At 66.9% G+C, this 55602-nt stretch carries 51 protein-coding genes and 3 tRNA genes (1 of these 54 running past the window's edge); 12 read left to right on the top strand and 42 right to left on the bottom strand.

Annotated elements, in window-relative coordinates:
• From AC3WLC_RS15535 to AC3WLC_RS15515, 5 genes are all read right to left on the bottom strand, one after another.
• Positions 1–959, bottom strand: partial view of an NADH-quinone oxidoreductase subunit D gene (locus AC3WLC_RS15535; protein WP_092154256.1) — the 5' portion only. Its footprint begins 232 nt before the window's first position; 959 of the gene's 1191 nt are visible here — the first part of the coding sequence; it begins with the start codon at positions 957–959; its stop codon lies off the left edge, out of view.
• Positions 956–1393 carry a GFA family protein gene (locus tag AC3WLC_RS15530; protein ID WP_493684829.1) on the bottom strand — a complete coding sequence of 146 codons (438 nt, stop codon included), beginning with the start codon at positions 1391–1393 and terminating at the stop codon, positions 956–958. The genes AC3WLC_RS15535 and AC3WLC_RS15530 overlap by 4 nt, the downstream gene beginning before the upstream one ends.
• Positions 1394–1397: 4 nt before the next feature.
• Positions 1398–2003, bottom strand: a complete 606-nt coding sequence (locus AC3WLC_RS15525; protein ID WP_493684828.1) for an NADH-quinone oxidoreductase subunit C — start codon at positions 2001–2003, stop codon at positions 1398–1400.
• A gap of 36 nt (positions 2004–2039) precedes the next feature.
• Positions 2040–2618 (bottom strand): NuoB/complex I 20 kDa subunit family protein, encoded by a 579-nt coding sequence (locus AC3WLC_RS15520; protein ID WP_346357004.1) that lies wholly within the window; start codon positions 2616–2618, stop codon positions 2040–2042.
• A gap of 67 nt (positions 2619–2685) precedes the next feature.
• On the bottom strand, positions 2686–3051 hold the full coding sequence (locus AC3WLC_RS15515; RefSeq protein ID WP_091830508.1) for an NADH-quinone oxidoreductase subunit A: 366 nt from the start codon (positions 3049–3051) through the stop codon (positions 2686–2688).
• A gap of 418 nt (positions 3052–3469) precedes the next feature.
• Between AC3WLC_RS15515 and AC3WLC_RS15510 the strand changes: the two genes are divergently transcribed.
• Positions 3470–4072 carry a YcbK family protein gene (locus AC3WLC_RS15510; RefSeq protein WP_493684827.1) on the top strand — a complete coding sequence of 201 codons (603 nt, stop codon included), beginning with the start codon at positions 3470–3472 and terminating at the stop codon, positions 4070–4072.
• A gap of 25 nt (positions 4073–4097) precedes the next feature.
• Here the strand turns inward: AC3WLC_RS15510 and AC3WLC_RS15505 are convergent, their stop codons facing one another.
• On the bottom strand, positions 4098–5411 hold the full coding sequence (locus tag AC3WLC_RS15505; RefSeq protein ID WP_493684826.1) for an aspartate aminotransferase family protein: 1314 nt from the start codon (positions 5409–5411) through the stop codon (positions 4098–4100).
• A 135-nt stretch (positions 5412–5546) separates the two neighbouring features.
• Between AC3WLC_RS15505 and AC3WLC_RS15500 the strand changes: the two genes are divergently transcribed.
• Positions 5547–6329, top strand: coding sequence for an IclR family transcriptional regulator (locus tag AC3WLC_RS15500; protein WP_493684825.1), 783 nt, complete (start codon positions 5547–5549; stop codon positions 6327–6329).
• A gap of 8 nt (positions 6330–6337) precedes the next feature.
• Here AC3WLC_RS15500 and AC3WLC_RS15495 read toward each other — a convergent pair whose 3' ends face one another.
• The 6 genes from AC3WLC_RS15495 to AC3WLC_RS15470 all read right to left on the bottom strand — a co-directional run bounded on the left by AC3WLC_RS15495 (position 6338) and on the right by AC3WLC_RS15470 (position 14226).
• Positions 6338–7285, bottom strand: coding sequence for an ABC transporter permease (locus AC3WLC_RS15495; RefSeq protein WP_493684824.1), 948 nt, complete (start codon positions 7283–7285; stop codon positions 6338–6340).
• A complete protein-coding gene (locus tag AC3WLC_RS15490) occupies positions 7282–8160 on the bottom strand; it encodes an ABC transporter permease (RefSeq protein WP_493684823.1) in 879 nt (292 codons plus the stop codon). The genes AC3WLC_RS15495 and AC3WLC_RS15490 overlap by 4 nt, the downstream gene beginning before the upstream one ends.
• A 46-nt stretch (positions 8161–8206) precedes the next feature.
• Positions 8207–9748 (bottom strand): ABC transporter substrate-binding protein, encoded by a 1542-nt coding sequence (locus AC3WLC_RS15485; protein ID WP_493684822.1) that lies wholly within the window; start codon positions 9746–9748, stop codon positions 8207–8209.
• Between the two features lie 35 nt (positions 9749–9783).
• On the bottom strand, positions 9784–11340 hold the full coding sequence (locus AC3WLC_RS15480; protein WP_493684821.1) for a M81 family metallopeptidase: 1557 nt from the start codon (positions 11338–11340) through the stop codon (positions 9784–9786).
• 139 nt (positions 11341–11479) lie between these two features.
• Positions 11480–12775 carry an alanine racemase gene (locus AC3WLC_RS15475; RefSeq protein ID WP_493684820.1) on the bottom strand — a complete coding sequence of 432 codons (1296 nt, stop codon included), beginning with the start codon at positions 12773–12775 and terminating at the stop codon, positions 11480–11482.
• Positions 12766–14226, bottom strand: coding sequence for a M81 family metallopeptidase (locus tag AC3WLC_RS15470; RefSeq protein WP_493684819.1), 1461 nt, complete (start codon positions 14224–14226; stop codon positions 12766–12768). Before AC3WLC_RS15470 ends, AC3WLC_RS15475 begins: the two co-directional genes overlap by 10 nt.
• 184 nt (positions 14227–14410) lie before the next feature.
• Between AC3WLC_RS15470 and AC3WLC_RS15465 the strand changes: the two genes are divergently transcribed.
• Positions 14411–15988 carry a M81 family metallopeptidase gene (locus tag AC3WLC_RS15465; RefSeq protein WP_493684818.1) on the top strand — a complete coding sequence of 526 codons (1578 nt, stop codon included), beginning with the start codon at positions 14411–14413 and terminating at the stop codon, positions 15986–15988.
• A 37-nt stretch (positions 15989–16025) separates the two neighbouring features.
• Here the strand turns inward: AC3WLC_RS15465 and AC3WLC_RS15460 are convergent.
• Positions 16026–16102: transfer RNA gene (locus tag AC3WLC_RS15460), tRNA-Asp, on the bottom strand.
• Positions 16103–16458: 356 nt separating this feature from the next.
• On the opposite strand from AC3WLC_RS15460, the gene AC3WLC_RS15455 reads away from it, so the two are divergent.
• Positions 16459–16534 (top strand) — tRNA-Val (locus AC3WLC_RS15455).
• 19 nt (positions 16535–16553) lie between these two features.
• On the opposite strand, the gene AC3WLC_RS15450 is transcribed toward AC3WLC_RS15455, so the two are convergent.
• The 7 genes from AC3WLC_RS15450 to AC3WLC_RS15420 all read right to left on the bottom strand — a co-directional run bounded on the left by AC3WLC_RS15450 (position 16554) and on the right by AC3WLC_RS15420 (position 25666).
• Positions 16554–17642 (bottom strand): MerR family transcriptional regulator, encoded by a 1089-nt coding sequence (locus tag AC3WLC_RS15450; protein ID WP_493684817.1) that lies wholly within the window; start codon positions 17640–17642, stop codon positions 16554–16556.
• A 106-nt stretch (positions 17643–17748) separates the two neighbouring features.
• Positions 17749–20178 (bottom strand): endopeptidase La, encoded by a 2430-nt coding sequence (gene lon / locus AC3WLC_RS15445; RefSeq protein ID WP_493684816.1) that lies wholly within the window; start codon positions 20176–20178, stop codon positions 17749–17751.
• A gap of 377 nt (positions 20179–20555) precedes the next feature.
• Positions 20556–21671 carry a retroviral-like aspartic protease family protein gene (locus tag AC3WLC_RS15440; RefSeq protein ID WP_493684815.1) on the bottom strand — a complete coding sequence of 372 codons (1116 nt, stop codon included), beginning with the start codon at positions 21669–21671 and terminating at the stop codon, positions 20556–20558.
• A gap of 89 nt (positions 21672–21760) precedes the next feature.
• Complete coding sequence (gene clpX / locus AC3WLC_RS15435; RefSeq protein WP_092154300.1) at positions 21761–23029, bottom strand: ATP-dependent Clp protease ATP-binding subunit ClpX; 1269 nt, start codon at positions 23027–23029, stop codon at positions 21761–21763.
• A gap of 269 nt (positions 23030–23298) precedes the next feature.
• Positions 23299–23919: an ATP-dependent Clp protease proteolytic subunit gene (locus tag AC3WLC_RS15430; RefSeq protein ID WP_493684814.1), complete on the bottom strand. Its 621-nt coding sequence runs from the start codon at positions 23917–23919 to the stop codon at positions 23299–23301.
• Between the two features lie 144 nt (positions 23920–24063).
• Positions 24064–25497 carry a trigger factor gene (gene tig, locus AC3WLC_RS15425; RefSeq protein ID WP_493684813.1) on the bottom strand — a complete coding sequence of 478 codons (1434 nt, stop codon included), beginning with the start codon at positions 25495–25497 and terminating at the stop codon, positions 24064–24066.
• Between the two features lie 84 nt (positions 25498–25581).
• Positions 25582–25666: transfer RNA gene (locus tag AC3WLC_RS15420), tRNA-Leu, on the bottom strand.
• Positions 25667–25833: 167 nt separating this feature from the next.
• Between AC3WLC_RS15420 and AC3WLC_RS15415 the strand changes: the two genes are divergently transcribed.
• Positions 25834–27279, top strand: coding sequence for a multicopper oxidase family protein (locus AC3WLC_RS15415; protein WP_493684812.1), 1446 nt, complete (start codon positions 25834–25836; stop codon positions 27277–27279).
• A 45-nt stretch (positions 27280–27324) separates the two neighbouring features.
• Here the strand turns inward: AC3WLC_RS15415 and AC3WLC_RS15410 are convergent, their stop codons facing one another.
• Both AC3WLC_RS15410 and AC3WLC_RS15405 read right to left on the bottom strand, forming a co-directional pair.
• On the bottom strand, positions 27325–27750 hold the full coding sequence (locus AC3WLC_RS15410) for a type II toxin-antitoxin system VapC family toxin (protein ID WP_493684811.1): 426 nt from the start codon (positions 27748–27750) through the stop codon (positions 27325–27327).
• A complete protein-coding gene (locus tag AC3WLC_RS15405) occupies positions 27750–27998 on the bottom strand; it encodes a FitA-like ribbon-helix-helix domain-containing protein (protein ID WP_493684810.1) in 249 nt (82 codons plus the stop codon). Before AC3WLC_RS15405 ends, AC3WLC_RS15410 begins: the two co-directional genes overlap by 1 nt.
• Before the next feature lie 140 nt (positions 27999–28138).
• Here AC3WLC_RS15405 and kdsA point away from each other — a divergent pair, with 140 nt between their 5' ends.
• Both kdsA and AC3WLC_RS15395 read left to right on the top strand, forming a co-directional pair.
• Positions 28139–29008, top strand: coding sequence for a 3-deoxy-8-phosphooctulonate synthase (gene kdsA, locus AC3WLC_RS15400; protein ID WP_493684809.1), 870 nt, complete (start codon positions 28139–28141; stop codon positions 29006–29008).
• Positions 29001–30218, top strand: a complete 1218-nt coding sequence (locus AC3WLC_RS15395) for an MFS transporter (RefSeq protein ID WP_493684808.1) — start codon at positions 29001–29003, stop codon at positions 30216–30218. The genes kdsA and AC3WLC_RS15395 overlap by 8 nt, the downstream gene beginning before the upstream one ends.
• Positions 30219–30379: 161 nt before the next feature.
• Here AC3WLC_RS15395 and queF read toward each other — a convergent pair whose 3' ends face one another.
• Complete coding sequence (gene queF, locus AC3WLC_RS15390) at positions 30380–30835, bottom strand: preQ(1) synthase (protein WP_152014561.1); 456 nt, start codon at positions 30833–30835, stop codon at positions 30380–30382.
• Between the two features lie 162 nt (positions 30836–30997).
• On the opposite strand from queF, the gene eno reads away from it, so the two are divergent.
• Positions 30998–32281, top strand: a complete 1284-nt coding sequence (gene eno / locus AC3WLC_RS15385) for a phosphopyruvate hydratase (RefSeq protein ID WP_493684807.1) — start codon at positions 30998–31000, stop codon at positions 32279–32281.
• Between the two features lie 79 nt (positions 32282–32360).
• On the top strand, positions 32361–33290 hold the full coding sequence (locus AC3WLC_RS15380) for a DMT family transporter (RefSeq protein ID WP_493684806.1): 930 nt from the start codon (positions 32361–32363) through the stop codon (positions 33288–33290).
• 12 nt (positions 33291–33302) lie between these two features.
• On the opposite strand, the gene AC3WLC_RS15375 is transcribed toward AC3WLC_RS15380, so the two are convergent.
• The 4 genes from AC3WLC_RS15375 to AC3WLC_RS15360 form a co-directional block, all read right to left on the bottom strand.
• Positions 33303–33758 carry a nuclear transport factor 2 family protein gene (locus AC3WLC_RS15375; RefSeq protein ID WP_493684805.1) on the bottom strand — a complete coding sequence of 152 codons (456 nt, stop codon included), beginning with the start codon at positions 33756–33758 and terminating at the stop codon, positions 33303–33305.
• A gap of 47 nt (positions 33759–33805) precedes the next feature.
• Positions 33806–34600 carry a hypothetical protein gene (locus AC3WLC_RS15370; protein ID WP_493684804.1) on the bottom strand — a complete coding sequence of 265 codons (795 nt, stop codon included), beginning with the start codon at positions 34598–34600 and terminating at the stop codon, positions 33806–33808.
• On the bottom strand, positions 34597–35721 hold the full coding sequence (gene tgt / locus AC3WLC_RS15365) for a tRNA guanosine(34) transglycosylase Tgt (RefSeq protein ID WP_493684803.1): 1125 nt from the start codon (positions 35719–35721) through the stop codon (positions 34597–34599). The genes AC3WLC_RS15370 and tgt overlap by 4 nt, the downstream gene beginning before the upstream one ends.
• A 138-nt stretch (positions 35722–35859) precedes the next feature.
• A complete protein-coding gene (locus AC3WLC_RS15360; protein ID WP_493684802.1) occupies positions 35860–36252 on the bottom strand; it encodes an ArsC family reductase in 393 nt (130 codons plus the stop codon).
• A 140-nt stretch (positions 36253–36392) separates the two neighbouring features.
• Here AC3WLC_RS15360 and AC3WLC_RS15355 point away from each other — a divergent pair, with 140 nt between their 5' ends.
• Positions 36393–36974 carry a phosphoribosyltransferase family protein gene (locus tag AC3WLC_RS15355; protein WP_493684801.1) on the top strand — a complete coding sequence of 194 codons (582 nt, stop codon included), beginning with the start codon at positions 36393–36395 and terminating at the stop codon, positions 36972–36974.
• 18 nt (positions 36975–36992) lie between these two features.
• Here AC3WLC_RS15355 and AC3WLC_RS15350 read toward each other — a convergent pair whose 3' ends face one another.
• Together AC3WLC_RS15350 and AC3WLC_RS15345 are read right to left on the bottom strand one after the other, a co-directional pair.
• Entirely contained in the window at positions 36993–37625 is a 633-nt protein-coding gene (locus AC3WLC_RS15350) for a 2'-5' RNA ligase family protein (protein WP_493684800.1), read from the bottom strand.
• Between the two features lie 62 nt (positions 37626–37687).
• The gene (locus tag AC3WLC_RS15345; protein ID WP_493684799.1) at positions 37688–38563 is read right to left on the bottom strand and encodes a helix-turn-helix domain-containing protein; all 876 of its coding nucleotides are present in this window, start codon (positions 38561–38563) and stop codon (positions 37688–37690) included.
• A 125-nt stretch (positions 38564–38688) separates the two neighbouring features.
• Here AC3WLC_RS15345 and pobA point away from each other — a divergent pair, with 125 nt between their 5' ends.
• On the top strand, positions 38689–39858 hold the full coding sequence (pobA, locus tag AC3WLC_RS15340; protein ID WP_493684798.1) for a 4-hydroxybenzoate 3-monooxygenase: 1170 nt from the start codon (positions 38689–38691) through the stop codon (positions 39856–39858).
• Between the two features lie 27 nt (positions 39859–39885).
• On the opposite strand, the gene AC3WLC_RS15335 is transcribed toward pobA, so the two are convergent.
• From AC3WLC_RS15335 to AC3WLC_RS15290, 10 genes are all read right to left on the bottom strand, one after another.
• Positions 39886–40299 (bottom strand): GFA family protein, encoded by a 414-nt coding sequence (locus AC3WLC_RS15335; protein WP_493684797.1) that lies wholly within the window; start codon positions 40297–40299, stop codon positions 39886–39888.
• Positions 40300–40340: 41 nt separating this feature from the next.
• Positions 40341–40805, bottom strand: a complete 465-nt coding sequence (locus AC3WLC_RS15330) for an SRPBCC family protein (protein WP_493684796.1) — start codon at positions 40803–40805, stop codon at positions 40341–40343.
• Positions 40802–41131, bottom strand: a complete 330-nt coding sequence (locus AC3WLC_RS15325) for an ArsR/SmtB family transcription factor (RefSeq protein ID WP_493684795.1) — start codon at positions 41129–41131, stop codon at positions 40802–40804. The genes AC3WLC_RS15330 and AC3WLC_RS15325 overlap by 4 nt, the downstream gene beginning before the upstream one ends.
• An 85-nt stretch (positions 41132–41216) precedes the next feature.
• Positions 41217–42353, bottom strand: a complete 1137-nt coding sequence (locus AC3WLC_RS15320; protein ID WP_493684794.1) for a M24 family metallopeptidase — start codon at positions 42351–42353, stop codon at positions 41217–41219.
• Entirely contained in the window at positions 42350–43570 is a 1221-nt protein-coding gene (locus tag AC3WLC_RS15315; RefSeq protein ID WP_493684793.1) for a M20 family metallopeptidase, read from the bottom strand. The genes AC3WLC_RS15320 and AC3WLC_RS15315 overlap by 4 nt, the downstream gene beginning before the upstream one ends.
• 17 nt (positions 43571–43587) lie before the next feature.
• Complete coding sequence (locus AC3WLC_RS15310; protein ID WP_493684792.1) at positions 43588–45210, bottom strand: dipeptide ABC transporter ATP-binding protein; 1623 nt, start codon at positions 45208–45210, stop codon at positions 43588–43590.
• Between the two features lie 3 nt (positions 45211–45213).
• Positions 45214–46038, bottom strand: a complete 825-nt coding sequence (locus tag AC3WLC_RS15305; protein ID WP_493684791.1) for an ABC transporter permease — start codon at positions 46036–46038, stop codon at positions 45214–45216.
• Complete coding sequence (locus tag AC3WLC_RS15300) at positions 46031–46978, bottom strand: ABC transporter permease (RefSeq protein WP_493684790.1); 948 nt, start codon at positions 46976–46978, stop codon at positions 46031–46033. The genes AC3WLC_RS15305 and AC3WLC_RS15300 overlap by 8 nt, the downstream gene beginning before the upstream one ends.
• 21 nt (positions 46979–46999) lie before the next feature.
• Complete coding sequence (locus AC3WLC_RS15295) at positions 47000–48553, bottom strand: ABC transporter substrate-binding protein (protein ID WP_493684789.1); 1554 nt, start codon at positions 48551–48553, stop codon at positions 47000–47002.
• Between the two features lie 11 nt (positions 48554–48564).
• Positions 48565–49890, bottom strand: a complete 1326-nt coding sequence (locus AC3WLC_RS15290) for a M20 family metallopeptidase (protein WP_493684788.1) — start codon at positions 49888–49890, stop codon at positions 48565–48567.
• A gap of 134 nt (positions 49891–50024) precedes the next feature.
• Here AC3WLC_RS15290 and AC3WLC_RS15285 point away from each other — a divergent pair, with 134 nt between their 5' ends.
• Positions 50025–50837 (top strand): GntR family transcriptional regulator, encoded by an 813-nt coding sequence (locus AC3WLC_RS15285; RefSeq protein WP_493684787.1) that lies wholly within the window; start codon positions 50025–50027, stop codon positions 50835–50837.
• A gap of 11 nt (positions 50838–50848) precedes the next feature.
• Here AC3WLC_RS15285 and AC3WLC_RS15280 read toward each other — a convergent pair whose 3' ends face one another.
• From AC3WLC_RS15280 to AC3WLC_RS15270, 3 genes are all read right to left on the bottom strand, one after another.
• Positions 50849–52246, bottom strand: coding sequence for a mannose-1-phosphate guanylyltransferase/mannose-6-phosphate isomerase (locus AC3WLC_RS15280; protein ID WP_493684786.1), 1398 nt, complete (start codon positions 52244–52246; stop codon positions 50849–50851).
• 150 nt (positions 52247–52396) lie between these two features.
• Entirely contained in the window at positions 52397–53803 is a 1407-nt protein-coding gene (locus AC3WLC_RS15275) for an HlyD family type I secretion periplasmic adaptor subunit (protein ID WP_493684785.1), read from the bottom strand.
• Entirely contained in the window at positions 53800–55539 is a 1740-nt protein-coding gene (locus AC3WLC_RS15270) for a type I secretion system permease/ATPase (protein WP_493684784.1), read from the bottom strand. The genes AC3WLC_RS15275 and AC3WLC_RS15270 overlap by 4 nt, the downstream gene beginning before the upstream one ends.
• Between the last annotated feature and the right edge of the window lie 63 nt (positions 55540–55602).

The raw sequence follows: 55602 nt of genomic DNA, 5'->3' as shown, positions 1-55602 counted from the left end.
TCGGTGTAGAGCTTGAAGTGGTGGATCAGCGCTTCCATCGAGCGCTTCATCTCGCCGCGCTTGGGCGGCACCATCTTGCCGTCGAGCGAGGAGACCGGGCCACCGCCATCGGCCGAAAGCAGCTTCTCGCAGCATTGCTTCATGATGCGAACCGACTGGCGCATCTCTTCCATGCGGATGCAGTAGCGGTCGTAGCAGTCGCCGTTCTTGCCGACGGGGATGTCGAATTCCATCTCCTCGTAGCACTCGTAGGGCTGCGCCTTGCGCAGGTCCCAGGGCGCGCCGGAGCCGCGCACCATCACGCCCGAGAAGCCCCATTTCCAGCAGGTTTCGAGATCGACGACGCCGATGTCGACGTTGCGCTGCTTGAAGATGCGGTTGTCGGTGAGCAGGCCTTCGAGGTCGTCGCAGACCTTGAGGAACGGATCGCACCACTCGGCGATGTCGTGGATCAGCGAGGTCGGCAGGTCCTGGTGGACGCCGCCCGGCCGGACGTAGGCCGCGTGCATGCGCGCGCCGCAGGCCCGCTCGTAGAAGATCATCAGCTTCTCGCGCTCCTCGAAACCCCAGAGCGGCGGGGTGAGCGCGCCGACGTCCATCGCCTGCGTGGTGACGTTGAGGATGTGCGAGAGGATGCGGCCGATCTCGGAATAGAGCACGCGGATGAGCTGGCCGCGGCGCGGCACGGTCACGCCCATCAGCTTCTCGACGCCAAGCGCGAAGGCATGCTCCTGGTTCATCGGCGCGACATAGTCGAGCCGGTCGAAATAGGGCACGGCCTGGAGATAGGTCTTGTGCTCGATCAGCTTCTCGGTGCCGCGATGCAGCAGGCCGATATGCGGGTCGACGCGTTCGACGATCTCGCCGTCGAGCTCCAGCACCAGGCGCAGCACGCCGTGCGCCGCCGGATGCTGCGGCCCGAAATTGATCGAGAAGTTGCGGATGTTGTGTTCGGTCATGTCCGGCCTTCCTGGGCGGCATGGAATTCGGCGATCACCTGCTCGCCGGTCTTGCGCCGGCGCTCGCCCGCAAAGGCGTAGAGATCAGGCTTCTCGTCGATGAAGATCTCTTCGGCGAAGACGAGATCGGAAGGATCGTCGAGGCTCGGGAACGCCACCGCGACATGGCCAGCGCCTGAGCGCTGGCGCCAGAACAGGCTGGTGCCGCAGTTCCGGCAGAAGACGCGCTCGCCCCATCCCGACGAGGTGTAGACGGCAAGATTGGTCTCGTCAGCGACCACGACGTCCGTGCACGGCACGGTCATCAGCGTGCCGCCGCTCCAGCGCCGGCACATGCTGCAATGGCAGACGTCCATCTCGGGCTTGGCCATCGTCGCCGTGAAGCGAACCGAGCCGCAGAGACAGCCGCCGGAGAGTGTGTGGCCTTCGCCCATCCGCTCAGCCCGCCTTGGCCTTCTCGTCGCCCGGCAGGACGTATTCCGTCCCTTCCCAGGGCGAGAGGAAGTCGAAGTTGCGGAACTCCTGGTTCAGCTTCACCGGCTCATAGACGACGCGCTTCTGCTCGTCGTCATAGCGGACCTCGACGAAGCCGGTCAGCGGGAAGTCCTTGCGCAGCGGATAGCCCTCGAAGCCGTAGTCGGTGAGGATGCGGCGCAGGTCCGGATGGTTCGAGAACAGGATGCCGTAGAAATCGTAGGCCTCGCGCTCGTACCAGTTCGCGGCCGGGAAGACCTCGATCACGGAGGGGACCGGGGTCGCCTCGTCGGCCATGACCTTGACGCGGATGCGCCGGTTATGGCGCGGCGACAGCAGGTGGTAGACCACCTCGAAGCGCTTCTCGCGCTGCGGATAGTCGGCGCCGGCGATGTCGGTGAAATTGACGAAGCGGAAGCGCGGATCGTCATAGAGGGTCTTCAGGACCCACACGATCTCGGCGGATTCGGCCAGCACCGTGATCTCGTCGAAGGCAACGACGATATCGGTCACCGCGCCGGGCAGCGCCGCCTTGATCTCTTCGCCCAATGTCACGAGCGCTTCGCTCATCGCATCACCTTCGCAAGCCGCCGGTCGTTGAGCGCCTCAGCGCTCGATCGTCCCGGTCCGCCGGATCTTCTTCTGCAGCAGCAGCACGCCATAGAGCAGGGCTTCCGCGGTCGGCGGGCAGCCCGGCACATAGACGTCGATCGGCACGATGCGGTCGCAGCCGCGCACCACCGAGTAGCTGTAGTGGTAGTAGCCGCCGCCATTCGCGCAGGAGCCCATCGAGATGACGTAGCGCGGCTCCGGCATCTGGTCGTAGACCTTGCGCAGGGCCGGAGCCATCTTGTTGGTCAGCGTGCCGGCGACGATCATCACGTCGGACTGGCGTGGGCTGGCGCGCGGGGCGAAGCCGAAGCGCTCGACGTCGTAGCGCGGCATCGAGAGCTGCATCATCTCGACCGCGCAGCAGGCGAGGCCGAAGGTCATCCACATCAGCGAGCCGGTGCGGGCCCAGTTGATCAGGTCGTCACTCGCCGTGACCAGGAAGCCCTTGTCGGCCAGCTCGTTGTTGATCTCGGCGAAGTAGGGATCGCGCGTGCCGACCGGCTTGCCATCCGGGCCGAGCAGGCCCCGTGGCGCCGGCGCGACGAGCGGGTCACCGCGATCGATCGCTGTCATGGCCATCAGTTCGAACCTTTGGGTTTCGTCGAATGCAAAGTGATATCAGCCCGGCACGACAAAACGATCAATCCCACTCGAGCGCGCCCTTGCGCCACTCATAGACGAAACCGACCGTCAGCACGCCGAGGAACACCATCATCGACCAGAAGCCGACCCAGCCGAGGCCGCCGAAGGCGACCGCCCAGGGGAAGAGGAAAGCGACTTCGAGATCGAAGATGATGAAGAGGATGGCGACGAGATAGAAGCGCACGTCGAACTTCATGCGCGCATCGTCGAAGGCGTTGAAGCCGCACTCATAGGCCGAGAGCTTCTCGGCGTCCGGCTTGGAATAGGCCACGGCGAAGGGGGCGATCAGCAGCGCGAGGCCGATCACCAGCGACAGCCCGATGAAGATCACCAGAGGCAGGTAGTCCGACAGCAGGGACTGCACAGGAAGAGCTTGCATCTGTCACCCCGCTTCAACCCGGCGCCGCGACTGGCGCCCTCAATCTCGCCAGTCGATTAGACCCTGCTTTAGAATCACGCAAGGGTTCGCCGCGCCGCACAACGGGGCTGTCGCCATGTCTTTGCCGCATATGCTCGCCCCGCCCGCAAAAGCAGCGCGATTCCCGGCCGTTTCGGCCGCGATTTTCGCGATCGCTCGCGTCCGGCGCAAGGCGGTTGTCGCGGCGCGCCGAAGCATGGCAAACGGGGACGTAACGTCAATCTTCGGCGCCGGCACGATTCGTCAGCGGGCTCTGCCGATGCGTCAGGAGAACCGTTGCGGGAATGCCGGGGCCAACAACGCATCGTGATCGCGTGCCTTCGGCCGCAGCCCCGGCATCGGCGGCCCGCACCGCATGAGCGCAATGCGGAGAACAGCGCTCGCCTGCGCCGTCGCGATAGCCTTCGGCGCCGAGGCCACGGCGCAGATGATGCTCGCGCCCCTGCCGCCCGAGCGACCCTTCGATCTCGACCTGCAGGTCAAGCCGGGCGCACCACCGGTCGTCGTGCTTCCGCAGGCCCCGGTCGAAGCCAGCATGGTGACGACGCCGGGTCCCGCGCCCACCCTCGCCCAGCCTGATGACGACGAGGGGCCGGAATGGCCACAGCGCACGCCGGGCCAGACCGCCGAGGAACCCGCCTTCGACCCCAACGAGAAGCCCGACAAGCCCGGCATCTCGACCGATCCCGGCACCTCGATCGTCTGCCTGCCGCCAGTGCTGAAGAGCATCCTCGGCAAAATCTCGGACAAATACGGGGCGGTGAAGGTGACCTCGACCTGGCGTCCACCCTGGCGGGCCCGGCGCGGCTCCTTCCACAAGCGCTGCGAGGCGATGGATTTCCGCGTGCCCGGCGTCAGGCCGCGCACCGTCCTGGAATGGGCCCGTACCCTGCCCGAGGTCGGCGGCCACAAGGTCTACTGGAACGGGCTGATCCATATCGACACCGGCCCGCGCCGACCCTGGTGATCGGGTTCCGAGCCTTCTGCTCGGCTCAGATTTCCGCGACGGCTCCGCGGACCGCCTCCAGCGTGGCGTCGACGACCGCCCCGTCATGCTCCGACGAGACGAACCAGGCGCCGCGCTCGAGCACGCGCACGCCGCGCCTGAGCAGCGCATGGGCGAAGCGGCCATAGGCGACCTTGTCGGAGCGGGCGACGTCCCGGTAGTTCCGCGCCGGCGCATCGAGCCCGAAGGCGACGTGGAACATCAGTGGGAAGCCGGCGACCTGCGCCTTGATTCCCGCATCCGCCAGAATGGTACGGATGCCGTCCTGCAGGCGCTGGCCATGGGCGGAACTGCGCTCGTAATGCTCGGGCGTCAGCAGCTTCTGCGTCGCCACCATCGCCGCCATCGCGATCGGCTGGGCGTTGAAGGTGCCGCCATGCAGCACGCCATCGGCGAATAAATCGACGAGATCGGCCCGCCCGGCAATCGCCGCGACCGGAAAGCCGTTAGCGATCGCCTTGGCCATGAGGGTGAGATCGGGCGTGACGCCGAAGCGCTCCTGCGCGCCGCCGCGGGCGAGGCGAAAGCCGGTGATGACCTCGTCGAAGATCAGCAGCGCGCCATGCCGGCGGCAGGCGGCGAGCGCGCCTTCGAGATAGCCGGGCGTCGGCGCGATGGCGCCCTGGTTGCACATCGCCGGCTCCATCAGCACCGCCGCGACATCGCCTTTTGCGAGGCGTGCCTCCAGCGCTGAAAGATCGTTCCAGCCGAGGATGGAAAGCCCCTCGCCCGCCTCCGGGTCCTGGCCCTTGCTGCCGATCACCGGGGTCGGGGCATCCTCCGGTCCGGCCGCGTTCAGCCCCGGGGCGGTCGACCAGAGGATGTTGTCGAACCAGCCGTGATAGTGCCCCTCGAACTTCACGATGGTTCGCCGACCGGTGGCGGCGCGGGCGAGCCTGATCGCCGCCTGCGCCACCTCCGAGCCCGATGAGCCGAAGCGCAGCCGCTCGGACGAAGGCACGCGCTCGCAGATCAGCTTCGCCGCCTCGTATTCGATCGGCGCCTGGCCGGCGAAGAGAATGCCCTTTTCTGCCTGTTTCCGGACCGCTTCCAGCACTGGCGCGGGCGTATGGCCGAGCACGGTCGCGCCCATGCCGCAGTAGTAGTCGATGATCCGGTTGCCATCGACGTCGATGAGATAGGCGCCCTCGCCGCGCTCGAAGACGAGCGGCCCAGGAGCCATGCCGAGGCGGAAATTGCTGTTCACCCCGCCAGCAATGAAGCGCGCGTTCTCGGCGATCTGCCGGGCCGATCCCTCGAAGCGCAGTGCGCCTGCCTGCTGGGTGCCGTTCGCTGTCACCTGCGTCACCTCCGCTGCAATCTGCACGAGCAGACCAAAGGCCCCCGTCCGCGTAAAGGAACAGGAGTTTCGTGTTGCGGAATTCGGTGGCGCTGGCTATGCCGGCTCATGGTTCGGGAAACGACCGGAGCGGCCATGCCGAAGGCGAGCGAGAATCCTTACGTCGTGCAGCCGGTGATGAAGGCGCTGAAGGTGCTGGAGCTGGTGGCGCGCCACGGCCACGAGATCGCGCTCACTGCCGTCAGCAAGGAATTGCGGATCCCGAAGACGACGACCTTCCGCTATCTGCAGACACTGTCCGCCGCCGGCTTCCTCGACCACAACCGGGCCACCGACCGCTATACGCTCGGCCCGCAGATGCGTTCGATCGCCCGCGCCGACGCCAGCGTCAGCAAGGTCCGCACGCTCGCCCGCCCGGCGATGATCGAATTGATGCACGAGTTCAACGAGACGGTGAACCTCGCGGTGAAGGGCAACGGCACGATCGTCTATATCGACCTGATCGAGGCCAACCGGTCGCTGCGGATGCAAGCGCGCATCGGCGACAGCCATCCGATGCATTCGACCGCGCTCGGCAAGGCGATCCTCGCCTTCCTCCCCGAGGCGGAACGGCAGCGGCAGCTCGACCTGCCGCTGACCGAGCGCACCGGCCGCACCCTGCTCGAACGCGAGGAGATCGAGCGGCAACTGCGCCAGGTGGCCCGCGCCGGCTACGCCACCGAGATGGGCGAGAACGAGGACGGCGCCATGTGCATCGGCGCGCCGATCCTCGACGAGCACGGCTACCCGGTCGCGGCGCTGTCGATCTCGGCGCCGCTGATGCGCATGCCGCATTCGCTCGCGGCCAAGGCCGGCGCACGCCTGCGCGAGATCGCTGCCGGCATCTCGGCTCATCTCGGCTCGCAGCCGGCGGTTTGAGGCCGCGCTCATCGGTATTCGATCCGCGGGTCGATCCAGGCGTAGAGCATGTCGACCGCGAGGTTGATCAGCATGTAGGCGATCAGGATCACCAGGATGCAGCCCTGGATCAGCGGATAGTCGCGGGTGGTGATCGCCTGGATCAGGAGACGACCGAGACCGGGATAGGTGAACACCGCCTCGGTCACCACGGCGCCGCCGATGAAATGCGCCATCATCAAACCGACGATGGTGACGAAGGGCAGCAACGCGTTGCGCATGATATGCAGGCCGACGACGCGCGTCTCCGGCACGCCCTTGGCGCGGGCGGTGCGGACATAATCGGCCCGCGCCTCACTGATCAATGACGCCCGCAGGAAGCGCCCGAGCACGCCCGAGACATAGACGCCGAGCGTCAGCGCCGGCAGGGCAAGGCTGCGCAGGGCGTCGAGCGGCGCTTGCCAGAGCGGAACATAGCGCGAGGCCGAGGGCAGCCAGCGCAATTCGACGGCAAAGAGCAGGATCAGCAGGATGCCGAGCCAGAAGGTTGGCACACCGAGCGCCAGCGCGCTCCAGCCGCTGAGTAGCCGGTCGAGCCAGGAATTCGGCCTGACCGCGCTGGCGACCGCGACGGGGATGCCGATCACGAGTGCGACGATGATGGCCGCGAGCGCAAGCTGCAGCGTTGCCGGCAGGCGCTCGCCGATCAATTGCAGCACCGATTGGCGGCTGTGCAGCGACAGGCCGAAATCGCCGGTGAGGGCCCGGCCGAGCCAGTCGGCATATTGCACAACCATCGGCCGGTCGAAGCCGAAGCGCCGGGTCACCTCGGCGACCTCCTCCGCCGTAGCGTTCTCGCCAGCGATGACCGCGACCGGCCCGCCCGGCACGGCATAGATCATCGCGAAGATCGCAAAGGAGGCGATCAGCAGCACAGGTAGCATCTGGGCGAGGCGGCGCAGGACGTAGGACGTCATCGCCGGCCCCCGATCGTCGCGCCGGAGGCATCGGTCTCGTCCCGGTCGAGGATCGCCGTCAGCGCTCGGCCGATCGTGTCGAAGGAGAGGATGGTCAGCGTCAGCACGAGGCCGGGCAGCACCGCATAGGTCGGCGCCTCGTAGAGATAGGATTTGCCGGTCCGCAGCATCTCGCCCCAGCTCGGCGTCGGCGGCGGCACGCCGACGCCGAGGAAGGCGAGCGCCGCCTCGAGCAGGATCGCGATCGAGGCCAGCACGATCGCCTGCACCACAAGCGGGCTGAGGATGTTGGGCAGCAGGGTCCGGAGCATGATGTAGCCAGGCCCCCCGCCGAAGCTGCGCACCGCCATGACGAAATCGAGCTGGCGCAGCGCCATCACCTGCGCCCGCGCGATGCGGGCGAAGCCGGGAATGCCGGCGATGCCGACGGCGATCAGCGCCGCACCCTGGCTGCGACCGAGCACCGCGATCAGGGCCATGGCGAAGAGGATGTTCGGCAGTGCTAGCAGCACGTCGATGCAGCGCATCAGCAGCGAGTCGCGCCAGTCGCCATAGAAGCCGGCGATGAGCCCGACCGGCACGCCGATCAGCGCCGCAATCAGGACAGCGCCGAAGGCGGTGACCAGCGAGGTGCGGGCGCCGTAGACGACGCGCGCCAGGATATCGCGGCCGAGCTCATCGGTGCCGAACCAGGCCTCGGCCGAGGGCCGCTTCAACGAATCCGCGATGCTCTGCGCCAGCGGGTCGAGCGGCAAGAGGCCGGCGAAGATCGCGGTCAGCGCGACCAAAGTCAGGAAGGCGAGGCTGAGAGCCGGACCGCGCCGGGCGAGCAGCCGGCGCAGCAGGTTCATCGCGGCGGCCAACATCTCGGTCATCGCGCGCTGTGCAGGCTGTCAGCTGGCGGCGCGGCGCTCCATCGCCTCATTTGAAGCCGATGGTGCGGGCGATGAAGAGGTTGTCGATATCGAGCGTGATACCGCCGATCTTCTCGGAGGCGACGATCAGCCCGACATCATAGGAATTGGTCGGAATGCCGAAGGCCTCGTCGACCATGACGCGATTGAGGTTGTCGTAGGCGGCCTTGACCTCCGCCTCGCCGCCGGCAGCGGCATCGACCTTGGCGATCGCCGCGACATAATCCGGATGCGGGTGCGGATCCTTGAGGATCGGATTGCCGGAGGTGCGGTAGATCGAGTTGGTCGTCACGCGCGATGGGAACTTCTGGACATTGCCGACCGCGCCGAAGGTCGCGGCGAAATCGCCACCGAGCAGCGCGGTGACGTATTCGGCACCCTGGCGCATATCTAGCTCGATCGGCACGCCGACCTTCTGCAGCGAGCCCTGAACGATCTGGCTGATCGCAACGGAAGCTTCGTCGCTGCCATTGACCAGCAGCTTCCAGCCCTTCATCTCGTCGGCGGACAAGCCGGAGGCCGTGATCAACTTCTTCGCCTTTTCAAGGTCATAGGCGTAGGTCTTGGTGTAGTTGTCGTCGAAGGCCGGGCTCGCCGGCGCCCAAGGCAGCGCCACCACCTTGCCCATGCCGGCATAGCCGACGCGCAGGATGCTGGCGCGATCCATCAGGTAGTTGAAGGCCTGCCGGAACGATTTGTTGCGGAAGGGCCCGCGCGTCGAGTTGATGCGGAAGACCTGCACCAGCGGCCCCGGCCCGGCGAAGACCTGATAGCCGGCGCCCTTCAACCTGACCGCGCTGCGCGAAGAGCCGTTATAGACGATGTCGACCGCGCCCGATTCCAGCGCGGCGGTGGCGGCGGCATCCTCGCTGAACACGGTGAAGACGAGGTCCTGCGCGATCGGCTGCTTCTCGCGCCAGTATTTCGGGTTGGCCTTGAGGGTCAGACCCTGGCCGACGGCGCGGCTGACCAATGTGTAGGGGCCCGTCCCGGCCGGTACAGTCTCGACCGTGTCGATGCCCTTGGCCTCGATCGGGATCAAGAACTGCAGGAGGTCGAGGATCTGACGCTCGGGCGCCGGCGCCTTGAAGTTGATCACCACGGTGCGCTCGTCCGGCGCCGACCAATCCTTGACGATCGACATGGTCGAAAAGACGTTCTTGCCGCGCTTGGGATCAGCGCCCTTCTGCAGCGTCGCCAGCACGGAATCCGACTTGAACGGCGCGCCGCTGTGGAAGGTGACGCCGTCGCGCAGCGTCAGGCTGACCGAGGTCTTGTCAGGCGAGATCTTCCATTCTGTCGCCAGGCTCGGCTGCGGCTTTCCCTCCGGCGTGTACTCGATTAGGCTGTCATAGAGGTTCTTGATGACGTGGAAATTGACTGTCGAGAGCTGCTGCGGATCGAAATTGGCAAGCTCGCTGAGGACCGCGACACGCAGCGTGCCGCCCTTGAGCTGCTGAGCGGAGGCCGGGCCCAAAGTCAGCAGCGGCGCTGCTCCCGCCAAGGCGAGACCGGTCATGCAGAATTGACGTCGCGACAGCTTTGTCATCGCTCTCCCCTTTTGTTTTTGCCTCAGGTCGACGATCAGCCCGTTCCCGCTCCCGGCTGGGACGAATGTGCCCGCCAGTCGCTTATTGTTTCCAGTGGGTAGACCGGCCGCGGAATGCGCTGCCACGGCAGGGTGAAGACGTCGGATTGCCCCGGCCCGCGCGTGTCGGCGCGGATCACCTGCGCGGTGATCGGGGCGAAGTACTGGAAGTTCGAGGCGGTCTTGAGCACGGCCATCTTGTAGTCGCGAAGGTCGATGCCGAAGGCCTCGTAGACCCCCGGAACATTGCCGGCCACGCCGCGCAATTCGCTGATCAGCAAGGTCACCGGCCCGACATCGAAGATGACGACACGGCCCATATCGACCTCCGGCTGGTGGTTGTAGTCCAGCCGGACCGGTCCGCCGCCGATCCTGCGCACTCGTCCGGTCACGGTCAGTGGCTTGAAGAAGGCAATCGCAGCATCGCCGCCGAGCGGCAACGTCACCTCAGCCCCCTCGCCGGCCGCGACCAGCGTCGCGACCGCGTGCGGCGAGATCAGCGGGATCAGGGTCCGGCTCCTGGTGCCCTGGCGCAGGATGGATTCGAGGATCAGGTTGCTGTCGCCGGCCGCGCCGCCAAAAACCGTGTCGCCGGTGTCGCTCAGCACGATCATGCCGCGCTCGGCAGCATCGCCCGCGCGCACGGCCTGGTCGACCGAAACCGCCTCTCGCACCTGGAAATCGTCACGCATCGACCAGGCGAGATCGGCGAGTTCGTCCGCCAGTCGCTCGGCTAAAGCCTGGTCGCCGTCGGTGACGACGATGGTCGACCAGCCACCCTCGGCAACGTCGAGCCAGGGCTGCATCGGATAGTTCGAAGCCTGCAACACGCGCGGATTGGCTTCCAGCGCCCTCGCCCGGTCGAACCAGCGCTTCATCGGGCCCTTCGAGGTCAGGAACTGCTCCTGATGCGAAAGCAGCGGGATCTTGCGCCAGGCCATGACCGGCTCGAGCTTGCCGGTCAGGATGCGCAGCAGAACTTCGGTGCCGACCTTGCCTGTGTCGAAGACGTCATGCGGCTGGGTGCGATGGCCGACGATGGCCGAGCAATTGGCCATGATCTTGTGGGTGACGTTGGCGTGGTGATCGAGCCCGAGCAGGATCGGGATATCGGGGCCGAGGATCTGGCGGCAGAGCTCGGCCTGCTCACCCTCGACATCGTCCACGCCCTCGGCGGCGCAGGCGCCATGCAGGTGCAGGACGAGCCCGTCGACCGGCCCGATCGCCTCGAGGCCGATGCGGATCTTCTCCTGGAAGAAATCGAAGGCCTCGCGCGAAATCCGCCCGCCGGCCACAGCCCAGGCGCGGATGATCGGGATGGTCTCGATGGCGAGGCCTGACTCGCGGATGGCGGCGTAGTGCCCACCGATCTGGCCGATCTCGCCGAAATGCCGGGCGATGTCCTCGCCCTCATAGAGGCCGAAGGCCTGGAAGTCGGCGAGCGTCGTCAGCACTGGATTGAAGTCGTTGGTCTCCTGGACAATGTGGATCAGGGCAAGACGCACATCGACCTCCCGGACATCGGCTGGCGCTACCGGGACCACCGATCGCATGCGGCAGCCCGCCACCTCTCAAGTCCCGCTCTGGCAACGCTCATTCGCCGAAACGAGAGGCTCGCAACGTGGCCAAAAGCGTAGTTGCGGCCGCTATTTCGCGTCAAGGATCGCTGGTTCCACGACAAGAAACGCAAACTCAGAAGAAGGTCCGGATCGCTCCCGTCACGCGATAGGCATCGTCGACCAGCATCAGTAGCCCCCATTTGTCGAAGGTCGTGCAGGGGTGGCCGATGCCGAATGCGACCAAGTCGCCGACCGCGAGCGGGCTCTCCAGCGGCGTGCCGAGATGGCAGTGCTGATCGTTGAGCGCGAGCACCGTGTGCCCGGCCGGCATCGGCTCCGGCCCTTTCATCGTGCCGCCCGGCCGATACCAGCGCAGCGGCACCGGGAAGCCGGAATCGTAGCTGATGTCGCGCTTGCCGACGGTGAGCAGGCTGCGCCCGCGCTCGGGCCGAGACTGGACATAGGCCCAGACCTCCAGCGCCGGCTCCAGCCCGCCCTGCGGCAAAGCGAGGCTCGTCTCCATGGTGAGCCGGCGGAACGAAGCCGTGTAGGTCGTCGAGTCGTGGGTGAGGTAGCAGCCGGAGCGCAGCAGCTTCAGGATCGGCCGGGCGAATGAGGCGGCGTTGAAGCGCTCCCCGGCGCGGTCGAACAGCGAAGTGCCGCCGGCGCTCAGCACCATCGGCTCGGGACCGAGCAGCCCTTCGGCCTCGGCCGCCGCGGCCGTCGCGACGACTTCGTCGAGCAAGCGATCGGCCGCCTTGGGCTCGCTCAGCAACCCCTCGAAGCATTCGAAGCCGGAGAGCTGCAGGCCCGGCGAAGCAGCGACGGCGCGCGCCACCGCCAGGGCCTCCTCCCGGCTGCGCGCGCCGGTGCGCCCGCCCATGAAGCCGATCTCGACGAGGATGCGCAGCGGATTGGCGTTACGATGCCTTGCGGCCGCTTCCGCAAGCAATGCGACGCCGGCGAGGCTGTCGGCGAGACAATAGAGCTCGAAACCGGGCTCGCTCAGGGCGTCGAAGCAGGCGGCGATCTCCTGCTTGCCGACCGGCTGGTTGGCGAGGATGACGCGCCTGACGCCGAAGCGGCGGCAGACGGTGAGCTGCTGCATGGTCGCGACCGTGATCGCCCAGGCGCCATCGGCGATCTGCAGGTCGAAGAGCTGCGGCGCCATCGTCGTCTTGCCATGCGGCGCGATCAGCAGGTCGTTGGCGGCGGTAAAGGCGGCCATCCAGGCGCTGTTGGCCTTGAGTACGCTCTCGCGGATAACGGCGAGGGGCATCGGCATGTCGCCGGCCAGGACATTCCAGCCCTGCTTGCCGACATCCCCGAGCCGCAAGGATGCCGCGAAGGGCACGCCCTTGCTCATCCCGTCGAGCTGCTGGTCCTCGATCTCAGCGAGGGACAGGCGCGGAAGAGCAGCTAAAGCCATGGGTTCGGATCCAATGGAGAAAAGGGACGCTTGACCTTGGTATAGGGGATCTTGCTGGCGTCGGGCGGATAGGGCCCGCCGCTGTCGAGATAGAGCACGCTCGCGGCGATCGGCGCGAAGGCGGCGTGGAAATGGTTCGAGGATTTGACCACGACAAGCGTCTTCGCGGTGAGGTCTATGCCGAGATCGGTGAAGACCGGCGGGCTGAAGGTCTGGGCGCGGGTCGAGGCGAGGACGATGTCGAGCCGCCCGATCCGGATCGCCACCGCCGGGCCGAGCGAGACCCAGCTCTGCTCGAATGGGATCAACAGGTCGGCCGTCGTCCCAACGACCTCAACTACCGCGTCGATCGGTCGGCCGGAGGACGGCGCCGCCTTGCCGGCGAAGCGTAGCGGAATCTCGGCCCCGACGCCTGCGGCGCGGCACAGACTGACCGCAATGGGGTCCCAGAGCGCGCCGATCGCCGCCGGGACGTCGGGATGGCGTAGCAGCACTTCGACCATCACCGATGAATCACCAGCGACGCCGCCGCCCGGATTGTCCCAGCGATCGGCGAGCACGACCGGCCGGCCCTGCTTAGCCAATTCGATCGCGGTCGCAATGCCCTCTTCGGGCTTGTAGTGCCTGGGCGAAGCGCCCTGCCCCCAGCCGAGGATTTCGAGCCCGAGCCGTTTCGCCAGCACTGCAGCCTCGTCCGCATCGCCATCGGCGATGACCAGGACCTTCGTGCCGACATCGGCGACGTCGGCCGCCTGGAAGCCGTGCGCTACGGAGATGCTGAGGATGCCGTCCCGGCCTTCCATGGCCTTGATGCGGTCGACGAAGCTGCGGCCGGGCTCGCGGCTGGTCATGAAGGCGGCAAGCCCACGGCAATCGAAGACGGCGCTCGCCGGCCTCACCTCCCCGCGCGCGGTCCGGAGGCAGAGTTCCAGCAGGTCCTCGGCCCGCGCCAGGAAATCAGTGTGCGGGAACTCCTTGAAGGCGACGATGATATCGGCGCTCTCGACCATCGCAGCGCTCAAATGGCAGTGCATGTCGAGTTCGACACCGATGACGCAGTCCGGCCCGGCGAGAGCCCGCACTTGCGCGATCAGGTCGCCTTCACAATCGTCGTAGCCCTGCGCCACCATGGCGCCGTGCAGGCCGAGCAGCACGATGTCGACCGGCAATGCCGCCCGGAGCTGGCCGAGGATTTCGTCGCGCAGGCTCTCATAGCCCTCGCGTGAGACGAGCCCCGCCGGCTCGGCCCAGGTCGCCGTGCCCTCGACCAGCTCATAGCCCTCGCTGGCGGCGCGACGGCGCGCGGCTACGATCGGGGCCGAGCACAAGGTCGGCGTCTCAGGATGCGTGCCGGGCGGGCAGTAGAAGGCGCTCTCGAAGGCGCTGCGATCGACATAGAGCGGCGCGAAGGTGTTGGTTTCCGTCGCCAGCGAGGCGGTGAAGACGCGCATGCGGATAGGGTCCCGAGCAGCGCCGGCGCCCGCCCCTTCGGCCACCGGCGCAGGCATGAAACCGGCAGCGGGCTCGCCCTGTCAAAGCACCAACGTTCCCTGACATGGAACAATGCAGGCTTGATCCGGAACTGATGAGCCGCCGAGATGCTCCCGCTTCGCCTGCAGGGAGCTGCCGAGACCCATGTCGCAACGTCGCCGCATCCTGCTCGGAGCGCTCTTCCACGAGACGCACAGCTTCGTCGACGAGATCACCGGCCTCGCCGACTTCACCATCCGCCAGGGCGAGCAGCTGCTGCTGCGGCACGGCGACGGCTCGACCGTCGACGGCTTCCTGGAGATCGCGACAGCGGAAGGCTGGGAGGTCGTGCCGACAGTCGACTACACCGCCCTGCCCGCCGGCACGGTCGACCATGCCGTGTTCGCGCGCTTCCTCGATGAGTTCGACGCCGGGCTGAAAGCCGCACTCGCAGCTGGCGGCCTCGACGGCATCTGGCTGGCGCTGCACGGCGCCATGGTCACAACCGAAAACCCCGATCCGGAAGGCGCTCTGCTCGCCCATATCCGCTCGGTGCCGGGCTGCGGGACACTGCCAGTTTTCGGTGTCTTCGACCTGCACGCCAATTTCACCGCCGCCATGGCGCTAAACGCCAACGCCCTCGTCGCCTATCGCGAGAACCCGCATATCGACGCGCGCGACTCCGCCGTGCGCTCCGCCAGGCTACTGGCCCGGGCTCTGAACGACGGCGAACTGCCGCGCATGCTCTCCTGCAATGCACCGGTGATGTGGCCGCCGACCGGCACCGGCACGGCCGACCGGCCGATGCGCGATCTAGAAGCGCTGGCGCGCCGGATCGAGCAAGAGAATCCGGCAATCTGGGTCGCGAACGTCGTCGGCGGCTACTCCTTCTCGGACGTTCCCGAAGCCGGAGTCGCCTTCGCAGTGGCCTTCACCGGGCCGGAAGCGCCAGCCCTCGATGCACTCGCCCGCTTGAGCGCGATGGCAACGGAACTGCGCGAGCTCGGCCTGCCGGCGGAATGGGACATCGACCAGGCCATCGCCGAGATCCTGCGCTTGCCGGGCGGCCCCTACATCGTCGTCGAGCCGGCCGACAATATCGGCGGCGGCGCGCCTGGCGACGGCACTTCGGTGCTGCGCGCCTTCCTGCGCCATGGCGTCGAGACCTGCGCAGTCGCGATCGCCGATCCGGCGGCCGTCGCGGCGATGGCTGGCGCGAAGCTCGGCGAGGTGCGCAGGCTCTCGATTGGCGGCAAGGGTAGCGCGATCGCCGAGGGGCCGGTCGAGGTCGACGCCGCCTTCGTCAGCGCCAGCGACGGCGCGTTCGCGCTCGAAGACCGCAACAGCCACCTGGCCGCCTCGCAGGGCTCGCACTTCAGCATGGGGCCGAGCGTCGTGGTGAAGGCGGGCGGCGTCACCATCCTGCTGAGCAGCCGCAAGACACCGCCTTTCGATCTCGGGCAGCTCCGTTCGCAAGGCATCGAGCCGGAGACGCTGAAGGCGATCGGCGTCAAGGCGGCGGTGGCGCATCGGCGCGCCTATGATGGAATCGCCAAGGGCAGCTTCACCGTGGCGACGCCCGGCCCCTGCACCAGCCGGATCGAGACGCTGCCGTTCAGGCGGCTGCGGCCCAGCGTCTTTCCGACCGACGATGGAGCCCGCTGGTGGAGAACCGCGGAGAGCACCCAGCTGTCAACGATTTGGAGTGCTGAAGGGAACGATCGGCTTGCCGAGCAACATTAAGCGACGGCTGCAAATGATTGGGATCATTTGTTGAAAATGGCGCGGGCGACGGGGCTCGAACCCGCGACCTCCGGCGTGACAGGCCGGCACTCTAACCAACTGAGCTACGCCCGCGCGGGCGGCGGAGGAACTCGTCCCCGGCGGCGTTGGGATTATGGCCCCCGGCCCTGACTGTCAAGCACCGAAGCCGTCAAAATGTCGATCATCTCCAAAGTCCGTGGAAAGAGCCCGAAACAAGCGGTCTTCCGGCTCGCCGATCGAGGCAACGCACGATGATCGATCGCTGTGCCCGACCGGCGACGGCGAATCTCGGCTTTGACATGCGTGATTGCGCCGTTCCGGCACGGTCGGCTTGGCGCCCTCTCTCGGACCGCCAGCTCTCTCGCCACGGAGCTCGCCGCCGGACAAAGGCTCTCACACCGCGTCCTGTGGCTTGCGAAGCCCCGCGCATGGCCTTAAACGGCGGGCAAGGGCGGTTAGCTCAGTCGGTAGAGCGCTTCGTTTACACCGAAGATGTCGGCGGTTCGAGCCCGTCACCGCCCACCAGCCTTTCCCTTCAGGCGAGTCAGGCCGGTAGCATCCACAGCGTATGGACCCGGCCGTCCTGGCCGAAGCCGATACCGCATCGCAGAACGCCCTTGGCGAACTGCGCCGCGTAGATGTCGACGCCGTCCTCGCCGACGCGGCGGAAATCGAGCGATTGCAGTTCGCCCTTTGATTCGAGCTCCGCGCTGACGATCGGCTGCTGCTCTCGTACCAGTTCCGCCAGTTCCTCGCTCAGCAACTCGAACGGGATGCTGCCGCGCTGCTGCTGTTCGAGAACCTCGCGCAAGATCGTCTCGCTGCGCGGATCCGGCATCCGATTGCGCACGCGCTCGCCGAGTTCATCGCTCAGCCGTCTCGCCTCTGCCTCGTCGATGCGCGTGGCGACGGTGTCGCGCCCGCCCTGGTGCAGGATCAGCGCATCGATGTTGCCATCCTCGCCGGGCGTGAAGGTAAGCTGCGCCGGCACGACCTTCAGGAAGAAATTGCTGTCGTTCTCGGCGAACAGTTCGACCCTGGGCTGGCCGGTGAGCTGCAGGAAGAAGCGATCGTTGTCGAGGCTGACGATCATGATCAGCCCGGCGGGGTGGCGGTAGAAGCCGGTGCAGCGCTCGAAGCGTCGCGGATCGAGCTTGATCGCTGTGCGCGGTCGCGCCTGCTCATAGCGCCGCCAGGCGACGGTGTCGGTCGTGGTCTCGGACATATTGGCCTCCTTCGCGAGCCTGATCAGTTCGTCGGCAGTGAGGGAGGTGCCAGCGGCGAGCTTGGCTTGCGCGGCGCGGACGAGGGCAAGACCCTGCTCGGCCTGCTTGCGCTGTTCGGCGAGCAGGTCGTGCTGGATGCCCAGGATCCCGGCGAGATCGACGGCCTTGCCCTGCAACAAGGCAGTGATCCGCTGCAGGCTGAGGCCCAGGCGCTTCAGCGCCAGGATCTCGTGCAGTCGGGCGATCTCGTCGGCGCCGTAGAGCCGCCAGCCCTTCTGGGTTCGCCGCGGCCGGATCAAGCCGTGCTCCTCGTAGAGCCGCAGAGCCCGCTTCGACAGCCCGATTCGGGCGGCGCACTCATTGGCCTCGAGCCAGGTCTCGCCCTTGCCTTGCATGGTCGTCGGCACCTCCTGAATCAGGCCTAAGCTATGACGCAGGGTGCGGCTCAAGCGGCCTGCCAACGAAAAAGGCCGCCGGCGATGCCGGCGGCCTCTCTATTTTCGAGCGCTGGGCTCAGTGGGCGACGGAAGCGGCTGCCACGTCGTCCTCGGCGCCCTTAGGCACCGGCGCCTTCAGGTCCTCTTCCCAGACGATCGGCGTCGGCTGGCGCACGAGCGCGTGCTGGAGCACCTGGTCCATGCGCGAGACCGGGACGATTTCGAGCCCGTTCTTCACGGACTTGGGCAGATCGACCAGATCCTTGGCGTTGTCCTCGGGGATCAGCACCTTCTTGATGCCGCCGCGCAGGGCCGCCAGGAGCTTCTCCTTGAGGCCGCCGATCGGCAGCGCCCTGCCCCGCAGCGTGACCTCGCCGGTCATGGCGACGTCGCGGCGGACCGGGATGCCGGTCATGACCGAGACGATCGCCGTGGCCATGCCGATGCCGGCCGAAGGACCGTCCTTCGGGGTCGCCCCCTCGGGAAGGTGGACGTGGATGTCGCGCCGGTCGAACAGCGGCGGCTCGATGCCGAAATCGATGGCGCGGGAGCGGACATAGGACGCCGCCGCCGAGATCGATTCCTTCATCACGTCGCGCAGGTTGCCGGTGACGGTCATCTTGCCCTTGCCGGGCATCATCACGCCTTCGATCGTCAGCATCTCGCCGCCGACCTCGGTCCAGGCCAGGCCGGTGACGACGCCGACCTGATCCTCGGTCTCCGCCATGCCATAGCGATAGCGCGGCGGACCGAGATAATCCTCCAGCACCGCGGGCGTGACCGCGACCTTCTTCTTCTTGGTCAGCACGATCTCCTTCACCGCCTTGCGGACGGTGTTGGCGATCTCGCGCTCGAGGTTACGAACGCCGGCCTCGCGGGTATAGCGCCGGACCAGCGTCGTCAGGGCCTCGTCGTCGATCGACCATTCCTTGGACTGCAGGCCGTGCTTGGCGATCGCCCCCGGGATCAGGTGGCGGCGCGCGATCTCGGCCTTCTCGTCCTCGGTGTAGCCGGCGATACGAATCACCTCCATGCGGTCTAGAAGGGCCGGCGGGATGTTCAACGTGTTCGCCGTGGTCACGAACATCACGTTCGACAGGTCGTAGTCGACCTCGAGGTAATGGTCGTTGAAGGTCGAGTTCTGCTCGGGATCCAGCACCTCGAGCAGGGCCGCCGACGGATCGCCGCGGAAGTCCTGACCCATCTTGTCGATCTCGTCGAGCAGGATGAGCGGGTTCGAGGTCTTGGCCTTCTTCATCGACTGGATGATCTTGCCGGGCATCGAGCCGATATAGGTGCGGCGGTGACCGCGGATCTCGGCCTCGTCACGCACGCCGCCGAGCGACATGCGCACGAACTCGCGGCCGGTCGCCTTGGCGATCGACTTGCCGAGCGAGGTCTTGCCGACGCCCGGAGGGCCGACGAGGCACAGGATCGGGCCGGCGAGCCGGTTGGCGCGCTGCTGCACGGCGAGATATTCGACGATGCGGTCCTTGACCTTGTCGAGGCCGAAGTGGTCGTCGTCGAGCACCTGCTGGGCTGCGGCGAGGTCCTTCTTGATCTTCGACTTCTTGCCCCACGGAATGCCGAGCAGCCAGTCGAGATAGTTGCGCACGACCGTGGCTTCCGCCGACATCGGCGACATCTGGCGGAGCTTCTTGACCTCGGCCAGCGCCTTGTCGCGCGCTTCCTTGGTCAGCTTGGTCTTGGCGATGCGCTCTTCCAGCTCGGCCAGCTCGTCACGGCCTTCTTCGCCGTCGCCCAGCTCCTTCTGGATCGCCTTCATCTGCTCGTTGAGATAGTACTCGCGCTGGGTCTTCTCCATCTGGCGCTTGACGCGCGAGCGGATGCGCTTCTCGACCTGCAGCACCGACATCTCGCTCTCCATCAAGGAGAGCACCTTCTCGAGCCGGTGGGCGACGTTCATCACCTCCAGCACGGCCTGCCGGTCGGCGATCTTGACCGCGAGATGCGAGGCGACCGTGTCGGCGAGCTTGGCCGGCTCGTCGATCTGCGAGACCGCCGCGACGATCTCGGGCGAGATCTTCTTGTTGAGCTTCACATAGTTCTCGAACTCGCTGACGACCGAGCGGGCGAGCGCCTCGACCTCGACCTTCTTGCCATCCTCCTCGGCGAGGGCCTCGGCCTGCGCCTCGTAGAAATTGTCGGTCGCGGTATAGGTCGTCGCCTTGGCCCGGCCGATGCCCTCGACGAGCACCTTGACGGTCGAGTCGGGCAGCTTCAGCAGCTGCAGCACGCGGGCGAGCGTGCCGATTTCATAGATGTCTCCGGTCTCGGGATCATCATCGCCGGCATTCTTCTGCGTGGCGAGCAGGATCAGGCCATCGTTCTTGACCACCTCCTCGAGCGCACGAATGGACTTCTCGCGGCCGACGAAGAGCGGCACGATCATGTGCGGGAAGACGACGATGTCGCGCAGCGGCAGGACCGGATAGGTATCGGTCGTGCCGGGGACGAGCGGAGCGCGGGGCGTCGAGCCAGTCATGTCTAGTCCTTCACGTTTTCGCCCGGCCGACCCCTTGAAAGGCAATCGAGCGGACGTACCGCGCGGCGCGACCATTCGCGCCAGGCGCCCCTACCGGCCGCGCCCTCGACAGGCACGCGACTCTAGCAGGTGAGCATAAGGTGGATGCTTCGACGCCGGCTTTCAAGCGACGCCTCGCGCAGTCCACCACAGCTTCCGCCGCAACCGCTGCACGAGACCGTGATGGCCTGGGCACGACGGAGGCAGTTTCGGGATACCCCGAACCACCCAAGCCTACAAAGCAAAACGCGCGCCGAAAGGCGCGCGTTCCGAACTGAACCAAAATCCGGTTTCCGGCCGGCGTAGACTGCTCTGAGCCCAGCGTCGGCCAGGAGCCGTTACAGCTTCACGCCACCACGTGACCGAATCCGTACACTGCGCCTGTCGATCGTCACATCGAAGCGCCCGAGGAAGCTCATGCCGAGAAGCCCGTCGACACCGGCGCCGTAACTCCCCGCCGCGTCCGATTGCACGACGACGGGAACCTCGGTCGCCTGGACGCGCTTGAGCTCGATCAGGGCGGCCTTGCCGCGCCGAGCCTCGACAATGCCGTTGGCCGTATGCAGCCGAATCTTGCTTGTCGAATCGACGGTAACCTTGGCGCGCTCGGCAAAGCTCTTGCGGAGCGAAACGAAGGTCGCGCCGGTATCGATGATGAAGACCCCCTTCGTGCCGTTGATGGTGGCCGCGACGGACACGACCTGGCCGCTGCGTGTGATCGGAATGGTCTCGTCGGTGGCGAAGGCCTTTTCGGCGCATTGGCCTTTGCTGCGCAGTGTGCCGATCACCGCTTGCGTGCGACTGTTGTCGTTGCGCAGCGGGTTCAGGGCGATCCAGGCTTCGATGGGAACGATCGCGTCGCAGTATTGCCCAAGCTTCTCGTAGGCACGGGAGGCGGCGAAATAGCCGACGGATGAAATCCGCTCCTTGTCGGCGAAGAGCGCAATCGCGGTCAGGTAATCGTCGATCGCCTCGTTCAGTTTGCCTGCCTTGTCGTTGGCGACGGCCCGAAGATAGTAGCCATTGTCGGAATGCGGCTGCTCCTCGACGATCTTGCTCGCGACTTCGGCAGTGCCGCTCCAATCCGACAGGTCCATGAGGATGTTCGCGGCGCGGCGCAGCGCGTCGGTGTAACCGCCGCAATTCTCGGAGAAGCGGACCAGTGCCCGAGCCCCTTCGCGGCGATAGCCGGCCTGTTTCAGGCTCTCGGCGAAAGCCATGACGGCCTCGCGATCACACCGCTCGCGCGCCAGGGTTTCGATGTGCTTGGCGACGGGCCGTGATGTCGAGACTACGACCGGCAGTTCGCCGATCCCCAGATCATTCAAGACCCGCATCACCGGGTCCGCGCCGGACTGAGCCGAAGCGGGTCCGGGCAGCAGCGTCGCTCCTGCCAGTCCCAGGAAAACGAAAACGCGGCCGACGACGGCACGAACCGTCATCGAACCGCGCATGTGACGTCGTCTCGTAGCCACGTCGCCCCCAGAGTAGCTCCGCCTGCGAAGCTACGCCGTGACGATCGGCCGTCAAGCCGGCCAGTAGCTCAGGCAGAGGCTGACTTGGTCTCTTCCTCGCGGTCCGCGTAGATGAACAGCGGACGCGACTTGGATTCGACCGCCTCCGGCCCGATCACGACCTGCTCGACGCCTTCCAGCCCCGGCAGCTCGTACATGGTCTCGAGCAGGATGCCCTCCATGATCGAGCGCAGGCCACGGGCGCCGGTCTTGCGCTCGATCGCCTTGCGGGCGATCAGGCTGACCGCCTCGTCGGTGAAGGTGAGCTCGGTGTCCTCCATCTCGAACAGGCGCTGATACTGCTTGACCAGCGCGTTCTTCGGCTCGGTGAGGATGGTCTTGAGCGCGGCCTCGTCGAGGTCCTCCAGCGTCGCCAGCACCGGCAGGCGGCCGACGAACTCGGGAATCAGGCCGAACTTCAACAGGTCCTCCGGCTCGACCTCGCGGAAGATCGCGCCGGTGCGGCGGTCGTCGGGGGACTTCACGGTCGCGCCGAAGCCGATCGAGGTGCCCTTGCCGCGGCCCGAGATGATCTTGTCCAGCCCGGCGAATGCGCCGCCGCAGATGAACAGGATGTTGGTGGTATCGACCTGCAGGAACTCCTGCTGCGGATGCTTGCGCCCGCCCTGCGGCGGCACGGAGGCGACGGTGCCTTCCATGATCTTCAGCAGCGCCTGCTGGACGCCCTCGCCCGAGACATCGCGGGTGATCGAGGGATTGTCCGACTTGCGGCTGATCTTGTCGATCTCGTCGATGTAGACGATGCCGCGCTGCGCCCGCTCGACATTGTAGTCGGAGGCCTGGAGCAGCTTCAGGATGATGTTCTCGACGTCCTCGCCGACATAGCCGGCCTCGGTCAGCGTCGTCGCATCGGCCATGGTGAACGGCACGTCGAGGATGCGGGCGAGCGTCTGCGCGAGCAGCGTCTTGCCCGAGCCGGTCGGCCCGATCAGCAGGATGTTCGACTTCGCCAGCTCGACGTCGTTGTGCTTCGTCGCGTGGCTGAGGCGCTTGTAGTGGTTGTGGACCGCCACCGAGAGGACCTTCTTGGCGTGGTCCTGGCCGATGACGTAGTCGTCGAGAACCTTGCGAATCTCCTTCGGGGTCGGCACGCCGTCCTTCGACTTCACCAGCGCGGACTTCGATTCCTCGCGGATGATGTCCATGCAGAGCTCGACGCATTCATCGCAGATGAACACGGTCGGGCCCGCGATCAGCTTGCGGACCTCGTGCTGGCTCTTGCCGCAGAAGGAGCAGTAGAGCGTGCTCTTCGAATCGCCGCCGCTGGCCTTACTCATGATGCTTCTCCATCTCGGAGGACGAAATCCGCCACCGAAAAACGGCAGGCTGATGTCGTCTCCCCGTCATAATAGGCGCTCAGATCACGATTATTAGGTTAACGCGTCGCTCTGGCGCAGGCGGCGACGAAACTGACCCAAAATCGGACCGCTCGAGCGCCTTGCCGCGCCCTTCAGATGCCCCATGCAAACATGGGGCCTAGTCTCCAGGCAATATGGCCCTTTGAAAGCCACTCGCCAACCCACAGGCGCGTGTACCTCTAACGACCTCAGGCCGCCTCGTCCGCGCGCTTGTCGATGACCTTGTCGATCAGCCCGAACTCCTTGGCCTGGTCGGCGGTCATGAAATTGTCGCGCTCGAGCGCGCCCTCGATGTCCTCGTAGGAACGGCCGGTGTGCCTGACGTAGATCTCGTTCAGGCGCCGCTTCAGGCTCTCGACCTCGCGAGCGTGGATCAGAATGTCGGTGACCTGGCCCTGGAAGCCGCCGGAAGGCTGGTGGACCATGATTCGGGCGTTCGGCAGCGCAAAGCGCATATCCTTGGCGCCGGCGGTCAGCAGAAGCGAGCCCATCGAGGCTGCCTGGCCGACGCAGAGCGTCGTCACCGGGCAGCGGATGAACTGCATGGTGTCGTAGATCGACAGGCCCGAGGTGACCACGCCGCCGGGCGAGTTGATGTAGAAGGAGATTTCCTTCTTGGGGTTCTCGGCTTCGAGGAACAGCAGCTGCGCCACGATCAGCGAGGCGGAATAATCCTCGACCGGGCCGGTCAGGAAGATGATGCGCTCGCGCAGCAGGCGCGAATAGATGTCGAAGGCGCGCTCGCCGCGGCTCGACTGCTCGACCACCATCGGGACGAGATTGTTATAGGTCTCGATCGGGTCACGCATCATCGTCGGTCCTTGGGGTCAAAGCGGGCGGGAATCAGCCGATAGCGGCGAAGACCCCACATAAGCATGCCGGCGGCGGCTGAAAAGGGAAGCGCCGCCCGCAGCGTGCGGACGGCGCCGATATCGTCAATCAGGCGGCAAGGATCAGGCCGAAGCCTCGTCAGTCGCCTCGGCCGCAGCCTTCTTGGTCTTCTTCGCCTTGGCGGCCTTCGGCTTGGCCTCAGCGGTCTCTTCCGCCTCGTCGTCGGCGAAGAGCGCCTCGCGCGAGACCGACTTGTCGGAGACCTTCACCTGGCCGAGCAGATGGTCGACGACCTTCTCCTCGAAGATCGGGGCGCGAATCTCGGCGAGCGCCTGCGGGTTCTTGCGGTAGAACTCCCAGACTTCCTTCTCCTGGCCCGGGAACTGGCGGGCGCGCTGGATCAGGGCCTGCGTCACCTCGTCATCCGAGATCTGGACCTTGGCCTGCTCGCCGATCTCGGCCAGCACCAGGCCGAGGCGCACGCGGCGCTCGGCGATCTTGCGGTACTCGGCGCGAGCCTCGTCCTCAGTGGTGTCCTCGTCGGCGAAGGTCTTGCCGGCGTTCTTCATGTCCGCCTCGACCTGGCTCCAGACCGCGGCGAACTCCTGCTCGACCAGGGTCGGCGGCAGCTCGAAGCTGTACTTGCCGTCGAGCGCGTCGAGCAGGGCCTTCTTGACCTTGCGGCGCGACTGCTCGCCGAACTCGCGGCCGATCTGCTCGCGAATCGCGGTCTTGAGCGCGTCGAGCGACTCCATGCCGAAGCCCTTGGCAAGCTCGTCGTCGATCTTCAGCTCGCCCGGAGCCTGGACGTCGTCGACGGTGACGGCGAACTCGGCCGGCTTACCGGCGAGATGGGTCGCGGTGTAGTTCTCGGGGAAGGTCACCGAGACGGTGCGCTGCTCGCCCTTCTTGACGCCCTCGAGCTGCTCCTCGAAGCCCGGAATGAACTGGCCGGCGCCGAGCTCGAGCGGGATTTCCGAGCCGGTGCCGCCGTCGAAGGGCTTGCCTTCGAGCGTGCCGACGAAGGAGATCAGCAGGCGGTCGCCCTTGGCGGCCTTGGCGCCGTCCTTCTTCGATTCGAAGCTGCGATTCTGCGAGGCCATGCGCTCCAGCGCGGCGTCGACATCGGCTTCAGGAATCTCGGCGACGGGCTTCTCGAGCGAAACGTCGGAGACGTCGACGACCTCGATCTTCGGCAGCACTTCGAGCGCGACGGTGAAGGCGAGATCGCCCTTGGCCTCCATCGCGGCCTCGATCTCGTCCTTGTCCTCGGGGAACTTGATCTGCGGCTCGAAGGCGAGCTTCAGGCCGTTGTCGGCGACGATCTTCTGGTTCGCCTCGTTGACGGCGTTCTGGACCACGTCGGCCATGACCGAGCGGCCATAGAGGCGACGCAGATGGCCGACCGGGACCTTGCCGGGGCGGAAGCCGTTGATGCGGGCCTTGCCCTGCAGGCCGGCGAGGCCGTCATCCAGCCTGGTCTTGAGGTCGGTGGCGTTCAGCACCACCTGAAATTCGCGCTTGAGGCCCTGGGACAGGGTTTCGGTCACGTTCATCGTTCTGATCCGCCAACAGCTCTTTACTTCAATGTCCAAAGCGCGACGCCGGGGATCCGCCGCCGCGCTCACGAAACTCGATCCTGGTGCGGGCGAAGGGACTCGAACCCCCACGACTTGCGCCGGCGGAACCTAAATCCGCTGCGTCTACCAATTCCGCCACGCCCGCCGACCTGGTGCGCCGCACCGCGGTCGTCGCGACAGCAGCACCGTTAGGCCGCGCCGCTATACCATTTCGGGCGCGTCATGCAGCAAAAAAATGCGACATTTCTGCGAAGGCCGCTCCCGTACGGCTTTGCGCTCGCCAGAACGGCGCTCCCCGGCTATGTCGCGGGCATGAGCAAAGACGCTTCGCCGAAGGGTTCACACCCTCTTCCCAGCCGCCGCCGGGTCATCGCGCAGGGCGCGGGGCTCGCGACCATGCTCTCGCCGCTGTCCGCGCTGGCTCAGCAAGCCGCATCATCGCCGCAGCCGGCGGCAGCCGGCGCGGCGCGGGACCTCATCGCCGCCGCCGCCAAGGTTCGCCTGCGCCCGGCGCCGGCACCGGAATCCGAGATCTGGGCCTTCGACGGAGCAGCTCCCGGCCCCGTGCTCAAGGTGAAGCAGGGCGAGACATTGCGCCTCACTCTGCAGAATCGGACCGACAAGCCGCTCTCGCTGCACTGGCACGGCCTGCGCGCCGACCACGCCATGGACGGTGTCGGCGGCTTCAGCCAGGAGCCGGTGCCGCCGGGCGGGCAGTTCGAATACCGGCTGACACCGCCCGATTCCGGCAGCTTCCTCTATCGGCCGATGCTGTTCGGCGGCTCGTCCGAGCCGGCGGGACGCGGGCTCTCAGGCATGCTGATCGTCGAGGAGAAGGAGCCCCCCGCGGTCGACCTCGACCTGCCGGCCCTGATCGGTGACTGGCTGCTCGGCGACGACCAGAAGCTGCTGCCCTTCGCGCCCGACAGCCAGGACGGCGCCGCGGCAGGACGGCTCGGCAGCTGGCTGACCGTCAACGGCAAGCCGCCGCCACTGCCGGTCAAGCTGCCGCCGGGCTCCCGCGTCCGCCTGCGTCTCGCCAATGCCTGCAATGCCCGGATCATGCGGCTGCGCTTTGACGAGATGAAAGCCTTCGTCGCGGCGGTGGACGGCCAGCCGACCGAGACCTTCGAGCCGGTCCGGGGCCAGCTGCCCTTCGCGCCGGGCACGCGCTACGACGTGATCTTTGACATGCCGGAGACAGTCGGCGCCGCCGCCAGCGTCACTGCGCTGATCGGCCCCGGCGTGCCGCTGGTGCGCTTCGTCTCGGACGGCGCGGCCAAGCCAGCGCGCCCTGCGATCGCCGGCATGCCGCTCAATCCGGCGTTGCCGGCTGCGGTCCGGCTCCAGGATGCCAAACGCAGCGAGATGCTCATCGAGGGTGGCGCCAGGATCACGCCCGAGAACAAGCTCGATCTTGCCGGGCTCGACCTTTCGAAGCCATGGACCGTCAATGGCGGCCAGGGCGATCCGAAGGGCAAGCCGCTGTTCAGCGTCAAGCGCGGTTCGCCCGTGGTGATCGGCATCACCAACAAGACCGCCTTCCTGCAGCCCTTCCACGTCCACGGCCACAGCTTCCGGCTGCTGCATCCGCTCGACGACGGCTGGGAGCCCTATTTCCTCGACACGGTCCAGATCCCCGAGGGCAAGCGCCTGCACATCGCCTTCATTGCTGACAATCCCGGGCGCTGGCTGATCTCCTCGACCGTGCTGGAGCGCTTCGACCGCGGGCTGTGGAGCTGGTTCGAGGTGACGTGAGGCGCGGAGCACATGAGCCCGCTCGGCTCCGACACGGGAAAATTGTCAGCCCTCATACATCCATGGATTGATCACGGCGACACCGATATCGGCGAAATCGGCGACGTTGCGGGTCGCGATCGCGGCGCCGCGCGAGGCGGCGATCGCCGCAATCTGTGCGTCGAACTGGCTGATCGGCCGACCGGCTTGCCGGCGGGCGACGGCGAGCCTGGCATAGGCGTCCGCCGCATCCTCGTCGAACGGCAATACGCGTCCGCCGAAATCCTCGGCGAAGATGGGCCCTATGGCCGCGAGCAGTTCCTGCTTGCGTTTTCCATCCGGAAGTAGGTGCACACCATAGAGAATCTCCGCCTCCGTGATCGCGGTCGTGAAGACCGAGGCTGGCGGCAGGTCAGCTAGCCATGATTCCACGGCGCCATCTGGTTTCGGACGTAGGAGCTCGGAGATGACGTTGGTATCGAGGACGATCATCAGCCGAAATCGATCGGCTCACGGATCGGCTCGCGCCCAGGGATGTCGAGTTCAACCCCGCCGACTTTCTCGATCCGGCTGCGAATCCGGTCGGCAAGATTGTGCCGGTTCTGATTGGGCTCGACCGAAAGAGCCGCTCGCAGAATCTCGCGCGCCTCCTCTTCCATCGAACGTCCGCGCGAGGCGGCGCGGATGCGCAGGCGCTTCTTCAACTGATCGTCGAGATTGCGGATCGTCATGCCCGTCATGGCTCGCCCTCGATCATCAATGCTGAGAGATTAAGCAATGATGCGTCGCCTTTCAAGGCAAGCGGCTCACCACCTTTCCGCTTCGACTTGTCATGGCGGCGAGCGGCTTCTAAACCGGCCGCCTCAGTCAGGAGCCCGCCATGACCGCCAACGCCATCGTCACTGTCGGTGCCGACCTCGCCAGGCCCGTCCGCTTCGGTAACGGCCTGCCGCTCGCCTTGATCGCCGGCCCCTGCCAGATGGAGAGCCGCGATCACGCGCTGGAGATCGCCCTGGCGCTGAAGGAGACGTCCGAGAAGCTCGGCATTGGGCTGGTCTTCAAGGCTTCGTTCGACAAGGCCAACCGCACCAGCGTGAAGGGCCAACGCGGCATCGGCCTGGAAGCCGCCCTGCCCGTCTACGCCGAGATCCGCGAGCGCACTGGCCTGCCAGTGCTGACCGACATCCACGATGTGAGCCAGTGCGCGCCGGTGGCCGAGGTGGTCGATATCCTGCAGATTCCGGCCTTCCTCTGCCGGCAGACCGACCTGCTCGTCGCCGCCGCCAAGACCGGCCGTATCGTCAACGTCAAGAAGGGCCAGTTCCTGGCGCCCTGGGACATGGTCAACGTCGCCGCCAAGGTGACCGAGAGCGGCAATCCCAATGTGATGCTGACCGAGCGCGGCGCCTCCTTCGGCTACAACACACTGGTCACCGACATGCGCGCCCTGCCGATCATGGCCGAGATCGGCGCGCCCGTGATCTTCGACGCCACCCACTCGGTGCAGCAGCCCGGCGGCAAGGGCGCCTCGACCGGCGGCCAGCGCGAATTCGTGCCGGTGCTGGCGCGAGCCGCCGTCGCGGTCGGCGTCGCCGGCGTCTTCATCGAGACCCATCCCGACCCCGACAACGCCCCGTCGGACGGACCGAACATGGTGCCGCTGCGCGACTTCCATGCGCTGATCGCAGAACTGCAAGAGTTCGATCGGCTTGCCAAGCGCTCGGCGCATTCTACGCTGGCGTATGTCTGACGCCCCCAGCGCTCCGCCGCCAGCCACGCCCTCGCAAGGCTCGCTGAATTCGCTCATTCTCGTGCTCGGGGCGTGCGGTTTCGCCTCGACCTTCACGATGCGCTTGCTTGACCCGCTGGTGCCGACACTGGCGGCCGAGTTCGGGCGCAGCATCGCCCAGGTCGCGGCGATCGCGACCGCCTTTTCCTTCGCTTATGCCATCGGCCAGCCTTTCCTCGGTCCGATCGCCGATTCACTCGGCAAGCTCAGGACGATCGCAACCTGTCTCGGCGCGCTCGCACTCCTCTCTCTCGCCGTGACCTTCGCCGGCTCGTTCGAAATGCTGACGGTCGTGCGCATGGTCGCCGGCATCGCCGCCGGAGGCATCATCCCGGTCGCGATGGCGGCGATCGGAGACCGGGCGCCGATGGCCGAGCGGCAGATCATGCTCGGGCGCTTCCTGGTCCTGATGATCGTCGGACAGATGGTCGGCGCCGCCTGCTCCGGCTTGATCGCCGAGCACCTCGGCTGGCGCTACGTCTTCGTGATGGCGGGCAGCCTCGCCGCGATCGCCGGTGTTCTGGTGCTGGTGGTGCTGAAACCCCGGCCGGATGCGCGCCGCGCCCCGCTCAGCTTTGCCAGCGCGCTCGCAAACTATGCCGCCGTCTTCGCCAATCCACGGTCGAAACTGCTCTATGGGCTCGTCATCGTCGAGGCCAGCCTGATCTTCGGCATGCCGCCCTATATCGCGGCGATCCTGCAGGAGCGCGCCGGCGTCGGCCCGTCGCAGGCCGGCCTCGTCATCGCCGGCACCGGCCTTGGCGGCATCGTCTACGGCGTGCTGACCCGGATCCTGGTCGAACGGCTCGGCCCGGCCCGGATGACCGTGATGGGCGGCATCGTGATGGGCCTGGCCTTCGCCCTCTTCTCGCTCGCCTTCCTGCCCTGGTGGAGCGCGATCGCGATCTTCACGCTGAACGGCTTCGGCTTCTTCCTGATGCACGGAACCTTCCAGGCGCAGGCGACCGAGCTTGCGCCCACCGCACGCGGCTCAGCCGTCGCACTGTTCGCCTGCGCCCTGTTCTGCGGCCATGCGCTCGGACCGGTGCTGATGGGCGCCGCCCTGCACCTGTTCGGCACCAGCGGCGCGATCCTCGTCTTCGCTGCCGGGATCACGCTGCTCGGCTTCGCGGTTCCGCGCATCCTGCCACTGGCCGGCAGCCGGACGTAAGAACCGCCTCCGTCATTCCGGGATTTTGCGCAGCGAAGGGCCTGGAATCCAGAACCGATGCGCGCCGCCATGAAGCGCGGATATGACAGCGTCCTTCGGGACACGGCATCGGTTCTGGATTCCGGCCTCGCCGCAATGCAGCGCCCCGGAATGACGACAGCTCAGCGTCCCCGATAAGGAGCGACGCCCTGGTCGGGCAGCCACAGGCCCTTCGGGGCCTCGCCGGTCTGGAAGAACACGTCGATCGGGATGCCGCCGCGCGGATACCAGTAGCCGCCGATGCGGAACCATTTCGGCTCCAGCAGCTCGACCAACGTCTTGCCGATGCCGACCGTGCAATCCTCGTGGAAGGCGCCATGGTTGCGGAAGGCGCCGAGATAGAGCTTCAGCGACTTCGATTCGACCAGCCAGTCACCCGGCAGATAGTCGATCACCAGGATGCCGAAATCGGGCTGGCCGGTGACCGGGCAGATCGAGGTGAACTCCGGACAGGTGAAGCGGGCGAGATAGTCGGTGCCGGCATGCGGGTTCGGCACGCGGTCGAGGCGGGCTTCCTCCGGCGAGCGCGGCAGCTCGCTCGCCTTGCCGAGCTGGAGGGTCGAGGCGTCGATGGTCATGTCGTGGTCCTGAACAGGTGGACATCCGCCGTAAACGGACGCTGAGTTGTCGCGGCTTTTAATCCCCGGCCCGGATAAATGCCACCGCCCCTTCCCGTCGCCGCCGCTTGTGTCTAGAAGCGCCACGTCCCTGCTCATTTTCCCTCCCTTTCGGAGCCTGACATGACTGCGATCATCGACATCATCGGCCGCCAGATCCTCGATTCCCGCGGCAATCCGACGGTCGAGGTCGATGTGGTGCTCGAAGACGGCTCGATGGGCCGCGCCGCCGTGCCGTCGGGCGCCTCGACCGGTGCGCATGAGGCGGTCGAGCTGCGCGACGGCGACAAGAGCCGCTATCTCGGCAAGGGCGTGCTGAAGGCGGTCGAGGCCGTCAATGTCGAGATCGCCGAGGCGATCGTCGCCATGGACGCCGAGGACCAGACCGCGATCGACCAGGCGATGATCGAGCTCGACGGCACGCCCAACAAGAGCAAGCTCGGCGCCAACGCCATCCTGGGCGTCTCGCTCGCCGTAGCCAAGGCGGCGGCCGATGCGTCCGGCCTGCCGCTCTATCGCTATGTCGGCGGCACGTCGGCCCGCGTCCTGCCCGTTCCGATGATGAACATCGTCAATGGCGGCGCCCATGCCGACAACCCGATCGACTTCCAGGAATTCATGATCATGCCGGTCGGCGCGCCGTCCTTCGCCGAGGCGCTGCGCATGGGCTCGGAGGTCTTCCACACGCTGAAGAAGGCGCTGCACGATGCCGGCCACAACACCAATGTCGGTGACGAGGGCGGCTTTGCGCCGAACCTGAAATCGGCCGAGGCCGCGCTCGACTTCGTGATGGCGGCGATCGAGAAGGCCGGCTACCGCCCGGGCGAGGACATCGCGCTGGCGCTCGACTGCGCCGCGACCGAGTTCTTCAAGGACGGCGCCTATGTCTATGAAGGCGAACGCAAGACCCGCGATCCGAAGGCGCAGGCCAAGTATCTCGCCAAGCTCGTCGCCGGCTACCCGATCGTCTCGATCGAAGACGGCATGGCCGAGGATGACTGGGATGGCTGGAAGGCCCTGACCGATGCCGTCGGCGCCAAGTGCCAGTTGGTCGGCGACGACCTCTTCGTCACCAACGTCACCCGCCTGTCGCAGGGCATCAAGGCGAAGACCGCGAACTCGATCCTGGTCAAGGTCAACCAGATCGGCACGCTGACCGAGACGCTCGCCGCCGTCGAGATGGCGCAGCGCGCCGGCTACACCGCGGTGATGTCGCACCGTTCGGGCGAGACCGAGGACGCGACCATCGCCGACCTCGCGGTCGCGACCAATTGCGGACAGATCAAGACCGGTTCGCTCGCCCGCTCCGACCGGACGGCGAAGTACAACCAGCTGCTGCGCATCGAGGAGGAGCTTGGCAACCAGGCGATCTATGCCGGTCGCTCTGCCCTGAAGGCGCTCGCCTGAGTTCATGCTGCGCCGCAAGAGGCGGCGCCATGCGGCAGACCATCTGACGGCTGCTCCGGCTTCACGCTAAAGCCGGAGCATGCATCAGACAGTTCCGCTCACCAACGAGGCCCTGCGCCGGCGCAAGCGGCTCGCCGTCGCCGGCATGCTCGGCAGCGTGCTGATCTTCGGCTCGAACTTCGTCATCAGCCGGCATGCCGTACTCAACGGGCTCACCCAGCACGACCTGCTGGCACTGCGCTTCGCCACAGCTGGGCTGCTGCTGCTCCCGGTCTTCCTGAAGGCGGGCGGCTTTGCGAATTGCGGCGGCGTGAGCTGGCGCCGCGGCATCTGGCTGGCGATCACCAGCGGCTTCCCGATGACCTATCTGATGCTGACGGGACTGACCCTCGCCCCGGCAGCGCACGGCGCCACCATTGGCCCGGGCATGGTCACCCTGATCGGCATCGCCGGTAGCGTCGTCTTGTTCGGGGCGGCGCTGACGCGCAATCTCGTCGTCGGCGTCATCGGTGTCCTGGCGGGCCTTGCCTGCCTCGGCATCGCCGGCAGCACCGGCGCCTCGGCCGGCACCTTGCGCGGCGATCTCTGCTTCCTCGGCGTCGGCCTGCTCTGGGGCTTCTATCCGCTGTTGATCCAGCTCTGGAAGGTCGACGGGCTGAAGGCGGCAGCGATCGTCTCCGTCCTGTCGATGCTCTATCTGCCGGTCTACTTCCTGTTCTTCTTCCGCGGTTTCGATGTCGCGCCCTGGTGGGTCCTGGTCGGGCACGCCATCAACCAGGGTGTCCTCAACGTCATCCTCGGCCTGTGGATCTGGGGCTGGGCCGCGCATGTGCTCGGCGCCGCAGTCGTCGGGCGCTTTCCGCCGCTGATCCCGGTCACCGGCACGCTGCTCGCCGTGCCGGCGCTCGGCGAAATCCCCGGCCCGCTCCAGGTCGTCGGCTTCGTCCTGATCATCGGCGGCCTGTTCATCGCCTCCTGGCGCCGCCCGACGGTCGCGCGCAAACCCTGACTTGGGCGGCGACTAGCTGAGAATCGGCGCGGCATGCGCCTCTCGATTGCCGGCCTTGAAGAGCCGGTCGAGCGTCGCCACGAGCAGCGTCGTGTCGGGGCAGATCAGCAGGCGCGTCGCCCGCCCCCAGGCGAGATGCAGGACATGGTGGCCGCGGTTGAAGGTGCGCACGCCGTCGGTGCCGCTATTGGTCTCGCGCCAATCGACGACCACGACCGTGTTCCATGGCGGCCCGACGACGTCGATGCGCTCAAGATCGAAGTGGATATCGGGCAACAGCCGGTAAAGTCGCCCATACCAGTCGCGCACAGCCGAAAGCGAGGTGCGCGAACCGCCGAGCGCATGGTCATCGCCAAGGAAGCGATGCTCGAAGACAGGCGCGAAGGCCGCGATCACCGGCTCCGCATCACCCCTGTTCACCGCGTCGAAGAGCGCGCGCACCCGCGCCCGCACGATCCCTTGATACATGAGCACGAGCTCCTGGCTTCAACGACCGCAGCCGATGCGGCAGAGCCCTACGATACCGACCGCCGACGTCGCGCCAGTGACATGAGGCCGAGATTCCAGACGACGCAGACCAGCAGGCCAAGGCCGAGCGCCGGCCAGGAGCCAAGCGGCACGGCGGAGACATGGACCAGCGCCAGCGCAAAGCCGAAGCCGAGCAGCCCGAGCAGGCTGTTGGCGATCACCGCGGCGCTGGCCGGCCCGCCGATGCGCGGCTGCAGGATCGCGATCAGGCTCGACAGCACGATCGGGAAGGTCGCCAGCACACCCGACCAGGCTGGGCCGACACGCGTGCTGACCGTGGTGACGGTCCCGGCCAGGGCCGCGACCGCCGCGGCCCGCAGCGGGATCGCATACCAGGGCCGCCGCGGGGTGATCGCGGGACGTGCGGCGAGATAGGGCCGCACGATGCGGTGCAGGATCAGGAAGACGACCGGCGTCACCGGCAGGAGCACGGCGAAGGGCAAGGCCAGTTCGTGCAGGCTCGAGACGATCAGGAAGAAGGTCAGCAGCGCCGCGACGAGGCAGATCACCGTGCCGAAGCGCTGGGCCAGCAGGACATAGACCAGCGACAGTCCGGCATTGGAGAGATTGGAGCTCATGCTGCCGAGCGCGCTCGCCGAGATGAAGGCCGCGTCGTGGTCGAGCGCCAGGAAGACATAGACCGGCCCGGCCGAGATCGGCAGCGTCGCGATCATCGCCGCCAGCAGCGGCCCCGATCGTTCGGCCAGCAGCGAACAGCTGACGACGATGGCGGCCGCGACCGCCATCTTGAGCAGCAGCAGGCCGAGCCCGGGATCGATCACGCCGGCTCGCCTCTAGCCCAACCCTCTTTGGTCTCGGCGACGAAGTCTTCCAGGCGCCCCGCGGCGATGGCGGCGCGCAGGCCGGCCATCAGCTCCTGGTAGTAGGCCAGATTCACCCAGGTCAGCAGCATCTTGCCGAGCATCTCCTCGGCCTTGACCAGATGGTGCAGATAGGCGCGCGAATAGGTGTTGGCGGCCGGGCAGGAGGATTGCGGGTCGACCGGCCTGTCATCCTCGGCATGCTTGGCGTTCTTCAGGTTCATCCGGCCGAAGCGGGTGAAGATCTGGCCGTGGCGACCGGCCCGCGTCGGCATCACGCAGTCGAACATGTCGACGCCGCGTCTGACCGCCTCGACGATATCGTCGGGCGTGCCGACGCCCATCAGATAGCGTGGCTTCTCACTGGGCAGATGCGGCTCGACCGTCTCGATCATGGCGAGCATGACGTCCTGCGGCTCGCCGACCGCGAGGCCGCCGATGGCGTAGCCCTTCAGGTCCATGGCGGCGAGTTCGCGCGCGCTCTCGACGCGTAGGGCGGGCACGGCCCCGCCCTGGACGATACCGAACAGCGCCCTGCCCGCCGGATCGCCAAAAGCCTTCTTGCAGCGCTCGGCCCAGCGCAGCGACAGATGCATCGCCTTTTGCGCGACCTTGTCCTCGCAGGGCAGCGAGACGCATTCGTCGAGCTGCATGACGATGTCGGAACCGAGCAGGTTCTGGATCTCGACCGAGCGCTCCGGCGTCAGCACATGCTTGGAGCCGTCGATGTGGGACTGGAAGGTGACGCCCTCCTCGGTCAGCTTGCGCAGATTGGCGAGCGACATCACCTGGAACCCGCCGGAATCGGTCAGGATCGGGTGTGGCCAGTTCATGAACTTGTGGAGGCCGCCGAGCCTGGCGACGCGCTCGGCGCCGGGCCGCAGCATCAAATGATAGGTGTTGCCGAGCACGACATCGGCGCCGAGCGCCTTGACCTGCTCGGGATACATGCCCTTGACCGTCGCGGCGGTGCCGACCGGCATGAAGGCCGGCGTGCGGATCACGCCGCGCGGCATGCGAACCTCGCCGGTGCGTGCTGCGCCGTCCCGGCCGAGGAGATGGAAGCTGAAATCCGTCGTCATGGACGCGGGCCTAGCCCAGCGCTGCGCTCTGGGGAAGGGCTGGATCGCTTACCGTCATTGCGAGGAGCGCAGCGACGAAGCAATCCAGAGTGTCATACTCTGCCGTTCTGGATTGCTTCGCTGCGCTCGCAATGACGGCTACCGCTTCGCGAAGGCCGCCTCGTAGACGTCCGGCTTGAAGGCGAGGATGCGGCGCTCGCCGAGATCGAGCACCGGGCGCTTGATCATGGTCGGCTGCGCCAGCATCAGCGCGATCGCCTTCTTCTCGTCGAGGCCCTGCCTGTCTGCTTCGGGCAGCTCGCGGAAGGTCGTGCTCGCCTTGTTCAGCACCTTCTCCCAGCCGAGCTCGCGGCACCAGGCCTCGATGTGGGCCTTGTCGATGCCGGAGACGCGGTAATCGTGGAAGGCATAGGGGATCTTGTGCGCGTCGAGCCAGCTCCAGGCCTTCTTCATCGTGTCGCAGTTCTTGATGCCGTAGAGCGTGACCATCGTCCCGACCGTCGTGATTGCCGTCGGCGCGGGGGGTGGCATGGGGCCCGCTGGAGATCAAGCGACGTCTCCGCCGGCCCTCGCTGCATGACGGGCACGGCAATTCGACGCCCCTCGCGTTCCGTCATCCGATCGGCAACGATGGCCCGTATCGGGTGAGCAGGGAATCGCATGGACGCGTCATGACCGATCAGCTGCGACAGGTCGCGAAGTGCGGCGACGACCTCGATATTCCATTCCGCTCCTGGAAGAACCATCCGGCTGCCGGGGTGGACTTTCCGGACCTCTCCATCGCGACCAGCGAAGCTGCCCGGACGCGCCCGATCGTCGATGCGCTAGCATCGCGGATCCCGGCCGGGATCGAGGTGCTGGCTGGCCTCGATATCGGCGGGCTCGGGCTTGCCGGGGCGCTGGCCTATCGCAACGGCCTTGGCTTCATCGACATCCGCAAGGTCGATTCGCTGCGCAACGAGGTGATGCGCAGCATCATGGCGAATTACGAACTCGGCGAAGGCGTGGTGATCTCGAAAGGCGCAAGGCTGGCGGGCCGCCAGGTCGCGATCGTCGACGACTGCCTGATCTCGGGCGGCACAGCGCTGGCGACGGCGCGCCTGATCCGCCGGCTCGGCGGCGTCTGCAACACCGCGCTTTTCGTCTTCGACATCGAGGGCATGGGGGGTCGCGAGCGCCTCGCCCAAGGCGGCATCACTGCGGAAGTGCTGTGCACTGTTCCGCGGAACGCGCAGGAAGCCGAAGGCGACTAGGCGGAGGCGGCGCGATCATCAGCCGCCGAGCGACCAGTGGTCCAGATGGTCGTGACGGCTCGTGCCATAGATGCTTCGGATCAGTACAAGGTCCCGCACAGTGAAACACACCGGTGGGATTATGGCATTGGTGACCGGGTGCTCATCGTAGAACAAGGTCAGATGTGGGTTGAACGCGGAATTCGTTCGAAACCCATTCGCCTGCATTGCATCACGCAGGCGGCCATAAAAATCATCGAGAACTGAAATCTTCTGGGTCGAGGCGAGGAAGATGGCTCGTGGCTCGCCCGGCCGCCCGTATCCTCTAGCATGGTCGAAGGCGATATCGAAGATCGGCGCCGAGACCGATGCCCCAATCGCCCTCAAAGCGGCAATGATCCAAGCTGGAGCCTCTCCCGGTCCTTTGATGCCGCACATCGTAATATGATAGCGGCTCGGTCCCAGAAGACGACTGTGCGATCCAAGCGACCGACACAGGCCGCGCCCAAAGACATCGATTGAGTGTGTGGCATCCGCGGGTGGCCGAAAAGCGAAAAAGTATCTGTTTTCGTCGCGATCAGGAGACGGGCGCCTTCGTGGCGGAGCGCTTCCAACGCCAAGATCGACATCCGGGCCGAACAGATCGAGCTGCCTTGAGGACGGCTTCTTCATTCTCTTAGATTAGAACAAAATAAGAACGATAGCAAATCCGGAGCTTGGCGAGCACACCCCCCTCACCCCGCCGCCCGATACTCCGAAGGCGACATTCCCGCCCGCGCCGCGAAGAAGCGGGAGAAATAGGCCGGGTCGGAGAAGCCGAGCCGGAAGGCGATCTGCGAGACCGGCGAGCGGGTGTAGACGAGGTCGCGCCGTGCCTCGATCATCAACCGGCCCTGGATCACCCGCATCGCCGAATGGCCGAGCAACTCGCGACAGACGCGGGTGAGATGCGGGCCGGTGACGCCTAGATCGCGCGCATAGGCATCGAGTGGCTCATGCGTGTGGAAATGACTCTCGACGCGCTCGATGAAGCGGCGGACCAGCACGGCGCGCGCATCGTGTGCGCCGCTGGCCGCGACCGCATGCGAGCGCGCCGCGCGGACAAACCAGATCGCGATCAGCCGCGCATGGGCGGAGAGCGCCAGTTCGCGGCTGCCGCGATTGCGACCGAACTCGGCAAGCGCCGCCTCCATCGTCATGGCCAGCTCGGCGATGCCGGCATCGCCCGGTCCTCGCCTGCCGACGAAGGCCTCGCCCAGCACGGTGCCGAGCGCCGGCTCGGCCTCGACCAGCGGCGTCAGGGTCGAGGTCGCGACGCTGGCGACGAAGCCCTCGGTGTCCGGCTCGAAACGGAACTCGTGGATCGCCAACGGCGGCAGCAGCAGGACCGTGCCGGGAATGAGCCGATGGTCCGCGCCGTCGACCCGCACCAGCCCGCCGCCCGAGGCGATCAGGAAGAACTGCGCCATGTCCTGGTGGCGGTGCGGCTCGATCCGCCAGTCGCGCGGGGCGCTGCGGGCGCTGATCCGCTCGATATGCAGCGGATCGGGGAAACGCTGCTCGCGTGGCTCGTCATAGAGCCAGTAGGCGGGCACCGAGGCGAGCGTCATCCGAGCAACCCGATGTTCGTTTTATCCAAGAGGTTGGGTGAAAGCTCCATTCCGGTCAAGCGCCCGCAATGGCATTTTTATTCGAAAGTACAGGGCTCTGCAGTCCCTGATCTACGGAGGACGCCATGCGCACGCAAGTCGTGATCGTCGGAGCCGGACCGTCGGGCCTGCTGCTTGGGCAACTGCTGGGCCGCCAGGGTATCGACAACATCATCCTGGAGCGCAAGAGCGCCGACTATGTGCTCTCGCGCATCCGCGCCGGCGTGCTCGAACAGGGCACTGTCGACCTGCTGCACGAAACCGGCGTCGGCGGCCGCCTCGCCGAAGAGGGCTTGCCGCATGACGGCTTCTCGCTTGCCTTCGAGGGTCGCCTGCAGCGCGTCGACCTCAAGGGCCTGACCGGCAAGCAGGTCACGGTCTACGGCCAGACCGAGGTGACGCAGGATTTGATGGAGGCCAGGCGGGCGGCCGGCACGACGACGTTCTACGAGGCTGAGGACGTCCAGCTGCACGATTTCGACGGCGCTTCGCCGCGCGTCAGCTTCACATTCGAGGGCAACCGGCGCGAGATCGCCTGCGACTTCATCGCCGGCTGCGACGGCTTCCACGGCATCTGCCGCGCCTCGGTGCCGTCAGGGGCTATCGAGACCTTCGAGCGCGTCTACCCCTTCGGCTGGCTCGGCCTGCTGGTCGACCAGCCGCCGGCAGCGCATGAACTGGTCTATGCCAGCTCGCCCTTCGGCTTCGCGCTGTGCTCGATGCGCTCGCAGACCCGCAGCCGCTACTATGTCCAGGTGCCGCTCGACGAGAAGGTCGAGGCCTGGTCGGATGAGCGATTCTTCGACGAGTTGCGCCGGCGCGTGCCGGAGGAAGTCGCGGCGGCGGTGATGCCGGGGCCTTCGCTGGAGAAGAGCATCGCGCCGCTGCGCAGCTTCGTCGCCGAGCCGCTGCGCTTCGGCCGGCTCTTCCTCGCCGGCGATGCCGGCCACATCGTGCCGCCGACCGGCGCCAAGGGGCTGAACCTCGCCGCCAGCGACGTGCGCTACCTGTTCGAAGCGCTGCGGGAGCACTATGCCGAGCGCTCGGACGCCGGGCTCGACGCCTATTCCGCTCGGGCGCTGGCCCGGGTCTGGAAGGCGGTGCGCTTCTCCTGGTCGATGACCAATCTGCTCCACCTCTTCCCCGAGTCTAGCGCCTTCGACCAGCGCATCAGGCGCGCCGAGTTCGACTATCTGGCGAGCTCGCAGGCCGCGCTCACCAGCGTGGCGGAGAACTATGTCGGCCTGCCCTATTGAGGCCGGGCAGTCTGACGCGCCCTGCCCTTATCGCGGCGGCAGCTTCTCGTGCCTTGGAATGCCTGGAGGCACATGGTCCCAGGGCTGGGCGACCGAATGCCAGAACACCATCTCCGGCCTGTAGCGGCCGGGCTCGTCGAGGCTGCCGGCGCGGACGATGAACAGGTCGGGAATATCCGGGAAGCTCAGATAGACCGGTGAGCCGCAGGTCGGGCAGAAGGCGCAGCGCTTGACCGTGCCGCCCTCGCCCACGACGTCCCAGGTGCTCGCCTTGCCCTCGACCGTGACGGGCGCGCCGACGAAGCTCAGATAGGAGCTGTGGCCGGTGCCGCTCTGGTGCTGGCACTGTCGGCATTGGCAGTCATTGCTCTCGACCGGCTCGGCCTTGATCTCATAGCGGATCGCGCGGCAGGCGCAGCCGCCCGTATAGGCATGGCTCATCATCATGTCCTCGACAGATCAGGGGCAGGCAGTGGCCGCTATCAGGCTGGCTCGCTGGCGACATCGCCGAGACGCGGCAGGATGGTCTTCCAACCGCGGCCCATATTCGTGAAAGCGGCCTCGTTGCGCGGCAGCTCGAAACCGGAGTGGACGAGACGGACGCGCGTGCCGTTCGCCGCCTTGCTCAACGTCCAGGTGACGACCGTGTCGAGGCGGGAGCCGTAGCCGGCATTGCCGTCGTCGCCACCCTTCCAGGAATAGGCCAGGCATTCGTTCGGGATCACCTCCAGCACCTGGCAGCGGATCGTGCCGTCCCAGGCGCCGGCCGGCGTCGTCTTGAAGGTGAAGCGCGTGCCTTCGACCGGGGCGAAGCCGGAGGGTTCCATGATCCAGCGGGCGATCAGCTTGCTGGAGGTCAGCGCCTTCCAGATCATCTCCGGGGCGTGCGGAAGGATTTCGTCGACGACGATGTCCTGTGTCGTGGGCTGCAGGTCGAGAGCGGTCATGGGTCGATCTCCTTGAGAAGGGTGCGGAGGTTGGCGAAGCGCTCGCGCCAGAACACGCCGTAGTGGCCGATCCAGTCGACGAGCGGCGCCAGGCCTTCCGGCTCGGCGCGGTAGAAGACGTTGCGGCCCTCCGGCCGCTCGGCGACGAGGCCCGCCTGCTTCAGTGCTTTGAGGTGCTGGGAGATGGCGCCCTGCGTGACACCGCTGCCGCGGGTCAGCTCGGCGACGGTGATCTCGTCGCAGGCCGAGATCCGCTCGAACACGGCCCGCCTTGTCGGGTCGGCGAGCGCGCGCATGACAGTGGAGACGGAAGCGATCTCAAGCATGAGGCATCAATTAGCAATCACTAATTCATTAGTCAATGCTAATTTGAAAGAGCACAGTGACGCCGGCGAGCGACCGGCCCGTTTCTCAGTCGATGCGGTCGGTCAGCAGCTTGCGCGGCGCCGCAGTCAGCCTCCGGCCGCCTTGGGCCTCGACAACGATGGTCTCGCTGAAGCCGAGGCCGGCGGCCGAGACATACATGTGGAAGACCGTGCCTTCCTCCAGCCGCCAGCGGGCGTTCGGCAAGAAGACGCGGGAGAAATCGCTAGTGCGCGGCGTGCGGCCATAGAGGCCGAGCGTGTAGCCGGTGACGTTGTCGTAGACCGGGCGGAGGCCCTCCGCCAGCACGGCCTCGCGCAGGATAGCATCCACCTCGCTGGCCAGAGCGCCCGGGCGCATCGCCGCGAATTGCCGGTCCTGCAAGGCGACGAGACACCGGGCCAGCGGCGCGAGGCCACGCCGATCCTCGCCAATCAATACCGGCCGCATCAGCCGGGCGCCGTGATTGCGGACCTTCGGGATCAGCTCGACATGCAGGATATCGCCATCCGCCAGCGGCTGGCCGGTCATGACGCCGTGCAGGAACTCGTGGTCGCCGACACCGGGCAGGATCGGCCCTGTCTCGCCGGTGTCGGCGCCGTTCTCCAGGAAGCAGGCGGCGGCGATCGCAGCGGCCGCTCGCGGCGAGAGCCCCGGCTGCGCTTTGGTTGCGATCGCGGCCATTGCCTTGTCGGCGATGCCAGCCGCCTGCGCGATCAAGGCGATCTCCGCCGGCGACTTCACCGCCCGCAGCAGGTCACTCGCACGCGGCAGATCGACGAAGCGCGCCTCTGGCAGCAGTCCGGCGAAGCGCTCACGGGTCGCGGCCGTGAAGCCATAGGACGCGTGATCGGCGCCGATCGCAGCGCCTGCGAAGCCGCGCCGACGGATTTCCCGCGCCATTACCTCATGCGGTTCGGCCGTATCGGCGAAGCCGACGATGTCGCCAAACCAGCAGGCGTCGCGGCAGGGGCCGGCATCGAGCTCGCGCAGCACGAACCAGGGCTCGCCCTCGTGCGGCAGGAAGGCGGCGCGGTACATCGTCTCCGAGACTGTGTAGCCGGTCAGCCATGCCAGGAATTCGGCGTGGTCGACCAGCAGCAGCTCGGCGCCCGCCTGCTTCATCGCGGCGCGGGCCTTGGCAACCCGGTCCGCGAACTCCTCGCGCGGGAAGAGCGGGCTCACGCCACTTCGCAGATGTCGAGGATGGTCAGCATGTAGATGCGGACCATGTCGAGGAAGTCGCGGATCTCGACGCGCTCGTCCGGCATGGTGTTGTAGCGCCCGCCCGGGCCGCAGACGATGCCTTCCATGCCGGCTTCGGCGTAGAGATGGCCGGCATCGGTGCCGAAAAAGCCCGGTGGCTTGATCGCGCCGGTCGGCTGCTTCTCGCCGCGCACCACTTGGTAGGCCGCGTTGACGGTCTTCACGATGCGGGCATCCTTGGCGACCTCGAAGGCCGGCATCGACTGGTGCCCTTCCTTCTTCTCGATGCGGATCGAGGCCTTGAGGCCGGGGAAGCGCTGCTCCAGCGCGTCGAGCTCGCACTGCATGTCGGCGAGCGCGCCGCCTTCCGTCTGCCCCGGCGCATAGCGGCCGGAGCCCTTGAGCTTGCAATAGTCTGAGACCTGTGGGGCGCGCCATTCATGCAGCTCCTTGCCGAGCGCGCCATGGACGACGCCGACATGGACGCGGTTGATCGATTCATGCTCGGGCGATGGCGCGCCGGAGAAGGTCATGGCGTTGAGCCGCGGGATCAGGTCGCAGGCGGCCATGATCGCGTCGACCGCCTGCTCGCGCTTGGAGAGATGGCGGGTGTTGCCGGTGAGCTCGATGACGAAGGAGAAGGCGCAGGCGTGCATCGTCACGGCCTGCACGTCGGTCGGCTCGCTGTTGACGAAATAATCGGCGCGGATGCCGTTGCGGATCGCCGCGACCGTGCCGACGCCGCCCTGCAATTCGCCGACGACATAAGTCAGGATCACGTCGCCCTTCAGCTTCACGCCGGCGTCAAGGAGTGTCTTGACCGCGCAATAGGAGGCGGCGTCGCCCGCCTTCATGTTGGAGACGCCGATGCCGTAGATGAACTCGTCGTCGACCACTCCGCCCCAGGGATCGACCGTCCAGCCCTCGGTCGCCGGGTTGGTGTCGAGATGGCCGTTGAAGAGCAGGCTCTTGCCGCCGCCGGTGCCCTTCCAGCGGCCGATCGCATTGGCGCGGCGGCCCTCGTCGAAGGGCTGCGCTTCAGCCTCGATGCCCATCGCCTGCATCTGCCCGACGACATGATGGACGAGCGCCTTTTCACCCTCCGTCTCGCTGTAGCTCTTGTGCTTCACCCAGTCGGAGAGCAGCGCGAGGCAGGCCTTCTCGTCGAGCGCATGGATCAGGTCACGGGGGGTCATCGTCGGCCTCGTAGGGGTCAGGCGGCGGCCGTGGCCGGGGCGGGCACGGCGGCGAGCAGGGAGCGGGTGTAGGGGTGCAGGTCGGCGCCGGAGAGCGCGGCGACATCGACGAGATCGACGAGGTCGCCGCGGTACATCACCGCGATGCGGTGGGCGATCTGGCGGACCAGGTTGAGGTCGTGGGTGATGAAGAGATAGGCCGTGCCGAAGCGCTTCTGCAGGTCGACCAAGAGCTCGATCACCGAAGCCTGCACGGAAACGTCGAGGGCCGAGGTGATCTCGTCGCAGATCACCAGCTTGGGCCTGGAGGCGAAGGCGCGCGCGATGGCGACGCGCTGTTTCTCACCGCCGGAGAGCTGGTGCGGATACCGCTCGGCGTAAGATGCCGGCAGGCGCACCTGCTCCAATAGCGCGCCGATCGCGGCAGCATCCTTGCGCGCGCCGGGCTCGCCATAAAGCGCGAGCGGACGCGACAGGATCTCGCGGATGCGCTGGCGCGGATTGAGCGAGGAATCCGGGTGCTGGAAGATGATCTGGACATCGCGGCGGTAGGCCCGGTCCATGTCGGAGAGGCCCGTGATCCTGCGGCCGGCGAAGCGGATCTCGCCCTCGAAGCGATTGAGGCCCGTCATCGCCTTGGCGAGCGTCGACTTGCCCGAGCCGGATTCGCCGACGATGCCGAGGATCTCGCCCGGCTTCACCGACAGGCTGACCTCGCGATTGCCGGTGAACTGCGTGTTCGCCCGGCCGAGCAAGCCGCCAAGAAAGGGCTTGCGGCCATAATGGACGCTGACCTTCTCGACCTCGACCAGCGGCTTGTCCGCCGCCTCGGGCGCCGCCTCGACCAGGCGATGGTCGGGCCGTGGCACGGCTGCCAGCAGCTTCTTCGTGTAGGCATCCTGCGGCCGGGCGAAGACGTCGCTGACCCCGCCCTGCTCGACGATCCTGCCGCGATGGATAACCGCGACCTTGGTCGCGATCTGCGAGACCAGCGCGAGGTCGTGCGAGATGTAAAGCGAGGCGACACCGGTCTCCTCCTGCAGGGCCTTAAACAGGTCGAGGATCTGCCGGGCGGTGATGACGTCCAGCGCCGTCGTCGGCTCGTCGAAGATGATGCATTCGGGCTGGCAGGCGAAGGCGGTGGCGATGACGACGCGCTGCTTCTCGCCGCCCGAGGCCTCGTGCGGATAACGCCGCATCATCTGTCCGGGCACCTTCAAGCCGACATGGGCGAGGCGCTCCTCGCCTTCCGCCCAGGCCTGCCGGCGCGTCAGGCCGCGATGGCGCACCAGCACCTCGGCAAGCTGCTCGCCGAGCGGCAGCGTCGGGTTGAGCGAGGTGCTCGGATCCTGGAAGACCATGCCGATGCGCCTGCCGCGGATCGCCTCGATCCGCGCTTCCGAGGCCTTGAGCAGGTCCTGCCCGGTCAGGCCGATGCTGCCCGCCTCACGCGCGCTCTTGGGCAGATGGCGCATGATCGCCCAGGCGAGCGAGGTCTTGCCGGAGCCGGATTCGCCGACGAGGCCGAGCACCTCGCCCTTGGCGATCGCCAGCGTGACCTCGTCGAGTGCGCGGGTGAAGCCGGTCGGCGTCGCGTAGTCGAGGCTATAGCCGGCGATGTCGAGGATCGGTTCGCCCATCGCTCAGCTCCTCGGGTTCAGCACGTCGCGCAGGCCGTCGCCGAGCAGGTTGAAGCCGATCGCGACGAGCGCGACGGCAAGGCTCGGCCACAGGATCATCCAGGGGCTCAAGTGCATGAAGCGCCGGGCTTCCGAGACCATCAGCCCCCATTCGGAGGCCGGCGGCTGGGCGCCGAGGCCGAGGAAGGAGAGCGTCGCGAACAGCATCACCGCGAAGGCGACGCGGATCGTCATCTCGACGATGATCGGCGCAATGACGTTCGGCAGCATCTCGCGCCCGACGATGAAGGCGGCGCTCTCGCCGCGCGCGATCGCGGCGTTGACATAGTCCTGCTTGCGCACGGAGAGCGCGACAGAGCGGGTGACGCGCGCCATGCCCGGCGCGAAGGCGAGCGCGATGGCGAAGAGCGCGTTGAGGCTGCTCTTGCCGAGCAGGTTCACGATCAGCAGCGCCAGCAGCAGGCTCGGGATCGACATGATCGCGTCGACGGTGCGCATGATCGCCTCGTCGCTGCGCCCGCCGAGGAAAGCCGAGACGGTGCCGATGACCGCCCCGACCAGCGTGCCCAGCGCCGTCGCCAGCACTGCCAGCAGGACGGTGGCGCGGGCGCCATGCAGCAGCCGGCTCATGATGTCGCGGCCATACTGGTCGGTGCCGAGCCAGAACTGCGCGCTCGGCGGCTTGTAGCGCATCAGCGGCGCCATCTTCTCCGGGTCGTAGGGCGCAAAGGCGGGCCCTACGATGACGACGAGCAAGATCAGCCCGACGATCAGGAGGCCGAGCGCGCCTTGCGGCGAGCGCAGCATGCGCCGGAGGATCTCAATCATACTGGATCCTCCGGTCGAGCCAGGCATAGGCGATGTCGGCGAGGAAATTGGCGATGGCGTAGGTCGTCGCCATGATCAGCGCGCCCGCCTGGATCGAGGGCAGGTCGCGCGCCTGGATGGCGACGATGAGCTGCCGGCCAATGCCGGGGAGCGCAAAGATCTCCTCGACCACGATGACGCCGCCGAGCAGGTAGCCGACATCGAGCGCGACGATGGTGATGGTCGGCAGCAGAGCATTGCGCAGCGCGTGCTTGAACAGCACCTGCCGCTTCGACAGGCCCTTCAGCCGCGCTGCGCGGATATAGTCGGAGTGCAGGACGTCGACGAGCTCGGAGCGCACCATGCGCGAAACATGGGCGATCAGGATTAGCGACACCGTCAGCACCGGCAGCACGAGATGCCTGAGGCCCCGCAGCGGGTCTTCGGTCAGCGGCACATAGCCAGTCGCCGGGAGCCATTGCAGCCAATCGGCCAGCACCAGCACGATCAGCGTCGCGGTGACGAATTCCGGCAGCGAGACGCCGACATAGGAGAGGAAGCCGACGCCGAGATCGGCTGCCCTGCCCCGCCTCACCGCGGCGACGATGCCGAGCGGGATCGCCACCGTCAGCATCAGCGTGATCGAGAACAGAGCGAGCAGCAGCGAGCGGCCGAGCGCCTCCAGCATCACTGGGGCGACCGGCTGGCCGGTGCGCATCGAGACGCCGAAATCGCCGCGCACCACGCCGGAAAGCCAGTGCAGATACTGCATCCAGATGGGGTCGTTCAGCCCCATCTTGGCGCGCAGCGCCGCCAGCGCGTCCGGCGTCGCATTCTCACCCAGCATCATCACGGCGGCATCCGCCGGCAGGACCTGCGTGATCGCGAAGACGATCAGCGACACGACCAAAAGCGTGTAGCCGATCAGCAGGATGCGCTTGAGGACGTAAGTCGGTGACACGGCGCTGCGGTCCCGTCCGACTCAGCCGCGCTTCGGCGCCTTGGCGCCGAGCGAGACATGGTCGAGCCGGAAGACGGCGCCGCGCGGATGCAACTGATAGCCCTCGACCCAGTCGCGCTGGGCGCCGAGCAGATCGAAGAAGGCCGGGATGATCGAGGGCACCTCGGCGTGCATCAGCTTCTGCGCCTCGGCATAGAGCGCGCGGCGCTTGGCTTCGTCGACGGTCGCCCTCGCCTCGAAGACGAGCTTGTCGAAGGCGGCGTTGTTCCAGCGCGTCTCGTTCCAGGCGGCGTTGGAGGTGTAGAGTAGCGAGAAGATGGCGTCGGCGGTCGCCTGCATGTTGTAGAAGCCGACATAGAACGAGCCCTTCTTCCAGACCTGGTCGAGATAGGTCGCGTGCGGCATGGTCTCGACCTTGATGTCGAAGCCCGCCGGCTTGGCCATCTCGCGCAGCGCGACGGCGAGCTGAGTACGCTGGCCCGGCCGATCGGAAGCGATCAATGTCGCCTCCAGCCCTTTCGAATAGCCTGCCTCGGCGAGCAGCGCCTTGGCCTTGGCGATGTCGGCCTTCTTGGCCGGCAGGTCGGCATAGAAGCGATAGGCCGGGTTGAGCGGCGTGTCGTTGCCGGCCGAGCCGAAGCCTTCGGTGACGAAGTCGACCATCGCCGCGCGATCGACGGTGAGTGCCAGCGCCTGGCGCACGCGCACATCGTTGAACGGCTTCTGGTCGCAGCCGAAATTGACGTTGCAGAACTGGCCCGACGGCACGCGCAGCGCCTTGATGCCCGACGCCTTCTGCAGGCGCCCGAACTCGGTCGGCGGGGTCGTGGTGATGAGGTCGGTATCGCCCGAGATCAGGGCGGAGGCCTCGGCGCTGACATCCGGATAGACCACCACCTCGATCCGGTCGAGGTAAGGCCGCTCCTTGTCGTAGAAGGCCTCGTTGCGGGCGACGACGATCAGCCGCTCCGGCTCGAAGGAGACGAGCTTGAACGGGCCGGTGCCGACCGCCTGGCGGTCGAGCTTCTCCAGCCCGCTTTTGATCACCGCGGCCGGCACGATCTTGGCGTTGGTGTAGGCGAGCGTCACCGGCAGGTCCGCGAAGGGAGCCGAGAGGTTGAAGACGACGGTGCCGTCGTCCTTGGCCGTGACCTTGGCGATCGGCCCGACATTCTGGCGGGCGGGCGAAGCGGTCTTGGCATCGAGGATCGCCTCGAAGGTCGCGACGACGTCGGCTGCGGTGCAGGGCGAGCCGTCATGGAAGGCCAGGCCCTTGCGCAGGACGAAAGTCCATTCGGACAGGTCGGCGGAATTCGTCCAGGATTCAGCGAGATCCGGCTCGGCGCTCATGTCGACTTTGAGCCGCGTCAGGCCGGAATAGAGCAGTTCGGCGACGAGATATTCCGGGTTCACCCGGGTGACGAGCGGGTTGAGCTTGGCGACCGCCTGGTCGACGCTGACGCGCAGCGTGCCGCCACGGCGCGGCGCCTGGGCGAAGGCCGGCACGCCGGACAAAGCGAGACCGCTCAGCGCGGCGGAGGCGGCGAGGAAATCGCGACGATGGATGCTCGGCATGGGGCGCTCCTTCAGCTCTGGGACGGCGGGATGTCGGGGTTGAGATCGGGCCTGAAATCGGCGGCGAGATAGGACAGCACGGCCTGCGCCAGCGAGACGATGTCCGGCACCGTCGTGTATTCGCCGGGCGAATGGATGTTGCGGTCGGGCCGGCCAAGACCGCCGAGCAGCACCTCCTGCTGGCCGGTCGCGCGCTGGACCCAGCCGAAATCGGAGCAACTCGCCGCGCCCCAGCGCCGGAAATCCTCGGGCGCATAGCCGAAGCCCTGCCCCATCGCCGCCTGCCAGCGCGGCCAATGCGGGCCGGCGGGATCTGCGGTGGGCATGAGATGGCCGACGAGAGCAGTCTCGACTGTGAGGCCCGGCACGGCGGCGACGCTGCGGTGGATCACCGCCTCGATCTCGGCCAACGCCGCCTCGAAGCGTTCCTCGGGGGCATAGCGCCGGTTGATCGTCAGTTCGAGGAGCGCAGGAACCTGGCCGCCGGCGGTGCCGCCCTCGATCGCGGCGAGGTTGAGCTGGGCGGTAAGCGGCGGCTTGCCGGGCGGCGGCGGCAAGGCGGAGGTCCGGGTCGCGACCTTCGCCTTCAGCGCCATCAACGCATTGAGCAACGGCAGCGCGCCTTCGATGGCGTTGAGGCCGGAGCCCTTGCGATTACCCTCGCCGGCATGCACGGCCTGGCCATGGATGCGCACCAGCAGGTTGAACAGGCCGAAGCAGCCGGCCCAGATCCGCGCCTCGGCGCTGCCGTTGAAGTTGAGAATGTGGCCGCGGAGCTTCCCCTGCTCGGCGAGATAACGGATACCGGGGTAGAGGCCGCCCTCCTCGTCGGTGCAGAACAGCAGCATCGGGTCATAGGCGAGCGCGATCCCGCAGGCCTGCGCCGCGCGCAAGGCGAGGAGAATTGCGGCGATGCAGCCCTTCATGTCGGCGGCACCAAGGCCGATCAGGCGGTCGCCATCGCGCTGCATTCGGAGCGGGTCGGTTTGCCAGCCGGCCGCAGCGGGTACGGTGTCGACATGGAAATAGAGGCCGCAGGTCGGCCGGCCACTGGCGCGGCTTGCGACCAGATTCGTGCGCGGGCCGGCGGCCGGGCCGCTCGGCGCCTGCCACAGGCTTTCGGGGACGGTCACGCGTTCGGTCGCAAGGCCGAGCGGAGCGACGAGTTCCTCCATCAGCCCGGCGAAATCGTCATAGCCCAGCCCCGGCGGGAAAGAGGTGTCGACCGCGATCATCCGGCCGAGATCGGCGACCGCGCCTTCGACATTGGCGGCGATCCAACCACGGGCCTCGGCCAGCGCCTTCTCGTCGCGCAGCAGGGACGCAGGATCGCTCATCGTTCAGCCGGCAACGCAGCGCTTGTCCAGCGCTGGCGCGATCTGCGATGGAGCCTTCGAAAAGCCGCAGCTGGCAGCGCCATTTGCGGACCCCCCTCTTTCATATAAACTATATAGAAATAGGAACTGACGGCATGCCCCCTGTCAATGCCAAAAAAGCGACGCTCGCTGCCGCCGGAACGGGCAATGGCGCCGGAGCCTCGGCGCCGGTCCTGCCGAATTTCGGCGCCGGAGATGCCGCACCGCTCTATGAGCGCGTGAAACGGCACATGTCGGAGGCGATCCTGGTCGGCGAATGGCCGCCCGGCATGGTGCTGCCGAGCGAGACCTCGCTGGCCCAGGGCTTCGGCATCGCCGTCGGCACGGTCCGCCGGGCGATGGCCGATCTGGTGGCGGAGGGGCTGCTGACGCGCCGCCGCAAGACCGGGACGGTGGTGACCGGGCGCACACCGCATCACAGCCTGCGCTTCTTCTTTCAGTATTTCCGTTTGCATCGGGCCGATGGCAGCCTGGTACGCTCGACCAGCCAGTTCCTCAGCGTCGAGGCCCTGCCCGCGACGCAGGCACAGGCCGAGGCGCTGCAGATCAGGGCCGGCGGGGTGATCAATATCCACCGCATCCGCCATGCCGACGGCCATCCGGTGATGCACGACAAGCTGCTGCTGGCGCAGGAGCGCCTGCCGGACTGGCCGCAGGACGCCGCCGAGCTGCCGCCCTTGCTCTATCTCCATCTGCTGGAACGCTACGGCATCCGGATCTCCGCCGTGCGCGAGCAGATCACCGCCGACCTCGCGAGCGAGGAGGACGTCGCGCTATTGGCGCTCGGCGCAGGAGAGCCGGTGCTGACGATCGATGAGGTCGCCTACGACCAGGCGGGAACGCCGACGATCCTCGGCTGGCACCGCGCCACGACGCGGTCCCATATCTACGTCAACGAGGTGAGGTAGCGGCAGCGCTTTCAGCAGCGCTGATAGATGTCCTCGATGCGGATGATGTCGTCCTCGCCGAGATAGGAGCCGACCTGCACCTCGATGATCTCGAGCGGGATCTTGCCCGGATTGGCCATGCGATGGACGCAGCCGATCGGCAGGTAGATCGCCTCGTTCTCGTGCACGAGGATGGTCTCGTCGTCGCGCGTCACCTGCGCGGTGCCGCGGACCACGACCCAGTGCTCGGCCCGGTGATGGTGCTTCTGCAGGGACAGCACCCCGTTCGGCTTGACCGTGATGCGCTTGACCTGATGGCGTTCGTCGAGGTCGACGGAGAGGTACTTGCCCCAGGGCCGGTGGATCTCGCGATGGCTGGCCGCTTCCGGCTCGCGGTTCGCCGCGACCAGCGCTACGACGTCCTTGACCCTGTCGGCCTTGGCCTTGGGCGTCACCAGGATCGCGTCGCGGGTAGCGATGACGGCGATATCGTCCAGCCCGACGACGGCGACGAGCGCGTCTTCCGAGCGAACCAGGTTGTTCGTCCCATCAAGCACATAGCCGCGCCCCTGGACGACATTGCCGCCCGCCCCCTTCTCGGAGAGCTGCCAGACAGCGCTCCAATTGCCGACATCGGACCAGCCGAAATGGCCGGCGATCACGGCCGCCGTGTCGGCCTGCTCCAGGACTGGAGGCTCCGCCGCGATCGCCGGCAGATCGGCGGAAGCGTCGGTTTCGAGCATGCGGATGCCGAGGTTGGTTCCGTTCGCTTTACCGTTGCCGATCGCCGCCCTGGCGGCGGCCTGGAGCTTCATCTGCATCGTCGCCGCATCGAAGACGACATTGCCGGAGTTCCAGAGATAGCCATCGGCGAGATAACGCGCGGCCAGCGCAGCGTCGGGCTTCGCCGCGACGTCCTCGACCCCGCGCACGCCCTCGGCGATCTCCGTTCCCGGGCGGATATAGCCATAAGCGGTCGCCGGATGGCATGGCGGTATGCCGATCGCGACGATGCGCCCCTGCGCAGCGACTGCGGCGGCCTTGGCGCAGGTTTCAACGAAGAGCTTGCCATCCTGCACGACATGGTCGGCCGGGAAGATGCCGACGAGCGCGACTTCGCTACGAGCCAAGCCAAGCTCGGCCGCGATCGCCGCGGCGGAATGGGCGCCGCGCCCGGCCGGCTCCAGCACGATCTCGGCGCGCAGGCCGATCGCCTGCAACTGGTCGGCGACGGTGAAGCGCTGCTCCGCGTTCGTGACCACGATCGGTGTGTCGAACACGCCAGGATCGGACAGGAGCCGAAGCGTGCGCTGGAAGGTTGAATCCCGGCCGAAGAGCGGGATGAACTGCTTGGGCATCGTCTCGCGCGCGATCGGCCACAGGCCGGCGCCATGTCCCGTGCATATCACGACCGGGATGATCTTCGGCATGGGCCCTGCTCCCAGAAAGCGGCTGCTGATCGCGCCGCAATACTGGAAAAGAAACCGCCGGGCTCAAGCGGCCATCTCGGCTGATATCCCGAGCGAAGTTGCCGTGCCGGAGGGCGATCGGCTCCTCCGATCGCCCTACCCCTTCCGCGCTCACTCCTCCCGGAAGCTCGACCGCATCGAGTCGGTCAGCGGCTGCATCAGATAGGCGATGGCGGTGCGCTCGCCGGTCGGGACATAGACCTCGGCCGGCATACCGGGCCGGAGCTTGGCCCTGATCTTCGGCGGGAAGCCGGAGGCCGAGACGCTGACGCGCAATTCGTAGACCATCTGCTGCAGGACATCGTCGCGGAGCGCGTCCGCCGCGACGGATTTGACCTCGCCGACGGTGAACGGCGTCGCCCGGCCCTTGAAGGATGGCAGGCGCACTTCCGCAGCCATGCCGGGATGCAGGTTGTTCACATCCATCGGCGAGACCTTGGCAGTGACGATGAGCTCGTCGTCCTGCGGCACGATCTCCATCAGGGTATCGCCCGGCTTGACCACGGCCCCGACGGTGTGGACCTTCGAGGCCACGACCCGTCCGGCGCGCGGCGCGCGGACTTCGGCACGGGCCAGCACATCCTCGGCGATGCGCAGCTTCTCGCGGGCATCGGCGAGCTTGACCCGGCATTCGGCGAGCTTGGTCGAAGCCTCCTCGGAGGCCTTCAGGCCGATCTGGCTCATCTGCAGCCGGATCTCGTCATTGGCGACCGCAAGCCGCGCCAGATCGGCCTCCAGCGAGCCCGTGCGGCCCTGCAATTCGGTCAGCGTTCGCTTGAGCGGGTTGATCCGTGTCGCGGCGACATAGCCCTTGTCGGCGAGGGGGCGCAGGCTGACGAGTTCGTCGTTGATGCTCGCGGCCTGTCCGATCGCGGCCTCGCGCTGCGCTTCGTTCGACTGGTACTGCTTCTCGGACTGCGTCAGCCGCTCCTTCAGGATCGAGACTTCCAGCTTCTGCGTGGATTGCCGTTCCTTGAACAGGCGCTCCTGGTCGAGCATGACCCGGCGCGACTCCTTGGCTTCAGCCGCTTCGAGCAGCTCGCTCGGGAAGGTGATGCGGTCGAGCCGGTCGATCTCGGCCGTGAAGCGCGCCTCCTCGCCCAGGGCCTGCAACACGATCAGCCGCGCCACGCTGCGCTGCGCCGCCGCCTGCGTCGTGTCGAGGCGCAGCAGGGTCTCGCCGGCCTTGACGTCGGCGCCGTCGCGCACCGCGATCGCCTCGACGAGCCCGCCTTCGAGGTGCTGCACCGCCTTGCGGTCGCTCTCGACGACGACGCTGCCATGCGCCACCACGGCGCTGTCGAGGCGCGCGGTCACCGACCAGAGCCCACCTGCCCCGAGTGCAAGGCCGACGACGACATAGCCCTTGCGGACCGGGGCGCGCCAATCGCCATCGCCCTGCGCAGGCAGGCTGGTCCGCCGGAGCCACTGCCGTGCGACGATCAGCAGGCGTGCGAAGCGCCGGCGCCAATAAGCCTTTCTCAGGAAGGGCTTCAGCGTGTTCATGAAAGCGTTCATCGACGTGCCCACCTTGCTGCCGAAAGTGGCTCGACCTGCCCTGTCTGGCCGCGCTGCGGCGGCTGGATGCGTGCGCCGGCGCCAGGTTGCAGCAGCACAGGCAGAATCTCGTCGCGCCCGCCGACCCTGACGGCCTGGCCCTTCTGCATCAGGATGATCTTGTCGACCTGCGAGAGCAGTTGCGGGCGATGGGTGATGACGACGACGATCGCGCCGGCATCGCGCAGGCTGGCCAGGGCCCGCCCGAGCGCCGCATCGCCGTCCATGTCGAGATTGGCGTTCGGCTCGTCGAGCACGACCAGCGACGGCTGGCCGTAGAGCGCCCGCGCCAGCCCGATGCGCTGGCGCTGCCCGCCGGAGAGGATCGCTCCGCCCTCGCCGATCTGCGTCGCATAGCCGTCCGGGAAGCTCTGGATCAGCTCATGCGCGGAGGCGGCCGTAGCAGCGGCAACGGCGGCCTCGTCGGTCGCGTCGGGATCGAAGCGGGTGACGTTGTCGCGCACGCTGCCGGCGAACAGTTCCACATCCTGCGGCAGATAGCCGAGGATGCGGCCGCGCTGCTCGTCGGGGAAATGCCGGATGTCGTTGCCGTCGAGCCGTACCACGCCATGGGCAGGGGACCAGACGCCGACCAGCGCCCGCGCCAGCGACGACTTGCCGGAGCCGGTCAACCCGACGACAGCTGCGATCTCGCCGGGCTCGACCTCGAACGACACGTTGTTCAGCAGCAGCGCATTCCCGTTCGGGCTGCGCACGCTCAGGCCCTCGACCCGCAGCGAGCCGGCCGGATGCGGCAAGGTCATCTGCCCCGCATCATCCGATTGCGCCTTCAGGGTCCGGTTCAGCCGCTGGAAGGCGCTGCGGGCGGAGACGAAGCCCTTCCATTGACCAACCGCGCCTTCGATCGGCGCGAGCGCCCGGCCCATGATCAGGGACGCGGCGAACATCGCGCCCGCTGCAAGGTTCTGGTTGATCGCGAGATAGGCGCCAACGCCCAGCACCGCGCATTGCAGCGCCAGCCGCAGCAGCTTCGTCGCCGCCAACAGCGTCCCGCCCCAATCGGCGGCTGCGGTGTGATAGGCGAGCGCCTGGTTGCGCTGGCGCTGCCATTGCCCGCGGATCGGCTGGCCCATGCCGAGCGCCTTGATGACTTCGGCGTTGCGCAACGAGGCCGTCAGCCGATCGTTCGCGCCGTGGCCCAGCTCGGAAGCGCGGATCAGCGAGCCCTTGGTGATGCGCTCGTTCAGCAGCGCGACGCCCAGGATCGCGACGGCACCGAGCGTGGCGACGGCGCCGATCGCCGGGTGCAGCACGAAACAGAGAGCAAGATAGATCGGGATCCAGGGCGCATCCATCAGCGACGGCACCAGGGGGCCGGACAGAGTCGCCCGCAAGGTCTCGACATCGCGAATTGGCAGGGTCGGCGAGCCCTTGGCATCGAGCGCGCCGTGGAAGGCGGCCTCGAAGGCCGGCTCGGCAAGCGCCTTGTCGACACAGAGGCCAAGCTGGACCAGCGCCCGGCTGCGGAAATGCTCGAGCGCGGCATAGGCCGCGAACAGAGCGAGCACGATCAGCGAGAGCATGATCAGGGTGGTGCCGTTCCGGCTGGTCAGCACCCTGTCGTAGATCTGCATCGTGTAGAGCGGAGAGACGAAGACGAACAGGTTCAGCACGAAGGAAAGCCCGAAGAGCGATGCGAATGCGGGCGTCAGCTTGCGAACCGTTTGCGAGAGCATGTCCGTCGTTTTCCTTGGCGCGATTGCAGCCGTCGACGCCAGCGGATCCGGGCGGGCAGCAAT

This window comes from Allobosea sp. GW821-FHT03A12 (assembly GCF_058986765.1).
This window is presented reverse-complemented; position numbering and strand designations above follow the sequence as displayed.

What these genes read in the sequence shown, in the direction of transcription:
- AC3WLC_RS15530 (WP_493684829.1), bottom strand. Translation starts at nt 1,393, where the DNA reads ATGGGCGAAGGCCACACACTCTCCGGCGGCTGTCTCTGCGGCTCGGTT.
- AC3WLC_RS15525 (WP_493684828.1), bottom strand. Translation starts at nt 2,003, where the DNA reads ATGAGCGAAGCGCTCGTGACATTGGGCGAAGAGATCAAGGCGGCGCTG.
- AC3WLC_RS15520 (WP_346357004.1), bottom strand. Translation starts at nt 2,618, where the DNA reads ATGACAGCGATCGATCGCGGTGACCCGCTCGTCGCGCCGGCGCCACGG.
- AC3WLC_RS15510 (WP_493684827.1), top strand. Translation starts at nt 3,470, where the DNA reads ATGCGGAGAACAGCGCTCGCCTGCGCCGTCGCGATAGCCTTCGGCGCC.
- AC3WLC_RS15500 (WP_493684825.1), top strand. Translation starts at nt 5,547, where the DNA reads ATGCCGAAGGCGAGCGAGAATCCTTACGTCGTGCAGCCGGTGATGAAG.
- AC3WLC_RS15495 (WP_493684824.1), bottom strand. Translation starts at nt 7,285, where the DNA reads ATGACGTCCTACGTCCTGCGCCGCCTCGCCCAGATGCTACCTGTGCTG.
- AC3WLC_RS15490 (WP_493684823.1), bottom strand. Translation starts at nt 8,160, where the DNA reads ATGACCGAGATGTTGGCCGCCGCGATGAACCTGCTGCGCCGGCTGCTC.
- AC3WLC_RS15485 (WP_493684822.1), bottom strand. Translation starts at nt 9,748, where the DNA reads ATGACAAAGCTGTCGCGACGTCAATTCTGCATGACCGGTCTCGCCTTG.
- AC3WLC_RS15480 (WP_493684821.1), bottom strand. Translation starts at nt 11,340, where the DNA reads ATGCGATCGGTGGTCCCGGTAGCGCCAGCCGATGTCCGGGAGGTCGAT.
- AC3WLC_RS15475 (WP_493684820.1), bottom strand. Translation starts at nt 12,775, where the DNA reads ATGGCTTTAGCTGCTCTTCCGCGCCTGTCCCTCGCTGAGATCGAGGAC.
- AC3WLC_RS15470 (WP_493684819.1), bottom strand. Translation starts at nt 14,226, where the DNA reads ATGCGCGTCTTCACCGCCTCGCTGGCGACGGAAACCAACACCTTCGCG.
- AC3WLC_RS15465 (WP_493684818.1), top strand. Translation starts at nt 14,411, where the DNA reads ATGTCGCAACGTCGCCGCATCCTGCTCGGAGCGCTCTTCCACGAGACG.
- lon (WP_493684816.1), bottom strand. Translation starts at nt 20,178, where the DNA reads ATGACTGGCTCGACGCCCCGCGCTCCGCTCGTCCCCGGCACGACCGAT.
- AC3WLC_RS15440 (WP_493684815.1), bottom strand. Translation starts at nt 21,671, where the DNA reads ATGCGCGGTTCGATGACGGTTCGTGCCGTCGTCGGCCGCGTTTTCGTT.
- clpX (WP_092154300.1), bottom strand. Translation starts at nt 23,029, where the DNA reads ATGAGTAAGGCCAGCGGCGGCGATTCGAAGAGCACGCTCTACTGCTCC.
- AC3WLC_RS15430 (WP_493684814.1), bottom strand. Translation starts at nt 23,919, where the DNA reads ATGCGTGACCCGATCGAGACCTATAACAATCTCGTCCCGATGGTGGTC.
- tig (WP_493684813.1), bottom strand. Translation starts at nt 25,497, where the DNA reads ATGAACGTGACCGAAACCCTGTCCCAGGGCCTCAAGCGCGAATTTCAG.
- AC3WLC_RS15415 (WP_493684812.1), top strand. Translation starts at nt 25,834, where the DNA reads ATGAGCAAAGACGCTTCGCCGAAGGGTTCACACCCTCTTCCCAGCCGC.
- AC3WLC_RS15410 (WP_493684811.1), bottom strand. Translation starts at nt 27,750, where the DNA reads ATGATCGTCCTCGATACCAACGTCATCTCCGAGCTCCTACGTCCGAAA.
- AC3WLC_RS15405 (WP_493684810.1), bottom strand. Translation starts at nt 27,998, where the DNA reads ATGACGGGCATGACGATCCGCAATCTCGACGATCAGTTGAAGAAGCGC.
- kdsA (WP_493684809.1), top strand. Translation starts at nt 28,139, where the DNA reads ATGACCGCCAACGCCATCGTCACTGTCGGTGCCGACCTCGCCAGGCCC.
- AC3WLC_RS15395 (WP_493684808.1), top strand. Translation starts at nt 29,001, where the DNA reads ATGTCTGACGCCCCCAGCGCTCCGCCGCCAGCCACGCCCTCGCAAGGC.
- queF (WP_152014561.1), bottom strand. Translation starts at nt 30,835, where the DNA reads ATGACCATCGACGCCTCGACCCTCCAGCTCGGCAAGGCGAGCGAGCTG.
- eno (WP_493684807.1), top strand. Translation starts at nt 30,998, where the DNA reads ATGACTGCGATCATCGACATCATCGGCCGCCAGATCCTCGATTCCCGC.
- AC3WLC_RS15380 (WP_493684806.1), top strand. Translation starts at nt 32,361, where the DNA reads ATGCATCAGACAGTTCCGCTCACCAACGAGGCCCTGCGCCGGCGCAAG.
- AC3WLC_RS15375 (WP_493684805.1), bottom strand. Translation starts at nt 33,758, where the DNA reads ATGTATCAAGGGATCGTGCGGGCGCGGGTGCGCGCGCTCTTCGACGCG.
- tgt (WP_493684803.1), bottom strand. Translation starts at nt 35,721, where the DNA reads ATGACGACGGATTTCAGCTTCCATCTCCTCGGCCGGGACGGCGCAGCA.
- AC3WLC_RS15360 (WP_493684802.1), bottom strand. Translation starts at nt 36,252, where the DNA reads ATGCCACCCCCCGCGCCGACGGCAATCACGACGGTCGGGACGATGGTC.
- AC3WLC_RS15355 (WP_493684801.1), top strand. Translation starts at nt 36,393, where the DNA reads ATGACCGATCAGCTGCGACAGGTCGCGAAGTGCGGCGACGACCTCGAT.
- AC3WLC_RS15350 (WP_493684800.1), bottom strand. Translation starts at nt 37,625, where the DNA reads ATGAAGAAGCCGTCCTCAAGGCAGCTCGATCTGTTCGGCCCGGATGTC.
- AC3WLC_RS15345 (WP_493684799.1), bottom strand. Translation starts at nt 38,563, where the DNA reads ATGACGCTCGCCTCGGTGCCCGCCTACTGGCTCTATGACGAGCCACGC.
- pobA (WP_493684798.1), top strand. Translation starts at nt 38,689, where the DNA reads ATGCGCACGCAAGTCGTGATCGTCGGAGCCGGACCGTCGGGCCTGCTG.
- AC3WLC_RS15335 (WP_493684797.1), bottom strand. Translation starts at nt 40,299, where the DNA reads ATGAGCCATGCCTATACGGGCGGCTGCGCCTGCCGCGCGATCCGCTAT.
- AC3WLC_RS15330 (WP_493684796.1), bottom strand. Translation starts at nt 40,805, where the DNA reads ATGACCGCTCTCGACCTGCAGCCCACGACACAGGACATCGTCGTCGAC.
- AC3WLC_RS15325 (WP_493684795.1), bottom strand. Translation starts at nt 41,131, where the DNA reads ATGCTTGAGATCGCTTCCGTCTCCACTGTCATGCGCGCGCTCGCCGAC.
- AC3WLC_RS15315 (WP_493684793.1), bottom strand. Translation starts at nt 43,570, where the DNA reads ATGACCCCCCGTGACCTGATCCATGCGCTCGACGAGAAGGCCTGCCTC.
- AC3WLC_RS15310 (WP_493684792.1), bottom strand. Translation starts at nt 45,210, where the DNA reads ATGGGCGAACCGATCCTCGACATCGCCGGCTATAGCCTCGACTACGCG.
- AC3WLC_RS15305 (WP_493684791.1), bottom strand. Translation starts at nt 46,038, where the DNA reads ATGATTGAGATCCTCCGGCGCATGCTGCGCTCGCCGCAAGGCGCGCTC.
- AC3WLC_RS15295 (WP_493684789.1), bottom strand. Translation starts at nt 48,553, where the DNA reads ATGCCGAGCATCCATCGTCGCGATTTCCTCGCCGCCTCCGCCGCGCTG.
- AC3WLC_RS15290 (WP_493684788.1), bottom strand. Translation starts at nt 49,890, where the DNA reads ATGAGCGATCCTGCGTCCCTGCTGCGCGACGAGAAGGCGCTGGCCGAG.
- AC3WLC_RS15285 (WP_493684787.1), top strand. Translation starts at nt 50,025, where the DNA reads ATGCCCCCTGTCAATGCCAAAAAAGCGACGCTCGCTGCCGCCGGAACG.
- AC3WLC_RS15280 (WP_493684786.1), bottom strand. Translation starts at nt 52,246, where the DNA reads ATGCCGAAGATCATCCCGGTCGTGATATGCACGGGACATGGCGCCGGC.
- AC3WLC_RS15275 (WP_493684785.1), bottom strand. Translation starts at nt 53,803, where the DNA reads ATGAACGCTTTCATGAACACGCTGAAGCCCTTCCTGAGAAAGGCTTAT.
- AC3WLC_RS15270 (WP_493684784.1), bottom strand. Translation starts at nt 55,539, where the DNA reads ATGCTCTCGCAAACGGTTCGCAAGCTGACGCCCGCATTCGCATCGCTC.